General features: G+C 70.7%; 51 protein-coding genes (2 of these 51 cut by a window edge). 23 read left to right on the top strand and 28 right to left on the bottom strand.

The genetic code is table 11. The annotated features are described in order from the left end of the window. Window positions 1-1,348, bottom strand: partial view of a BACON domain-containing protein gene (locus ACZ7M2_RS47565; protein ID WP_471600570.1) — the 5' portion only. 443 nt of this gene lie to the left of the window's left edge; 1,348 of the gene's 1,791 nt are visible here — the first part of the coding sequence; it begins with the start codon at window positions 1,346-1,348; the stop codon falls past the left edge of the window. A gap of 204 nt (window positions 1,349-1,552) precedes the next feature. Between ACZ7M2_RS47565 and radA the strand changes: the two genes are divergently transcribed. Further along, window positions 1,553-2,962: a DNA repair protein RadA gene (radA, locus tag ACZ7M2_RS47560; protein WP_095853276.1), complete on the top strand. Its 1,410-nt coding sequence runs from the start codon at window positions 1,553-1,555 to the stop codon at window positions 2,960-2,962. 79 nt (window positions 2,963-3,041) lie between these two features. Then, complete coding sequence (disA, locus tag ACZ7M2_RS47555) at window positions 3,042-4,166, top strand: DNA integrity scanning diadenylate cyclase DisA (protein WP_067373625.1); 1,125 nt, start codon at window positions 3,042-3,044, stop codon at window positions 4,164-4,166. 199 nt (window positions 4,167-4,365) lie between these two features. Here the strand turns inward: disA and ACZ7M2_RS47550 are convergent, their stop codons facing one another. Continuing rightward, window positions 4,366-5,166: a hypothetical protein gene (locus ACZ7M2_RS47550; RefSeq protein ID WP_471600569.1), complete on the bottom strand. Its 801-nt coding sequence runs from the start codon at window positions 5,164-5,166 to the stop codon at window positions 4,366-4,368. Between the two features lie 271 nt (window positions 5,167-5,437). On the opposite strand from ACZ7M2_RS47550, the gene ACZ7M2_RS47545 reads away from it, so the two are divergent. The 5 genes from ACZ7M2_RS47545 (at window position 5,438) to cseC (ending at window position 10,188) form a co-directional block, all read left to right on the top strand. Further along, the gene (locus ACZ7M2_RS47545) at window positions 5,438-6,361 is read left to right on the top strand and encodes an HhH-GPD family protein (protein WP_471600568.1); all 924 of its coding nucleotides are present in this window, start codon (window positions 5,438-5,440) and stop codon (window positions 6,359-6,361) included. A 270-nt stretch (window positions 6,362-6,631) separates the two neighbouring features. Beyond that, window positions 6,632-7,171 (top strand): SigE family RNA polymerase sigma factor, encoded by a 540-nt coding sequence (locus ACZ7M2_RS47540; RefSeq protein ID WP_060898668.1) that lies wholly within the window; start codon window positions 6,632-6,634, stop codon window positions 7,169-7,171. Then, window positions 7,159-7,812: a hypothetical protein gene (locus ACZ7M2_RS47535; RefSeq protein WP_471600567.1), complete on the top strand. Its 654-nt coding sequence runs from the start codon at window positions 7,159-7,161 to the stop codon at window positions 7,810-7,812. Before ACZ7M2_RS47540 ends, ACZ7M2_RS47535 begins: the two co-directional genes overlap by 13 nt. A 19-nt stretch (window positions 7,813-7,831) precedes the next feature. Further along, window positions 7,832-8,536: a two-component system response regulator CseB gene (gene cseB, locus ACZ7M2_RS47530; RefSeq protein ID WP_471600566.1), complete on the top strand. Its 705-nt coding sequence runs from the start codon at window positions 7,832-7,834 to the stop codon at window positions 8,534-8,536. Between the two features lie 326 nt (window positions 8,537-8,862). Then, on the top strand, window positions 8,863-10,188 hold the full coding sequence (gene cseC / locus ACZ7M2_RS47525; protein ID WP_471600565.1) for a two-component system sensor histidine kinase CseC: 1,326 nt from the start codon (window positions 8,863-8,865) through the stop codon (window positions 10,186-10,188). A 407-nt stretch (window positions 10,189-10,595) separates the two neighbouring features. Here cseC and ACZ7M2_RS47520 read toward each other — a convergent pair whose 3' ends face one another. Beyond that, complete coding sequence (locus tag ACZ7M2_RS47520; RefSeq protein ID WP_471600564.1) at window positions 10,596-12,194, bottom strand: MDR family MFS transporter; 1,599 nt, start codon at window positions 12,192-12,194, stop codon at window positions 10,596-10,598. A gap of 150 nt (window positions 12,195-12,344) precedes the next feature. On the opposite strand from ACZ7M2_RS47520, the gene ACZ7M2_RS47515 reads away from it, so the two are divergent. Then, complete coding sequence (locus tag ACZ7M2_RS47515; protein WP_471600563.1) at window positions 12,345-12,956, top strand: TetR/AcrR family transcriptional regulator; 612 nt, start codon at window positions 12,345-12,347, stop codon at window positions 12,954-12,956. Here the strand turns inward: ACZ7M2_RS47515 and ACZ7M2_RS47510 are convergent. Further along, the gene (locus ACZ7M2_RS47510) at window positions 12,953-13,543 is read right to left on the bottom strand and encodes a M23 family metallopeptidase (RefSeq protein ID WP_471600562.1); all 591 of its coding nucleotides are present in this window, start codon (window positions 13,541-13,543) and stop codon (window positions 12,953-12,955) included. The genes ACZ7M2_RS47515 and ACZ7M2_RS47510 overlap by 4 nt on opposite strands. A 493-nt stretch (window positions 13,544-14,036) precedes the next feature. Between ACZ7M2_RS47510 and ACZ7M2_RS47505 the strand changes: the two genes are divergently transcribed. Further along, window positions 14,037-17,177 carry an NACHT domain-containing protein gene (locus ACZ7M2_RS47505; protein ID WP_471600561.1) on the top strand — a complete coding sequence of 1,047 codons (3,141 nt, stop codon included), beginning with the start codon at window positions 14,037-14,039 and terminating at the stop codon, window positions 17,175-17,177. A gap of 76 nt (window positions 17,178-17,253) precedes the next feature. Here ACZ7M2_RS47505 and ACZ7M2_RS47500 read toward each other — a convergent pair whose 3' ends face one another. Then, entirely contained in the window at window positions 17,254-19,779 is a 2,526-nt protein-coding gene (locus ACZ7M2_RS47500; RefSeq protein ID WP_054237510.1) for an ATP-dependent Clp protease ATP-binding subunit, read from the bottom strand. A 430-nt stretch (window positions 19,780-20,209) separates the two neighbouring features. On the opposite strand from ACZ7M2_RS47500, the gene ACZ7M2_RS47495 reads away from it, so the two are divergent. Next, on the top strand, window positions 20,210-20,878 hold the full coding sequence (locus ACZ7M2_RS47495; RefSeq protein WP_471600560.1) for an SCO3374 family protein: 669 nt from the start codon (window positions 20,210-20,212) through the stop codon (window positions 20,876-20,878). A 34-nt stretch (window positions 20,879-20,912) separates the two neighbouring features. Here the strand turns inward: ACZ7M2_RS47495 and ACZ7M2_RS47490 are convergent, their stop codons facing one another. The 10 genes from ACZ7M2_RS47490 to ACZ7M2_RS47445 form a co-directional block, all read right to left on the bottom strand. Further along, on the bottom strand, window positions 20,913-21,248 hold the full coding sequence (locus ACZ7M2_RS47490) for a histone-like nucleoid-structuring protein Lsr2 (RefSeq protein WP_095853285.1): 336 nt from the start codon (window positions 21,246-21,248) through the stop codon (window positions 20,913-20,915). Between the two features lie 227 nt (window positions 21,249-21,475). Further along, window positions 21,476-22,021, bottom strand: coding sequence for an amino-acid N-acetyltransferase (locus tag ACZ7M2_RS47485; RefSeq protein WP_352050023.1), 546 nt, complete (start codon window positions 22,019-22,021; stop codon window positions 21,476-21,478). Between the two features lie 9 nt (window positions 22,022-22,030). Beyond that, entirely contained in the window at window positions 22,031-22,504 is a 474-nt protein-coding gene (locus tag ACZ7M2_RS47480; RefSeq protein ID WP_471600588.1) for a BlaI/MecI/CopY family transcriptional regulator, read from the bottom strand. 180 nt (window positions 22,505-22,684) lie between these two features. Continuing rightward, window positions 22,685-22,864: a hypothetical protein gene (locus tag ACZ7M2_RS47475; RefSeq protein ID WP_471600559.1), complete on the bottom strand. Its 180-nt coding sequence runs from the start codon at window positions 22,862-22,864 to the stop codon at window positions 22,685-22,687. 13 nt (window positions 22,865-22,877) lie between these two features. Next, window positions 22,878-23,501 (bottom strand): hypothetical protein, encoded by a 624-nt coding sequence (locus ACZ7M2_RS47470; protein ID WP_471600587.1) that lies wholly within the window; start codon window positions 23,499-23,501, stop codon window positions 22,878-22,880. 352 nt (window positions 23,502-23,853) lie between these two features. Continuing rightward, window positions 23,854-24,651, bottom strand: a complete 798-nt coding sequence (locus ACZ7M2_RS47465) for a type III pantothenate kinase (protein ID WP_054237503.1) — start codon at window positions 24,649-24,651, stop codon at window positions 23,854-23,856. A gap of 5 nt (window positions 24,652-24,656) precedes the next feature. Next, entirely contained in the window at window positions 24,657-25,667 is a 1,011-nt protein-coding gene (gene nadC, locus ACZ7M2_RS47460; RefSeq protein ID WP_471600558.1) for a carboxylating nicotinate-nucleotide diphosphorylase, read from the bottom strand. A gap of 5 nt (window positions 25,668-25,672) precedes the next feature. Beyond that, entirely contained in the window at window positions 25,673-27,457 is a 1,785-nt protein-coding gene (locus ACZ7M2_RS47455; RefSeq protein ID WP_471600557.1) for an L-aspartate oxidase, read from the bottom strand. Further along, window positions 27,454-28,446, bottom strand: a complete 993-nt coding sequence (panC, locus tag ACZ7M2_RS47450) for a pantoate--beta-alanine ligase (RefSeq protein WP_471600556.1) — start codon at window positions 28,444-28,446, stop codon at window positions 27,454-27,456. The genes ACZ7M2_RS47455 and panC overlap by 4 nt, the downstream gene beginning before the upstream one ends. Continuing rightward, complete coding sequence (locus ACZ7M2_RS47445) at window positions 28,443-29,375, bottom strand: Rossmann-like and DUF2520 domain-containing protein (protein WP_403691869.1); 933 nt, start codon at window positions 29,373-29,375, stop codon at window positions 28,443-28,445. Before ACZ7M2_RS47445 ends, panC begins: the two co-directional genes overlap by 4 nt. Before the next feature lie 174 nt (window positions 29,376-29,549). Here ACZ7M2_RS47445 and ACZ7M2_RS47440 point away from each other — a divergent pair, with 174 nt between their 5' ends. Further along, a complete protein-coding gene (locus ACZ7M2_RS47440) occupies window positions 29,550-30,767 on the top strand; it encodes a threonine aldolase family protein (protein ID WP_471600555.1) in 1,218 nt (405 codons plus the stop codon). 62 nt (window positions 30,768-30,829) lie between these two features. On the opposite strand, the gene ACZ7M2_RS47435 is transcribed toward ACZ7M2_RS47440, so the two are convergent. Next, entirely contained in the window at window positions 30,830-31,048 is a 219-nt protein-coding gene (locus ACZ7M2_RS47435) for a hypothetical protein (protein WP_471600554.1), read from the bottom strand. A 167-nt stretch (window positions 31,049-31,215) separates the two neighbouring features. Between ACZ7M2_RS47435 and ACZ7M2_RS47430 the strand changes: the two genes are divergently transcribed. Next, window positions 31,216-32,322, top strand: a complete 1,107-nt coding sequence (locus ACZ7M2_RS47430; protein WP_471600553.1) for a DUF5937 family protein — start codon at window positions 31,216-31,218, stop codon at window positions 32,320-32,322. 94 nt (window positions 32,323-32,416) lie between these two features. Here the strand turns inward: ACZ7M2_RS47430 and ACZ7M2_RS47425 are convergent, their stop codons facing one another. The 3 genes from ACZ7M2_RS47425 to ACZ7M2_RS47415 form a co-directional block, all read right to left on the bottom strand. Next, the gene (locus tag ACZ7M2_RS47425; protein WP_471600552.1) at window positions 32,417-33,049 is read right to left on the bottom strand and encodes an AAA family ATPase; all 633 of its coding nucleotides are present in this window, start codon (window positions 33,047-33,049) and stop codon (window positions 32,417-32,419) included. Window positions 33,050-33,124: 75 nt separating this feature from the next. Further along, window positions 33,125-33,796, bottom strand: a complete 672-nt coding sequence (locus ACZ7M2_RS47420; RefSeq protein WP_352050013.1) for a response regulator transcription factor — start codon at window positions 33,794-33,796, stop codon at window positions 33,125-33,127. A gap of 70 nt (window positions 33,797-33,866) precedes the next feature. Continuing rightward, window positions 33,867-35,072 carry a sensor histidine kinase gene (locus ACZ7M2_RS47415; protein ID WP_471600551.1) on the bottom strand — a complete coding sequence of 402 codons (1,206 nt, stop codon included), beginning with the start codon at window positions 35,070-35,072 and terminating at the stop codon, window positions 33,867-33,869. A gap of 143 nt (window positions 35,073-35,215) precedes the next feature. Between ACZ7M2_RS47415 and ACZ7M2_RS47410 the strand changes: the two genes are divergently transcribed. After that, window positions 35,216-36,394, top strand: a complete 1,179-nt coding sequence (locus ACZ7M2_RS47410) for an SAM-dependent methyltransferase (protein ID WP_471600550.1) — start codon at window positions 35,216-35,218, stop codon at window positions 36,392-36,394. On the opposite strand, the gene ACZ7M2_RS47405 is transcribed toward ACZ7M2_RS47410, so the two are convergent. After that, on the bottom strand, window positions 36,359-37,510 hold the full coding sequence (locus ACZ7M2_RS47405) for an NADH-quinone oxidoreductase subunit D (RefSeq protein ID WP_471600549.1): 1,152 nt from the start codon (window positions 37,508-37,510) through the stop codon (window positions 36,359-36,361). The two genes, ACZ7M2_RS47410 and ACZ7M2_RS47405, sit on opposite strands and share 36 nt — an antisense overlap. A 31-nt stretch (window positions 37,511-37,541) precedes the next feature. On the opposite strand from ACZ7M2_RS47405, the gene ACZ7M2_RS47400 reads away from it, so the two are divergent. Continuing rightward, entirely contained in the window at window positions 37,542-38,057 is a 516-nt protein-coding gene (locus tag ACZ7M2_RS47400) for a PH domain-containing protein (RefSeq protein ID WP_054237490.1), read from the top strand. Continuing rightward, window positions 38,054-39,388 (top strand): PH domain-containing protein, encoded by a 1,335-nt coding sequence (locus ACZ7M2_RS47395; RefSeq protein ID WP_470049441.1) that lies wholly within the window; start codon window positions 38,054-38,056, stop codon window positions 39,386-39,388. The genes ACZ7M2_RS47400 and ACZ7M2_RS47395 overlap by 4 nt, the downstream gene beginning before the upstream one ends. A gap of 69 nt (window positions 39,389-39,457) precedes the next feature. On the opposite strand, the gene ACZ7M2_RS47390 is transcribed toward ACZ7M2_RS47395, so the two are convergent. Next, a complete protein-coding gene (locus ACZ7M2_RS47390) occupies window positions 39,458-40,951 on the bottom strand; it encodes a hypothetical protein (RefSeq protein ID WP_471600548.1) in 1,494 nt (497 codons plus the stop codon). A 259-nt stretch (window positions 40,952-41,210) separates the two neighbouring features. After that, window positions 41,211-42,341 (bottom strand): alpha/beta hydrolase, encoded by a 1,131-nt coding sequence (locus tag ACZ7M2_RS47385; RefSeq protein WP_471600547.1) that lies wholly within the window; start codon window positions 42,339-42,341, stop codon window positions 41,211-41,213. A 223-nt stretch (window positions 42,342-42,564) separates the two neighbouring features. Between ACZ7M2_RS47385 and ACZ7M2_RS47380 the strand changes: the two genes are divergently transcribed. The 6 genes from ACZ7M2_RS47380 (at window position 42,565) to ACZ7M2_RS47355 (ending at window position 47,675) form a co-directional block, all read left to right on the top strand. After that, window positions 42,565-44,370 (top strand): phosphatidylglycerol lysyltransferase domain-containing protein, encoded by a 1,806-nt coding sequence (locus ACZ7M2_RS47380; protein WP_471600546.1) that lies wholly within the window; start codon window positions 42,565-42,567, stop codon window positions 44,368-44,370. Between the two features lie 148 nt (window positions 44,371-44,518). Further along, window positions 44,519-45,379 carry a dihydropteroate synthase gene (gene folP, locus ACZ7M2_RS47375; protein WP_471600545.1) on the top strand — a complete coding sequence of 287 codons (861 nt, stop codon included), beginning with the start codon at window positions 44,519-44,521 and terminating at the stop codon, window positions 45,377-45,379. Further along, complete coding sequence (locus tag ACZ7M2_RS47370; protein WP_352050004.1) at window positions 45,376-45,870, top strand: nuclear transport factor 2 family protein; 495 nt, start codon at window positions 45,376-45,378, stop codon at window positions 45,868-45,870. Before folP ends, ACZ7M2_RS47370 begins: the two co-directional genes overlap by 4 nt. 292 nt (window positions 45,871-46,162) lie before the next feature. After that, a complete protein-coding gene (gene folB, locus ACZ7M2_RS47365; RefSeq protein WP_054237484.1) occupies window positions 46,163-46,522 on the top strand; it encodes a dihydroneopterin aldolase in 360 nt (119 codons plus the stop codon). Beyond that, window positions 46,519-47,130, top strand: a complete 612-nt coding sequence (gene folK / locus ACZ7M2_RS47360; RefSeq protein WP_471600544.1) for a 2-amino-4-hydroxy-6-hydroxymethyldihydropteridine diphosphokinase — start codon at window positions 46,519-46,521, stop codon at window positions 47,128-47,130. The genes folB and folK overlap by 4 nt, the downstream gene beginning before the upstream one ends. 56 nt (window positions 47,131-47,186) lie before the next feature. Then, window positions 47,187-47,675, top strand: coding sequence for a DUF3180 domain-containing protein (locus tag ACZ7M2_RS47355; protein WP_471600543.1), 489 nt, complete (start codon window positions 47,187-47,189; stop codon window positions 47,673-47,675). Window positions 47,676-47,712: 37 nt separating this feature from the next. On the opposite strand, the gene folE is transcribed toward ACZ7M2_RS47355, so the two are convergent. The 6 genes from folE to dacB all read right to left on the bottom strand — a co-directional run bounded on the left by folE (window position 47,713) and on the right by dacB (window position 55,464). After that, complete coding sequence (folE, locus tag ACZ7M2_RS47350; RefSeq protein ID WP_054237481.1) at window positions 47,713-48,318, bottom strand: GTP cyclohydrolase I FolE; 606 nt, start codon at window positions 48,316-48,318, stop codon at window positions 47,713-47,715. A gap of 142 nt (window positions 48,319-48,460) precedes the next feature. Beyond that, window positions 48,461-50,488 (bottom strand): ATP-dependent zinc metalloprotease FtsH, encoded by a 2,028-nt coding sequence (gene ftsH, locus ACZ7M2_RS47345; protein WP_471600586.1) that lies wholly within the window; start codon window positions 50,486-50,488, stop codon window positions 48,461-48,463. A 198-nt stretch (window positions 50,489-50,686) separates the two neighbouring features. Further along, entirely contained in the window at window positions 50,687-51,247 is a 561-nt protein-coding gene (hpt, locus tag ACZ7M2_RS47340) for a hypoxanthine phosphoribosyltransferase (protein WP_054237479.1), read from the bottom strand. 158 nt (window positions 51,248-51,405) lie between these two features. Continuing rightward, entirely contained in the window at window positions 51,406-52,413 is a 1,008-nt protein-coding gene (gene tilS, locus ACZ7M2_RS47335) for a tRNA lysidine(34) synthetase TilS (RefSeq protein WP_067373722.1), read from the bottom strand. A 192-nt stretch (window positions 52,414-52,605) separates the two neighbouring features. Next, on the bottom strand, window positions 52,606-53,730 hold the full coding sequence (locus ACZ7M2_RS47330) for a zinc-dependent metalloprotease (RefSeq protein ID WP_470049458.1): 1,125 nt from the start codon (window positions 53,728-53,730) through the stop codon (window positions 52,606-52,608). 120 nt (window positions 53,731-53,850) lie between these two features. Continuing rightward, window positions 53,851-55,464 (bottom strand): D-alanyl-D-alanine carboxypeptidase/D-alanyl-D-alanine endopeptidase, encoded by a 1,614-nt coding sequence (dacB, locus tag ACZ7M2_RS47325; protein WP_471600542.1) that lies wholly within the window; start codon window positions 55,462-55,464, stop codon window positions 53,851-53,853. Between the two features lie 79 nt (window positions 55,465-55,543). Between dacB and ACZ7M2_RS47320 the strand changes: the two genes are divergently transcribed. Both ACZ7M2_RS47320 and ACZ7M2_RS47315 read left to right on the top strand, forming a co-directional pair. After that, entirely contained in the window at window positions 55,544-56,035 is a 492-nt protein-coding gene (locus tag ACZ7M2_RS47320) for an inorganic diphosphatase (RefSeq protein ID WP_054237475.1), read from the top strand. A gap of 118 nt (window positions 56,036-56,153) precedes the next feature. Further along, window positions 56,154-56,768: the 5' portion of a threonine/serine exporter family protein gene (locus tag ACZ7M2_RS47315; protein ID WP_352049999.1), read on the top strand. Its footprint extends 1,026 nt past the window's final position; only the first 615 of its 1,641 coding nucleotides appear in the window; the start codon lies at window positions 56,154-56,156; its stop codon lies off the right edge, out of view.

The raw sequence follows: 56,768 nt of genomic DNA, 5'->3' as shown, positions 1-56,768 counted from the left end.
AGGCGGCGAGCGTGACAAGGGTCGTGTCGCCGCTGCCCGAGGCCCGGACCGAGAGGTGTCCGGCGCCGCTTCCCGCACTGGGGGCGCTGATGACCTCCACGGAGACGTCGGGCGAGCGGTTCCCCTTGGCGAAACGGGCGTCGGGTCTGGCGCTGGCGTTGCCGGCGTTCTCGTAGCCGCCCGCCTCGTCGCCGGTGATGCCGTCGGGGCCGTGCGCCTCGCTCGCGGTGATCGAGCGGCCGTCGGCGCCCTCGCCGGTGAGGGGCGCGCCACGATAGGCCGCCCAGAGGGCCAGGACGGGTGCGGCGACGACGGTGGCGACGACGGTCGTCGTGACGGCACGCGCGCGAAGACGGTCCCGGCGGGCGGCGTGGTCCTTGGGGTCCACGGGGAAACCGCGCCGGTCGAAGCGTGGAGCGGCACCCCGCGCGCGCGGGACGTGTGCCATCGCGATGTGCAGGGCCGCGCGCGGGGCCTCGAGGACGGGAAGCGCGGCGGGCGTGACGGTGGTGCCGGGCCAGGCGCCGGGCGCGGCGCGCTCGGCGGTGCGGCGGCAGCGCGGACAGTCGTCGACGTGCCGGACCAGTTCCCGGCGCAGGGTGGTACTCAGGACGAGCTGGTTGTCGCCGGTGAGGCGGCCGACGCTCGGACAGGTGCCGGTCTCCACGACGGCGAGGGCGGCGCGGGTGCGTTCGACCTCGCAGGCGGCGGTGGCGAGCAGTTCGCGCGCCTTGACGAGGTCCAGGCCGAGGACGGCGGCGACCTCGGCGGCGGCGAGCTGGTGGCGCACGGCGAGTTCGAGCGCCTCGCGCTGCTCGGGGCTGGTGCCCGCCGCCTCCGGCCACGCCAGCAGGGCGAGTTCGTGCCGGCGCCGCTCCTGCGCCTCCTCGGAGACCGGGGCGCTCAGCGCCTCGGCCGCATGCCGGCCGGCGGCTTCCTTGTGCCCCTTGAAGAGGGCCTTGTGGCCCTTGGCGGGCGTACGCCGACCGGAGGCGTGGGCCGCCTGGCGCCTGTGCCGGGCCTCGGTGAGCTTGCGCAGACAGGACCAGCGGGCGAGGGCGTACAGCCAGGCCCGGCGGTCGTCCGCGGACACCGGGCCACGCTGGCCACGGCGCTCGGCCAACGCGAGGGCGTCCCCGAGGGCGGCGGTGGCCTCGTCGTGGTCGCACAGCACGGACAGGCAGTAGGTGAAAAGGCCGTCCAAGTAGGGCTCGTAGCGCGCGGGAGGGCGCTGAGCCAGGGTGCGGGTGTGCGCGCCGCGGGGCGCGGTCACCCGCTTGCGCGCATCTCCGTGCGCCCGGTGTGTACCGGTGGTGTGCGTGGAGGTCTCCGGACTGCTGCTCATCACCCGTGCGACCGTAGGTGCCCCGGGGTGGCCCCTTCTTCCCCCTTGAGCACATTTAATCCGTACGGGTGAAACGATCCCTCAAAAGGGGACAGGACCCTCCGATTGCGTGGCCCACACCGTCACAGGCGGCAACGGCAGGGCATGGCGGATGCCTCACCGAGCGGGCCCGCCCGTGCTGTCAGTCCTCTCGGCTACGGTTCCGTCATGGCTGCCCGTACGAAAACCGCGAAGGACCGGCCGTCCTACCGCTGCACCGAGTGCGGATGGCAGACGGCCAAATGGCTGGGCCGCTGCCCCGAGTGCCAGGCGTGGGGCACGGTCGAGGAGTACGGCGCTCCCGCGGTCCGTACGACGACACCGGGCCGCGTCACCACCTCCGCGGTGCCGATCGGGCAGGTCGACGGCCGTCAGGCCACGGCCCGCTCCACCGGCGTACCCGAGCTGGACCGCGTCCTCGGCGGCGGTCTCGTCCCCGGCGCGGTCGTCCTGATCGCGGGCGAGCCCGGTGTGGGCAAGTCCACGCTCCTCCTGGACGTGGCGGCGAAGGCGGCGAGCGATGAGCACCGCACGCTGTACGTGACGGGTGAGGAGTCGGCCAGCCAGGTCCGTCTGCGCGCCGACCGCATCAAGGCGATCGACGACCACCTCTACCTGGCGGCGGAGACCGACCTGGCCGCCGTGCTCGGCCACTTGGACGCCGTGAAGCCCTCGCTCCTCATCCTGGACTCGGTCCAGACCGTCGCCTCTCCGGAGATCGACGGGGCGCCCGGCGGTATGGCCCAGGTCCGGGAGGTCGCCGGGGCGCTCATCCGTGCCTCCAAGGAGCGCGGCATGTCCACACTCCTTGTGGGCCATGTCACCAAGGACGGCGCGATCGCGGGCCCCCGTCTGCTCGAACACCTCGTGGACGTCGTCCTGAGCTTCGAGGGCGACCGCCACGCGCGCCTGCGTCTCGTCCGGGGGGTCAAGAACCGGTACGGGACGACCGACGAGGTCGGCTGCTTCGAGCTGCACGACGAGGGCATCACGGGCCTCGCGGACCCCTCCGGCCTCTTCCTCACCCGCCGTGCCGAGCCCGTCCCCGGCACCTGCCTGACCGTCACCCTGGAGGGCCGCCGCCCGCTGGTGGCCGAGGTACAGGCCCTCACCGTCGACTCCCAGATCCCCTCCCCCCGTCGTACGACGTCCGGCCTGGAGACCTCCCGGGTCTCGATGATGCTGGCGGTCCTGGAGCAGCGAGGCCGGATCAGCGCCCTCGGCAAGCGGGACATCTACTCGGCGACGGTGGGCGGCGTGAAGCTCTCCGAGCCCGCCGCGGACCTCGCGATCGCCCTCGCGCTCGCGTCGGCGGCGAGTGACACCCCGCTCCCCAAGAACCTCGTGGCGATCGGCGAAGTAGGGCTCGCGGGCGAGGTCAGACGGGTCACGGGAGTGCAGCGCAGGCTCGCCGAAGCCCACCGTCTGGGCTTCACGCACGCCCTCGTTCCCGGCGATCCGGGCAAGATCCCCGCCGGTATGAAGGTCCTGGAAGTCGCGGACATGGGCGAGGCACTGCGAGTCCTTCCACGCTCCCGTCACAGAGAGGCCCCACGGGACGAGGAGCAGCGCCGGTAGACTTTGCCCTGGTCTCGCCCGTCCGTACGAACCCTGGACGAATCTTGGGCGACCGGAAACCCGCGACCGGAGGAGTGCAGTGGCAGCCAACGACCGGGCAGCAGCTCCCGGAAAGTCCGGTGGGAGCTCCGGTGCCGATGGCCTGATGCGCGCCTCATTGAGCGCCGTGGCACCTGGCACGGCCCTGCGCGACGGGCTCGAGCGGATCCTCCGCGGGAACACCGGCGGACTCATCGTGCTCGGCTGGGACAAAACCGTCGAGTCCATGTGCACGGGCGGCTTCGTCCTGGACGTCGACTTCACGGCGACCCGGTTGCGCGAGCTGTGCAAGCTCGACGGCGGCATCGTCGTCGACAAGGACATCACCAAGATCCTGCGGGCGGGCGTCCAGCTCGTGCCCGACCCGACGATCCCGACGGAGGAGACCGGCACCCGGCACCGCACGGCGGACCGGGTGAGCAAGCAGGTCGGCTTCCCTGTCGTCTCGGTCTCCCAGTCGATGCGTCTGATCGCGCTGTACGTCGACGGTCAGCGCCGCGTCCTGGAGGACTCCGCCGCGATCCTCTCCCGCGCCAACCAGGCCCTCGCGACCCTGGAGCGCTACAAGCTCCGCCTCGACGAGGTCGCGGGCACGCTCTCCGCGCTGGAGATCGAGGACCTGGTCACCGTCCGGGACGTGTCGGCGGTGGCGCAGCGCCTGGAGATGGTGCGGCGCATCGCCACGGAGATCGCCGAGTACGTGGTGGAGTTGGGCACGGACGGGCGTCTGCTCGCCCTCCAGCTGGACGAGTTGATCGCGGGCGTGGAGCCCGAGCGGGAGCTGGTGGTCCGGGACTACGTGCCGGAGCCGACCGCGAAGCGTTCCCGCACGGTCGACGAGGCCCTCTCCGACCTGAACGCCCTGCCCCACTCCGAGCTGCTCGAACTGCCCACGGTGGCGAGAGCCTTGGGCTACACCGGCTCCCCCGAGGCGCTCGACTCCGCGGTCTCCCCGCGCGGCTTCCGCCTCCTCGCCAAGGTCCCGCGTCTGCCCGGCGCCATCATCGACCGCCTCGTGGAGCACTTCGGCGGTCTGCAGAAGCTGCTCGCCGCGAGCGTCGACGAGCTCCAGGCGGTCGACGGGGTGGGCGAGGCGCGGGCGCGCAGCGTCCGTGAGGGGCTGTCGCGACTGGCGGAGTCGTCGATCCTGGAGCGCTACGTCTGACGCGCCGTACCTAGCCCGTGACGCGCTGTGCCTGATGCACTCCGTCTGACGCGCTATGCCTTACGGGCTGTGTCCTACGCGCTCCGTCTCGCGAGGCCGGGCGCGTTTCAAAGGCGCGTGCGAGCCGTGCGGGCGCGATCGCCCGCCTCCGTGCTCACTCCTGGGACAGTCAGCCCTGGCACAGTCAGTCCTGGGGCAGTCAGTCCTGGGACAGCACGAACGACGTCGTCGCCTTGGCCAGGCCCGGCGCCTTCGCCTCCACCAGGTAGGTGCCCGGGGTCGCCGAACCCGCCGGAGGTGTGGCGCACTCGGCGGCACTGGCCGTGCGGTCCCAGTCGACCGTGTAGGTCACCTGGTCGCCGGCCGGAACGCGGAAGTAGAGGCTGGCCACGTCCTTGGGACAGTCGCTCGAGGACCAGAAGCTCTTGTCGCCACCGGCCTGAGTGATCGTCAGGACCGCGCTCTTCGGGCCGAGATCGACCTTGCAGTCAGTGGCGGAGGAGTTCTTCGCGATCAGCTCGATCGAGGGCTTGTCGCCGGGGGCGTACGTGTTGTGCACGCTGCGCAGGGTCAACTTGACGGCGCCCGCGGTGCAGTTGGGGAGGGTGGAGCCGGCCGGTACCTGATCCCCAGAGCTGGTGCCGGCGCTGGAACCGCCCTGCGAGCCACCACCGCCCGCGCTGCCGGTCCCACCGGAACCGTCCCCACCGCCGCTGCTGCCGCCGCTCGCCGTGCCGGCGGTCGTGCCGGGGCTGGACTCGTCGCGGCCGCCCGGGTGTTGGCTGATCGCGGGTCCGGAACCGGAGGGGCCCGGGGTGATCGTCTGCACGGGGTTCTTCCCGTTGGACCCGTCCGCGTTCTTCTTGCCGCCTCCGCCGCCGCTGCTGACGACCCAGGCGATCAGCAGCGCCAACAGCGCTACCAGGGACAGCAGAACGGCCCTCCGACGCCAGTAGATGGTGGAGGGAAGTGGCCCGACCGGATTGCGCATAGATCCCACGGCGCAAACTGTACGAGAGATCCACGCCGGCGCTCGCCCCACCCGCCGCCCTGAGCGTCATCTTTTCCGGATCATCATTCCGGCACACCGGCCGAGTTGCCCCCACACCGCCCCTTCCCGTCCTCCGGAGGTTGCCGGGCGCGGCCCTCCGGCCGACCGGAGCGCCCCCTCAGGCGAAGGAGCCCGTGCGGGGCCGGTGCGAAAAGCCACTCCTCCGCGCCTCGGAGGAAACCGCGTAGCCCCCTCCCCGCATGGCAGGATCGGAACCGCCATGACTGCACCCACCATGCCCACACCCAGCCCCCAGCCCGACGCCCTCGGCAAGACCCTGCACGAGCCGGTGATCACCTGGTTCGACGAGCACGCCCGCGACCTTCCCTGGCGCCGCCCCGACGCCGGCCCCTGGGGCGTGATGGTCAGTGAGTTCATGTTGCAGCAGACTCCGGTGAGCCGTGTCCTGCCCGTGTACGAGCAGTGGGTCGCCCGCTGGCCCCGCCCCGCCGACCTGGCCAAGGAGGCTCCGGGCGAAGCCGTCCGAGCCTGGGGCCGGCTCGGCTACCCCCGCCGTGCGCTCCGGCTGCACGGCGCCGCGGTCGCCATAACGGAACGGCACGGCGGCGACGTACCCACGGAGCACGCTCAGCTGCTCGCGCTGCCCGGTATCGGGGAGTACACGGCCGCCGCCGTCGCCTCGTTCGCGTACGGGCAGCGGCATGCCGTGCTGGACACGAATGTCCGAAGGGTGTTCGCACGGGCCGTCAGCGGCGTGCAGTACCCGCCGAACGCCACCACCGCCGCCGAGCGCAAGCTCGCCCGTGCCCTGCTGCCCGAGAACGAGGGCACCGCCTCGCACTGGGCCGCCGCCTCCATGGAGCTCGGCGCACTGATCTGCACGGCGAAGAACGAGGCCTGCCACCGCTGCCCGATCGCCGCGCAGTGCGCCTGGCGGCTGGCGGGCAAGCCGGCGCACGACGGCCCGCCGCGGCGCGGCCAGACGTACGCGGGCACGGACCGCCAGGTGCGCGGCAAACTCCTCGCCGTACTGAGGGAGTCCGTCGAGAGCCCGGTCCCGCAGTCCGTACTCGATCGCGTGTGGGACGAGCCCGTGCAGCGGGCCCGCGCCCTCGACGGACTCGTCGCCGACGGACTCGTGGAGCCGCTCCCGGGTGGTTTGTATCGGCTGCCCTTGACCTAGTCACCGCCCCCAGGACACCGGTCACACGCGCAAAACCACCCCAACCGGGACATGTAACCACGCCGCCCTACCCACCTCATCCATCCGTTACACAACCGACGTACAGCCGAGCGCTCACCGAAGGCTGCCTCGGACAACCCCGTGACAACGCCTCCGTAGCTTCATTCCCGTACCGCACGCACAGCAGAACGACAGCGGGACACAGGAAACGGACAACCGGCAGCAGGCGCGAGCCAGGCACGTCGGAAACGGGGATGGAGGCGGTTGATCATGGCGCACGGCGAGGTGCTCGAATTCGAGGAGTACGTCCGCACTCGGCAGGACGCGCTGCTGCGCAGTGCCCGTCGCCTGGTCCCCGACCCCGTCGACGCCCAGGACCTCCTGCAGACCGCGCTCGTACGGACGTACGGCCGCTGGGACGGCATCGCGGACAAGCGGCTCGCGGACGCCTATCTGCGCCGCGTGATGATCAATACGCGGACCGAGTGGTGGCGGGCGCGGAAACTCGAAGAGGTGCCCACCGAGCAGCTCCCGGACGCCTGCGTCGACGACTCGACCGAGCAGCACGCGGACCGGGCGCTCCTTATGGACATCATGAAGGTTCTCGCTCCCAAGCAACGCAGCGTCGTGGTGCTGCGACACTGGGAGCAGATGTCCACGGAGGAGACGGCCGCCGCCCTCGGCATGTCGGCCGGAACGGTCAAGAGCACGCTGCACCGGGCGCTCGCCCGGCTCCGCGAGGAGCTGGAGAGCCGCGACCTGGACGCACGCGCGCTCGAACGTGAGGAGCGGGAGCGTTGCGCGGCCTAGGAACTCGGGCCAGGCAGGTCCTGAAGGCGGGGAGCGCGGTAACGGCCGCGCTCGCCGCCCTCGGCCTTTTCCTGACCGCCTGCGCCACGGGTGGCACGGGCGCCCGCGACGAGGGCCCGGCGAGCAGTGAGGCGGTGGCGAAGGGGGCGGCCCCGAGCCCCGCGGCACCCGCCTCCCCGTCCAAGACGCCCCAGCGCGTGGACGCGGTCAAGCTCGTCAAGGACGACCCGGAGGTCAGCGACTCGGTCAAGAACGCGCTGACGAAACCGTGCGTCGCCGACGAGTACCCGGTCGACGTGTCGTACGGGGATCTGACCGGAGGAACCACCGACGACGTCGTGGTCAACGTCATGACCTGCGGGGATGCCGTGGGGATCGGCTCGTACGTCTACCGCGAGGAAAGCGGCAGGTACGAGAATGTCTTCAAGACCGAGGAGCCGCCGGTCTACGCGGAGATCGACCGGGGCGACCTGGTGATCACCCAGCAGTTGTACAAGAAGGGCGATCCGGTGGAATACCCCTCCAGCGAAGAAGTGATCACCTACGGGTGGACCGCGACCCGCTTCACCGAGAGGTCCCGGACGCACAACGACTACAGCAACGCGGTGGGCGGCGCCGACACGCCCGCTCCCGCGAACTGAGCGCAGACGGAGCAGCCGGATGGCAGAGCAGACCCACGTCCTGTTCGTCGAGGACGACGACGTCATCCGCGAGGCCACGCAGCTCGCTCTCGAGCGCGACGGCTTCGCGGTGACGGCCATGCCCGACGGGCTGTCGGGCCTGGAGGCGTTCCGCGCCGACCGTCCCGACATCGCCCTGCTGGACGTAATGGTCCCCGGACTCGACGGTGTCTCGCTGTGCCGCCGCATCCGTGACGAGTCCACCGTCCCCGTGATCATGCTGTCCGCGCGCGCCGACTCGATCGATGTCGTGCTGGGCCTGGAGGCGGGCGCCGACGACTACGTGACCAAGCCCTTCGACGGGGCCGTGCTGGTCGCCCGGATCCGCGCCGTGCTGCGCCGTTTCGGACACGCGAGCGGTCCGAACGGAACCCCCGAAGAGACCTCGTCCGTCGACGGCGGAGTGCTCGCCTTCGGTGACCTGGAGATCGACACCGAGGGCATGGAAGTCCACAGGGGCGGTACGCCGGTGGCTCTGACGCCGACCGAGATGCGGCTGCTGCTGGAGTTCTCCTCCGCGCCGGGAACGGTGCTGAGCCGCGACAAGCTGCTCGAACGCGTGTGGGACTACGGCTGGGGCGGGGACACCCGTGTCGTCGACGTCCACGTACAGCGGCTGCGGACGAAGATCGGCCAGGACCGGATCGAGACGGTCCGTGGCTTCGGCTACAAGTTGAAGGCCTGAGCAGGGGTATGCGGGGGATATTTCGGCGCCGGACTCCGGCGGACGGCGACGGCCCGACCGGCCGCAACAGACCGGCCGACGCGGGTGGCGGGCGCGGGCCGGTCAATGGGTACGGCCCGGCCGACGGGCCCGGACCTGTCAACGGGTACGGCCCGGTGACGGGGAGCAGTCCAGTGGCCGGGAGGGGTCCGGTGACCGGGAGCGGTCGGAGCGGCTGGAACACACCTGCCGACGGCCGGGGCACACCCGTCGACCGGGGCACATCCGTTCGTCGCGGCACGCCCGTCGGCCGGGGCCCGTCGGCCGGCCGCGGCGCGCCTGTGGGCATGCGCATGGCGGCCGCCGCAGGGAACTCCGGCATTCGCACGGGTATCCGGTGGAAGCTCAGCGCGGCGATCGCCATGGTCGGCGCGCTGGTCGCGATCGCGCTCAGCCTCGTCGTGCACAACGCGGCGCGCGTCTCGATGCTCGACAACTCGCGCGACCTGGCGGACGAACGCATCACGGTCGCCGAGCGCATGTACGAGTCCGGGCGGACCCAGGCCTTCGGGGTCAAGGTCGACGACCCGGCCATCCCCAAGGACCTGCTGGCGAAGGTCATGCAGGGCCGGCGGGCCACCTTTGTCGCCGACCGTCCGAACGGGGTCCCTGACATTTGGGCGGCCGTACCCCTCAAGGACGGCCGCGTCCTCTCGCTCCACACCGGTTTCACGGACCGCAACACCGACGTCATGAAGGACCTCGACCAGGCGCTGATCATCGGCTCGATCGCGGTCGTCTTCGGCGGCAGCGCGCTCGGCGTGCTGATCGGCGGCCAGCTCTCGCGCCGGCTGCGCAAGGCCGCCGCCGCGGCGAACCAGGTCGCCAAGGGTGAGACCGACGTACGGGTACGGGAAGCGATCGGCGGGGTCGTACGGGACGAGACCGACGACCTCGCGCGCGCGGTGGACGCCATGGCGGACGCGCTCCAGCAGCGCATCGAGGCCGAGCGCCGGGTGACCGCCGACATCGCCCACGAACTGCGCACGCCGGTGACCGGCCTGCTGACGGCGGCGGAACTCCTTCCCCCTGGCCGCCCCACGGAACTCGTCCGCGACCGGGCCCAGGCGATGCGGACCCTCGTCGAGGACGTCCTCGAGGTGGCGCGGCTGGACGGCGCCTCCGAGCGGGCCGAACTCCAGGACATCCTGCTCGGCGAGTTCGTGTCGCGGCGCGTGGCCGCCAAGGACGCCGACGTCGACGTACGCGTGATCCACGAGTCGGAGGTCACGACGGATCCGCGTCGCCTGGAGCGCGTGCTGTTCAACCTGCTGGCCAACGCGACACGGCACGGCAAGCCGCCGATCGAGGTCTCGGTCGAGGGCCGGGTCATCCGGGTCCGCGACCACGGTCCCGGCTTCCCCGAGGAGCTTCTCGCCGAGGGTCCCAGCCGTTTCCGCACCGGCAGCAGCGACCGCTCGGGCCACGGTCACGGCCTCGGCCTCACCATCGCGGCCGGTCAGGCCCGGGTGCTCGGTGCCCGGCTGACCTTCCGCAACGTCCGGCCCGCGGGAGCCCCGGAGCATGTGCCTGCGGAGGGTGCGGTCGCGGTGCTGTGGCTGCCGGAACACGCGCCGACGAACACCGGCAGCTATCCGATGCTGCCGACCTGAGGCCGGTGAGCGAGGTCCGGTTGCCGTAGACCGGGCCCGGCTCGGCCGGTTCCCCCGCCCCCCGCCCAGCCGATTCGTTCGGCTGCGGGCCGGTGGGGGCTGGGCGCGCAGTTCCCCGCGCCCCTGAAAACCCCGGCTCGACCGGCATTTCAAGAACAAGGCCGGAGGCCAACCCCCACCCACCCCGGCCGACGCCATTCAGCCCTTCGGGCGTTCGAGGACGAGGGCGTTCAGGCCGAAGTGGGGGTCCGGGGGTGGCAACCCCGGGGGATGGGACGGGTAGGGGCGGCGGGGGCGAGGAGACTCGGGGCGCACCAAGCGCGTACAGGAGAAGACCCCCGGGGCGGACACTCCGGGGGTCTTCGGATCAAGCGGGGTGGGATCGGGCGAGGTCGGGTCGGACGAGGTCAGACGGTCTCGACGACGGTCGACTTCGGCGCCGAGTCGCTCGCCGCGTCCTCGCTCGAACCCTCCGGCGCGGGCGCCCCCGCTCCCGCCCCCCGAAGCGGAACCTCCTTCACGAACACCGCGGCCACCAGCGCCGCCAGCGACACCACCGCACCCAGCAGGAACGCGGAGTGCGTTCCGGAGGACACCGCGTACTGGTACGCCTCCCGCGCCGCCGCCGGCAGCTTGGCCAGGCTCGCCGCGTCCAGCTGCGCCGACTGCTCGGTGACCTTGGACCCCAGCGCCCCGGCCCGCTCGGTCATCACGTCCTGGACCCGCTGGTTGAACAGCGCACCCATGATCGCGACGCCGAAGGACGAGCCGAGCGTACGGAAGAGAGTGGTGGACGAGGACGCGACGCCCATGTCCTTCATCTCGACGCTGTTCTGCGCGACCAGCATGGTGATCTGCATCAGGCAGCCCATGCCGAGGCCGAGTACGGCCATGTACAGCCCGGAGGTGAACCGGGTCGTACCGGTGTCCATCTGAGAAAGCAGGAACAGGCCGACCGCCATGAGAACGCCGCCGACGATCGGGAAGGCCTTGTAGCGCCCGGTGCCGGTGGTGACCCGACCGGCGACCATCGAGGTCACCAGCATCGCGCCCAGCATCGGCAGCAGGAGCAGCCCGGAGTTGGTCGCGGACGCGCCCTGCACGGACTGCTGGTACAGCGGCAGGAAGAGCGTGGCGCCGAACATCACGAAGCCGGTGATGAAGCCGATGATCGACATCAGCGTGAAGTTGCGGCTGCGGAAGATGTGCAGCGGCATGATCGGCGCGGCGGCCTTGGTCTGCACGAAGACGAAGCCGACCAGCGCGGCGACACCGATGCCGATGAGCTCCATGATCCTGGCCGAGCCCCAGGCGTACTCGCTGCCGCCCCAGGTGGTGACCAGCACGATGGACGAGATACCGAGGGCCAGCAGTCCGGCACCGAGGTAGTCGATCTTCGCCTGGACGCGCTTCTTCGGCAGGTGCAGGACGGCACTGATGGCGAGGAGCGCGACGATGCCGAGCGGCAGGTTGATGTAGAAGGACCAGCGCCAGCCCCAGTGGTCGGTGATGGTGCCGCCGATGAGCGGTCCGCCGATCATGGCGAGCGCCATGATGCCGGCCATCATGCCCTGGTACTTGCCGCGCTCACGCGGCGGAATCAGGTCACCGATGATCGCCATGACGCCGACCATCAGACCACCGGCGCCCAGGCCCTGAACGGCACGGAAGCCGATGAGCTGACCCATGTCCTGGGCCATACCGCTCAGCGCGGAGCCGACCAGGAAGATCACGATCGAGGTCATGAAGGCGCCCTTGCGCCCGTACATGTCGCCGAGCTTGCCCCAGATGGGGGTGGAGGCGGCGGTCGCGAGGGTGTACGCGGTGACGACCCATGACAGGTGCTGGAGGCCACCCAGCTCACCCACGATCGTCGGCATCGCCGTGCCCACGATCATGTTGTCCAGCATGGCCAGCATCATGGTGATCATGAGCGCGAGCAGCACGACGCGTACGCTGCGCGGTTGTTTCTCGGTCTCTATGACCGCTTCCTTGTTGTCCGCCATGGTTCCACTCCCCTGGGTACTTACTTGCCGCCCGGCAAGTTGACTACACTGAGGGAAGTTAGACCGGTAACTAGCCGGGCGTCAAGTAAGTTTTCCTGGATTTGCCAGTCGGACGACGCGTACGTTTCAAGGAGTGCGAGGAGCGCAGGGATGGGCGGCGACACCATGGACGGCACCAAGCGACAGCGCCGCGGGGACACCCGCCAGCGAATCCAGGACGTCGCCCTCGAACTCTTCTCCGAGCACGGCTACGAGAAGACCTCGCTGCGCGAGATCGCCGAGCACCTCGACGTCACGAAGGCGGCGCTCTACTACCACTTCAAGACCAAGGAAGACATCCTCATCAGCCTCTTCCAGGACCTGTCCAGGCCCATGGACGAGCTGATCGAGTGGGCACGGCAGCAGCCTCGCACCCTGGAGACGAAGCAGGAGATCCTGCGCCGCTACAGCAACGCGCTCGCGGACGCGGCCCCGCTCTTCCGCTTCATGCAGGAGAACCAGGCGGCCGTCCGCGAGCTGCGCACGGGCGAGGACTTCAAGGACCGCATGATCCGGATGGTCGGCCTGCTCAAGGAGCCGGACGCCGATCTGACGGACCAAGTGCGCTGCATCAGCGCGCTGTTCTCGATGCACGCCGGGATGTTCTTGCTCAAGGACGTCGAAGGCGACCCCGAGGAGAAGCGCAAGGCTGTCCTGGAGGTCGCGATCGACTTGGTGACGCAGGCGCACGGCGGCGCCGGCATCACCCCTGAAGCGTCTTAGACGGTCACGCCCTGGCCGCGCAGGAAGGCCACCGGGTTGACCGCGGAACCGTAGTTCGGGGTCGTACGGATCTCGAAGTGCAGGTGCGGCCCGGTGGAGTTGCCGGTGCTGCCGGAGAGCGCGATGTGCTGGCCGGTCGCGACGACCTGGCCGATCCGCACGTCTATCCGGGACAGGTGGGCGTACTGCGAGTAGGTCCCGTTGCCGTGCTTGATGACGATGGCGTTGCCGTACGCGGGACCGTCACCGGCGCCGTTGCCGCCGGCCTTGACGACGGTGCCGCCGTGCGCGGCGAGGACCTCGGTGCCGGTGGGCACGGCGAAGTCCTGCCCGGAGTGGTTGTGCTGCCACAGGTTGCCGGCCTGGTTGAAGCCCGCGGAGAGCGTGTACTTCTTCACCGGGTCGATCCAGGAGCCGGTCGCGTTGGTGGCGGCCGTCTTCACGGCGGCCTGCGGGGCCGCCTCGGTGGCGGCGGCCGCGACCCCGGCGCCCAGTACGGCCGTGGCACCCACGCCGACGGCCAGGACGGCCGCCCTGGAGCGGAGCAGGGACATACGGGAGTGGCGGGACGTGACGCGCTTCGACATGCGGAACCTCATGGGAACGGAGACGGGGGTCAGGTCCACCCGACGGACACGTTGTCGCCGAGTGGGCCATCCCTTGGTAACCCGAGTCCTGGCCGTCCCACAAAGTCCCCATCTACGACGCCAGGTCGTAGTTCACCCTAAAATTTCCAGCTTCTTGACAGACGCCCCACTCCGTATCGAATACGCCCGATTTTTCAGGGTAGAGACGTTTAACCCCACATACGGGCGTTGCGTTCCGGCACGTACGGCCCTCGCCGGACCACCGGCCATGGCGCCATGCACCCCGCAGGCGTTGTGCACCTTTACGTCCGATTTGCCCACTCGCAGTTGTCTACTACCCGCCCTAGTAAGGGAAAAATCGCCTGTGCGTCATGTCACCGCGAGGGGGTGTCACAAGGCCGTGCGGGACCCTCGGCCCCGACCGCACTCCCCAACCTGCGACAGGCCCTAATGTGGTCTGCGCAGCCGTCACCGTGCCGTCCGGGGGAGCGTCATGGAACCAGCAGCCATAGGTGCCAAACTGGCCTCGAGTGTGGTCGCGCCGCTCGTCAGGAAACTGTTCGTGACGGACGGGCCGGGCGCCGGGCTGGTCGAGAAGCCACTGCGGATCTCCGGGTTCGTCTCCTTCAGGGGAGAGAAGCGAACCCTCGGGGAGAAGGAGCTGACCACGCTGGCGGCGGAGCTGGTCGCACGAGCCCTGCGCACCGGGGAGCGTCCGACGGCCCCCGACGAGGAGCAGGCCGTCGTCCACGCCCTCGCCGACACCCTGCACGCCCTCGGCGACCTCACCATGACTGACATACAGGCCGTGGAACTCGGTCACGAGGGGCTCGCCCTGCAGCTGCGCGCCGCGAGCGGCAACCCCGAGCGGGACCTTTCCTTCGACGCGACCCTGTTCTACGAGCGGATCCTGAGCGCGGCCTGCCTGCACATCCTGCACTTCTTCACCCAGCGCTCGGCCTTCGTGGCCCGCACGCTGGTGGAGCAGAGCCGCAGGCAGAGCGAACTCATCGGCAAGGTGGACGAGCTGATCGCGCGGACTCCGCCGCCCGGCGGCACGGATCCCGCCTTCGAACAGCGGTACCTCGCGTACGTCGCGACCAAGCACAGCCGGCTCACCATCTACGGCATCGATCTCGTCAACTCCCCCGAGCGCTGGCCCCTCGACGCCGCCTACCTCAGCCTGCGGGCCGTACGGGCCACCGAGGACGCGGAGGCGACCGGCCCGAGCGGGACGCACATCGCAGCCGCCGGCAGCACCCTCCCCGCCGAACAGGCCCTCGCCGAACAGGACCTGGTGCTGCTGCGCGGAGTGGCCGGCTCCGGCAAGACCACCCTCGTGCAGTGGCTGGCCGTGACCACGGCCCGGGGCGAGCGCGGCGACCGGATCCCGTTCGTCCTGCCCCTGCGCACCCTCGTACGCCGCCCCGACGGACTCCCGGCACCCGACGGTTTCCTCGCCGCCGCCCGCGTGCCCTTCCACGCCACCCAGCCGGACGGCTGGAGCGACCGCGTTCTCGCCGCCGGGCGCGGGCTGCTCCTCGTCGACGGCATCGACGAGATCCCCGAACGCGACCGCGAGCGGACCCGCCGCTGGCTGCGCGAGCTGCTGGACGTCTATCCCGGCAACCAGTGGCTGGTCACCTCCCGCCCCTCGGCCGTCCGCGAGGACTGGCTCACCCCCGACGGCTTCACCGAGCTCGCCCTCACCCCCATGGGCCGCGACGACGTCACCGCCTTCATCCGCCGCTGGCACACGGCGGCCCGGCTCGACGCCCCGGACACCGACCGCCTCGACGGCTACGAACACTCCCTCCTCACCGCTGTCGGCACCAAGCCCGACCTCGGCAGGCTCGCCACCAACCCGCTGATGTGCGGGCTGATCTGCGCGCTGCACCGCGACCGGCGGGGCTATCTGCCGCACGGCCGGCAGGAGCTGTACGACGCCGCCCTGTCCATGCTGCTGTCGCGCCGTGACGAGGAGCGCGACATGTTCGCGCCCGAACGCACCGGCGGCATCCATCTCACGGAACTCCCGCAGGTCCAGCTCCTCCAGCGCCTGGCCTACTGGCTCATCCGCAACAACCAGTCCGAGATGGACCGCGACCGTGCCGAACGCATCGTCGCCGACGTCCTGCCGTCCCTCCCGTCCGCCGCCGCGCAGGGCGACGCCCCGGCGATCCTGCGCCACCTTCTCGTCCGCAGCGGCCTGCTCCGCGAACCCACCCTCGGCACCGTCGAGTTCGTCCACCGCACCTTCCAGGACTACCTGGGCGCGCGGGCGGCGGTGGAGGACGGGGACTTCGGGCTGCTGGTGCGAGGCGCCTTCGACTCCCAGTGGTCGGACGTCATCCGGATGGCGGTCGCCCACGCCCGTCCCCGCGAACGGGCCACCCTCCTGGCCGACTTGACCAAGTCCGCCGAGGAGACGTCCGGAACGGCGGGTACACGTATACGACTTCTCGCCCTGGCCGCGCTGGAACACGCCACGGAACTCGACCCCCACGTCCGCGCGGCCGTGGAACGGAACGCCGCCTCGCTCATCCCGCCCCGTACGACCGAGGAGGCCCGCACCCTCGCCGACGCGGGCCCGCTCGTCCTGGAGCTGCTGCCCGGCCCCGAAGGGCTCACCGACGATCAGGCCAGGGCCGTGGTCATCACCGCGTCACTCATCGGCACGGACGCGGCGCTCCCGGTCCTCGCCCGCTTCCGGTCGCATCCGGCGCTGCGCGTACGGGCCCAACTCACCTGGACCGCCCACCGGTTCGACACCCGGCGCTACACGTCCGACGTCATCGCCCATCTGCCACCGGACGACCTGTACTTCTGCGCGCACTCCACCGACCAGCTGCGGGCCCTGCGCGACCTCGGCGGCCGCTCCATGGTCCAGGTCGTCGGGGACATCGGCGCGGACGACATACGCGAGGGCCTGCTGCCGGATCAGCTGTCCAAACTCGTCGTACGCGACAACCGCGTCCTGCGTGATCTGAGCTTCCTGTCGGATCAGGCGCGGCTCGTACACCTGGACGTCAGCGGCGGCAGCCCGTACGTCGACGACCTCACCCCGCTCGCCGCGCTGCCCCTGAAATGGCTTTTGCTCGCCGGCCTGCCCGGACTCGAGAATCCGGAAGCGTTGGCACCGCTCTCGGCATCCCGCACTCTGCGCCTGCTCGACATCGGCATCCCGTTGCACGGGGACTCCCTCGATGAGGTGCTCCCCCGGAATCTGCCGCTGACGTATCTGCGGTTCACCAGGAACGCTCTGCAGCACACGGGATTGCGCGGCCTGAGTCATATGCACGCACTGAAGCAGCTGAGTCTGGCCACTCTCCCCGAAAACCTCACCCCCGAGGACTTCGAAGAGATCACCCGGCTTCCCGCTCTACAAGAACTTCGTGTGAACTGGAATGCCGTCGGGTGGAGCGCGGGTCCGGTACTGCCGAACGTGACGAGACTGCGGCTCAACAAGTTCACAGGAAACGAGGACCTCTCAAATGTCCCGGCCCTCTTTCCCGGCCTGCGCAGGGTCACGTTCCATCTCGCCCCGGACGTGACCGACGTACCGGAGCATCTCCTGGCGTTCCTCCCGGACACCGCGGCCGTCACGATCGAGAAAACGGACAGCGTGGTGTGAAAGGCGGTGTGAAAAAAGGGGCTTCCCCAGGACCGAGGTCCCGGGGCAGCCCCTTCGTTCAGGCGAGCGCCGAGCGCTACGCCTCCTTGCTCAGGTTGGGTCCTGCCCCACCCGCGGCCTGCTCGATCGGCGGGACGTCGGGCAGCGCCGACTTCTCCTCACCGCGGAAGGTGAAGGTCTTGGTGTCGCCCTCGCCCTCCGTGTCGACGACCACGATGTGACCGGGGCGCAGCTCGCCGAAGAGGATCTTCTCCGAGAGCGTGTCCTCGATCTCGCGCTGGATCGTGCGACGCAGCGGCCGCGCGCCCAGGACGGGGTCGTAACCCTTCTTGGACAGCAGTTCCTTGGCGGACTGGGAGAGCTCGATGCCCATGTCCCGGTCCTTGAGGCGCTCGTCCACCTTGCCGACCATCAGGTCGACGATCTTGAGGATGTCCTCCTGCGTCAGCTGCGGGAAGACGACCACGTCGTCGACGCGGTTGAGGAACTCGGGACGGAAGTGCTGCTTGAGCTCGTCCGACACCTTGTTCTTCATGCGCTCGTAGTTCGACTTCGTGTCACCCGTGGCCGCGAAGCCCAGGTTGAAGCCCTTCGAGATGTCCCGCGTGCCGAGGTTGGTCGTCATGATGATGACCGTGTTCTTGAAGTCCACGACCCGGCCCTGGGAGTCGGTCAGACGACCGTCCTCCAGGATCTGCAGCAGCGAGTTGAAGATGTCCGGGTGAGCCTTCTCGACCTCGTCGAAGAGGACCACCGAGAACGGCTTGCGCCGCACCTTCTCCGTCAGCTGACCGCCCTCTTCGTAGCCCACGTATCCGGGGGGCGAACCGAAGAGACGCGACACCGTGTGCTTCTCGCTGAACTCCGACATGTCGAGGGAGATCAGCGCGTCCTCGTCACCGAAGAGGAACTCGGCGAGGGCCTTGGACAGCTCGGTCTTACCGACACCGGACGGGCCCGCGAAGATGAACGAACCACCCGGACGCTTCGGGTCCTTCAGACCGGCCCGCGTACGACGGATCGCCTTCGAGAGCGCCTTGACGGCGTCCTTCTGGCCGATGACCCGCTTGTGGAGCTCGTCCTCCATGCGCAGCAGACGCGAGGACTCCTCCTCGGTCAGCTTGAAGACGGGGATGCCGGTCGCGGTCGCGAGGACCTCGGCGATCAGCTCGCCGTCGACCTCGGCGACGACGTCCATGTCGCCGGCCTTCCACTCCTTCTCGCGCTTGGCCTTCGCCGCCAGCAGCTGCTTCTCCTTGTCGCGGAGAGAGGCCGCCTTCTCGAAGTCCTGGGAGTCGATGGCCGACTCCTTGTCGCGGCGGACGCCCGCGATCTTCTCGTCGAACTCGCGGAGGTCCGGCGGCGCGGTCATCCGGCGGATGCGCATCCGGGAACCGGCCTCGTCGATGAGGTCGATCGCCTTGTCCGGCAGGAAGCGGTCCGAGATGTACCGGTCGGCCAGGGTGGCGGCCTGGACCAGCGCCTCGTCCGTGATGGAGACCCGGTGGTGCGCCTCGTAGCGGTCGCGCAGGCCCTTGAGGATCTCGATCGTGTGGGGGAGGGAAGGCTCCGCCACCTGGATCGGCTGGAAGCGGCGCTCGAGGGCCGCGTCCTTCTCGAGGTGCTTGCGGTACTCGTCGAGGGTCGTCGCACCGATGGTCTGGAGCTCACCGCGCGCCAGCATCGGCTTCAGGATCGACGCCGCGTCGATGGCGCCCTCGGCGGCACCCGCACCCACGAGCGTGTGCAGCTCGTCGATGAACAGGATGATGTCGCCGCGGGTGCGGATCTCCTTGAGGACCTTCTTCAGCCGCTCCTCGAAGTCACCGCGGTAGCGGGAACCGGCGACCAGCGCGCCGAGGTCCAGGGTGTAGAGGTGCTTGTCCTTGAGGGTCTCGGGCACCTCGCCCTTGACGATGGCCTGCGCCAGGCCCTCGACGACGGCGGTCTTGCCGACGCCGGGCTCGCCGATGAGGACCGGGTTGTTCTTGGTCCGGCGGGACAGCACCTGCATGACCCGCTCGATCTCCTTCTCGCGCCCGATGACCGGGTCGAGCTTGGACTCACGAGCGGCCTGGGTGAGGTTCCGGCCGAACTGATCGAGGACCAGGGACGTGGAGGGGGTGCCCTCGGCAGGACCGCCGGCGGTGGCGGTCTCCTTGCCCTGGTAGCCGGAGAGCAGCTGGATGACCTGCTGCCGCACCCGGTTGAGGTCTGCGCCCAGCTTGACCAGGACCTGGGCGGCGACGCCCTCGCCCTCTCGGATCAGGCCGAGCAGGATGTGCTCCGTGCCGATGTAGTTGTGGCCCAGCTGAAGGGCCTCGCGGAGCGAGAGCTCCAGGACCTTCTTGGCACGGGGGGTGAAGGGGATGTGCCCGGACGGGGCCTGCTGCCCCTGCCCGATGATCTCCTCCACCTGCTGGCGGACCGCCTCGAGCGAAATCCCGAGGCTCTCCAGGGCCTTAGCGGCGACACCCTCACCCTCGTGGATCAGGCCCAGGAGGATGTGCTCGGTGCCGATGTAGTTGTGGTTGAGCATCCGGGCTTCTTCCTGAGCCAGGACGACAACCCGCCGCGCGCGGTCGGTGAACCTCTCGAACATCGTTAATCGCTCCTCAGAGCGGTCAGGCAGTAAGGGGACGCTCCCCTCGCTGTCCTTCCGCAGCTTAGTCCCGCAAGCGGGGACCGCTCATTCCAACTGCCGACACCGTCCTTGGCCTCCTGACCCCGAACGCCGACATCTGCTCCAACCTGATGGTGCGAGACGATGTTCCCGCAGGCCAGGCAGATACCCTCACCAGCTGTACGCCGATGGCGAACGTGAGATGCCCGAGCCATGCGTGTCGCCCTTCCCACTAGGGATGTCTTACCCGTACGCACTGACACTCCATGCCGCGCGCACCGGTTCCCTCCGCTATGGGCGAACATCCTTGCGCCACCGGTCGCCCCCGCAAGCCTCTTCTTTCGATACTCAGCGCACATGATGAAACACCCAGCGTAACTCTGGAGCCCTTCTGACGGTTGCTCCTGACATGCTTCCCACTGTCCCCCTCCCCCGCCGCCCGCTCCACCCGAGCGACCCGGTGCGGCAGTGGTACGAGAACGAACTCGGCTGGGCGACAGTGCCCGGTTCGCCGCTACGACTGGCCGCCGGCCTGCGCTTCGACGTCCTGGACGTCCCTGCGGAAGCGGGTGTCAGGGCCCTGCGACACCTGGGACCGGCCTCTCCGGTGGCACTGCACGCAAGCCGATCGGCACCGTGCGAGGAGCCGGCGGCTCGGCGCGAGAAGGGGCCGGCTCGGCACGGCAAGCGGATGTGGCTACTGGTGGCCGCGGGAAGCGCGGAGGAACTGCCGGGGCTGCTCGACTGGCTGGAGTGGGGCGCTCTGGCGCTCGATCTCACGGCGATCGGCGCGGGCGGGAGCATCGAGGCTCCGCTGCCGCCGGGGGTGCCCGAGGGGCCACTCACCGCGGACGGGGCCGGGACCGACTGGCCCGGCGGGTCCGGTCCACAGGGGGCCGCCGTGTGGCTGCGGCCCCCCGAGCCGGGGTGCGAGGTGGAACCCTCGTTGCCGACTCTGTCGGCCGTGGGGGGCGGTGGGGGCGCCCCCGATCTCGTACGACTCGTGGACACGGTGGCGACACAGTGCCACCGGGTCCGGCTGCGACGCGCATGCGCCCAGCCGCCGGCCTACTCGTAGACCTTGGCTGGGCAACTGGGCCATGGGCCTCGACTCAGCCGTTGGCCTTCTCGTAGGCCTCGCGAATGGACGCCGGAACGCGGCCACGGTCGTTGACCTCGTAACCGTTCTCCTTCGCCCACGCGCGGATCTGTGCGGTGTCCTGGCTGCCACCGGAAGCGACACGCGCCTTTCCACGCCCTCCGGCAGCGCGGCCTCCGGTACGACGACCACCCTTCACGTAGGCCTCGAGAAGGCCACGGAGCTTGTCCGCATTGGCGGTCGTGAGATCGATTTCGTACGTCTTGCCGTCCAGCGCGAACGTCACGGTCTCGTCCGCCTCGCCACCGTCGAGGTCGTCGACAAGAAGGACCTGAACCTTCTGTGCCACCGGATTTCCTTTCATCGATAACTTGAGGGTCGAGGACCTGCGGCGTGTGCCGCTGTTTCACGTCCCCTGTTATATGCAGTACTGCAGTACGTCGGAAAGCAAACCGCTTTTGCTGGAAAAACACAAACCCCTGGGTGAGACTCGGGGGCCGCTGGAAGACCGGAAACATGCGCGTTTCGGACATAGGGAACGCGGGCAAGGCGGTCGGACGGAATAGTCGTCGGCGATCACAGATGCAGAAGCATGCGACTGTTGCCCAAGGTGTTCGGTTTCACTCGTTCGAGACCGAGGAACTCCGCGACGCCCTCGTCATAGGAACGCAGCAGCTCGGCGTAGACATCCCTGTCGACGGGCGTCTCGCCGATCTCCACGAAGCCGTGCTTCGCGAAGAAGTCGACTTCGAAGGTCAGACAGAAAACCCGGCGAACGCCGAGCCAGCGGGCGGTCTGGAGCAACTTCTCCAGCAACTGATGACCGACGCCGACGCCCTTGACCGTGGGGTTCACCGCGAGAGTGCGGACTTCCGCGAGGTCTTCCCACATGACGTGCAGCGCACCACAGCCGACCACCTCGGCGTTGTCGTCGCGTTCCGCGACCCAGAACTCCTGGATGTCCTCGTAAAGCGTCACCGTCGCTTTGTCGAGCAGGATGCTACGGCGGACGTTCGCGTCGAGGAGGCGGCGCACGGCCGGGACATCACTGGTCCTGGCCCGCCGGACGGTGACGGCTTTTGCGGTGTCTTCGGGACGCGGTGCTGGATGCTCTGCTGGCATGGGCGGACGCTATCGCCCGGTGCCGCCCGGGCCGGAGTCGGGGTTCTCGCCCGGCTTCTCACCCTGCTTCTCACCGGACGCCTCGACGGGCTTCTCCTCGGCCGCGTCAGGGGTTACACGTGTTTCGCCGCCGCCCTGGCCTTGTTCGGGGCCTTCTTCAGGCCCTTGCACGATGTGTACGGCATCCCGCAGCGCGCGCCGCTGTTCCTCACTCATCATCCCGAAGAAGGCGACGAGAGCGGCGGCGGGGTTGTCGCTCTGGGACCACGCGTCGTTCATCAGTGCGGCCGAGTAGGCGGCACGCGTGGAGACCGCCTCATATCGATAGGCCCGGCCTTCCGCCTCCCTGCGCACCCAGCCCTTCTGATGGAGATTGTCCAAAACGGTCATCACCGTGGTGTACGCGATGGACCGTTCCTGCTGAAGGTCTTCCAGGACTTCTCGAACGGTCACCGGGCGGTTCCACTTCCACACCCGCGTCATGACCGCGTCTTCGAGTTCTCCCAATGGGCGAGGCACAGCTCAGAACAATAGTGGGAGATCACCAACAAAAAGGGCGTACGACTCGAAAAACGTATGAGAACGTATGAGTCGTACGCCGATGAGTGCCCCGGCGGGGACGCGCGGGCCGCGTCGGCCGGGGCATGTGACCTTGGTGTCGCCTCAGGCCTTGATGTCGGGGGAGGCCTGGCGGGCGCTCTCCGCGCGCGCGAGGACGGCGTCGACGACCGCGTCCTCCTTGGACTTGTTGGCCCCGCCCTGGGTCTTCACGATCGTCACGATCAACCCGATGAAGAACACGGCCATCACTACGGGGGGCACCAGCGCGGAGACATAGTCCATGCCCCCAGAGTAGCTATCCCGCGGCGAGCTGCTGCGGCGGGTTCGCCGGTGGCGGCGCGGGCTTGCGCTTCGGCGGGAAGACCTCGCCCGGGGTCGGGATCGGACGGTCCGGGCGCGGGCTCCTGGCCGGGGACTGCGGCCGCGGCTCGGCGGCGGGGCTGCCCGCGGGCTTCTTCACGGGTTCCTCCGAGGCCGAGACCGCGGCCAGGCCGCCGGGCAGGGCCGTCAGGCGGGTACGGGAGGCGGGGACCGTGGGTGTGGTGCCGCGATCCGCGAGGCGGGTACGGACGTCCTGCTCGGCGAGGGTGTCGCAGCGGTCCAGGAGGGCGGCGGCGGTGGGGCTGCCGCGCAGCGCCCGGAGCGCGGCGAGGTCGTCCGGGCCGGGACGGTAGCCCGAGCCGAGTGCTTCCTCCAGGAGGACGAGATAGCCCGCGGCGGTGCCGGGCAGGGCGGCCCGGTAGCGGGCGAGGTCGGCCAGCAGGAAGGCCCTGAGCCTGGCTCCCTCGCGGGCCGCCTCGTCGACGGACTCGGCGAGACGGAGGCAGTCCTGGACGTCTTCGGCCGAGGCGGGGGTGGGGTGGAGGGCGAGGGCGAGAGCGCGACGGAGCACACGCAGCTCCTGTGCTCCGAACGCCATGCCGCCGCGGGATCCGTAGGGCGTGGGCATGCGGTGACGATACGCGCTAATCAGACAAAATCCGCATAGCGCCTGCGCGTGTCCCTCCCGGGGTCGGCGGGGGGTTCGACCGCGGGTGAGTGTCCCCTGCGCCCCCTGCCGGGGCTCCGCCCCGAACCCCCGTCCACCCGATCCCCTCGCCTGCGGGGCGGCGGGGGTTGCCCGCGCCCCTAGGGCGGGGGCTTCGCCCCGCATTCACCGCCTGCCCGAGTTCGTTCGGCTGACGGCCGGTGGGGGCTGGGCGCGCAGTTCCTCGCGCCCCTGGTGGGGGCTGGGGCGGAGCCCCTGGTAGGGGCGGCGGGGGCGAGGGTGGTCAGGTGCGGGACACGTTGCGTTCGTAGACCAGGCGCAGGCCGATCAGCGTGAGCCACGGCTCGTGCTCGTCGATGACGGAGGACTCGCCGAGAACCATCGGCGCCAGCCCACCCGTAGCGATGACGGTGACGTCGTCGGGATCCTCCGCCAGCTCGCGCACCATCCGGTTGACGACCCCGTCGACCTGCCCCGCGAACCCGTAGATGATCCCGGACTGCATCGCCTCGACGGTGTTCTTGCCGATGACCGCCCGCGGCCGAGCCACCTCGATCTTGCGCAGCTGGGCCCCCTTGACCCCGAGCGCGTCCACGGAGATCTCGATCCCGGGCGCGATGACACCGCCGACGTACTCACCCCGCGCACTCACCGCGTCGAAAGTGGTCGCCGTACCGAAGTCGACGACGATCGCCGGCCCCCCGTAGAGCTCCACGGCGGCGACCGAGTTGATGATGCGGTCCGCGCCGACCTCCTTGGGGTTGTCCGTGAGGATCGGCACGCCGGTCTTCACGCCGGGCTCGACCAGCACGGCGGGCACGTCGCCGTAGTAGCGGCGGGTCACCTCGCGCAGTTCGTGCAGCACGGACGGGACGGTGGCGCAGATCGCGATGCCGTCGATGCCGTCGCCCAGTTCCTCGCCGAGCAGCGGATGCATGCCCATCAGGCCCTGGAGGAGCACGGCGAGCTCGTCGGCGGTGCGGCGGGCGTCCGTGGAGATGCGCCAGTGCTCGACGATCTCCTCGCCGTCGAAGAGACCGAGGACGGTGTGCGTGTTGCCGACATCGATGGTGAGCAGCATGGGTCCTACTCCGCCTCGTCCGTCGAGGCCTGGCCCGTCGACGCCTCGCGCAGGTCGAGGCCGATGTCCAGGATCGGCGAGGAGTGGGTCAGCGCGCCCACGGCCAGGAAGTCGACGCCGGTCTTCGCGTACACCCCGGCGTTGGCGAGCGTGAGCCGCCCCGAGGCTTCGAGGAGCGCCCGGCCCTCCACGATGGCCACCGCCTCCTCGCACTCGACGGGCGTGAAGTTGTCGAGAAGGATCAGGTCGGCGCCCGCGTCCACGACCTCGCGCAGCTGGTGCAGCGTGTCGACCTCGACCTCGATCGGCACCTCCGGGAAGGCTTCGCGAACGGCCTCGAAGGCCTGGGCGACGCCGCCGGCGGCGACCACGTGGTTGTCCTTGACCAGCGCCGCGTCCGACAACGACATGCGGTGGTTGACGCCACCGCCCATGCGCACCGCGAACTTCTCCAGGGCGCGCAGGCCCGGCGTCGTCTTGCGGGTGTCGCGCACGCGGGTGCTGGTGCCCTCCAGGGCGTCCGCCCACGCGCGTGTGGTGGTCGCGATGCCGGACAGCCGGCACAGCAGGTTCAGCGCGCTGCGCTCGGCGGTGAGGAGGTCGCGGGTGCGGGTGGTGACGCTGAGGAGCTTCTGGCCCTCCTCGACCCGGTCGCCGTCCTCGACGTGCCGCTCCACCTCGAACTCGTCGGTGCAGACCACGGAGATGACCGCCTCGGCCACCCGCAGGCCGGCGACGACGCCCGCGTCACGGGCGACGAAGTCGGCGGTGGAGACGGCGTCCTCGGGGATGGTCGCGACGGTCGTCACGTCCACGCCGTGGTCGAGGTCCTCCTGGATGGCGACGTTCGCGATGTCCTCGACCTCCAGCGGGTCGAGTCCGGCGTCGGCGAGGAGCTGGGCGAGCGCGGGGTCGAGACCGCACTCCATGTACGCGTCGTCGTCCGCTTCGGCGCCGCAGCCGCAGCCGTCGCCGCAGCCGCCGCTCTGGGCGAGGGGAAGGTCGGGGGTGCTCACTGCTGTCACTGCTCCTGAAGGCGCTGGGGCACGGAGGTCCCCCCTGGTCGGGGGGAGCCGGGGGTCTGCTGGAGGGTCGGGGGGAAGTCTGCGGTGTCCGTGGTGTGTACGGCCAGCGTGCGGTCGGGATTCAGCCGTACGACGATGTGGCGGCGCCAGTCGGCGTCGTCGCGGTCGGCGTGGTCCTCGCGCCAGTGGCAGCCACGAGTCTCCTCGCGCAGGCGCGCGGCCGCGACCAGGACCCGGGCCACGCACAGGAGGTTGGTGGCCTCCCAGGTGTCGACGCCTGGCTCGGAGGTCTTGCCGTTCTCGTCGAGGGCGTCGCGGGCGTCGGTGTGGAGCTGCTGGAGCCGGCCGGTGGCGGTCGCGAGGGATTCGGCGGAGCGCAGGACACCGGCGCCGTCCGTCATGATCCGCTGGATCGTGAACCGGGCCTCGGGGGCGAGCAGGGGGTGGGCGGGCTTCTCGGGGTGCGGGACCGGTACGGGCACGCGCGCGTGGAGGCCGTTCTCCGAGCGGCTCCGCGCGATGTCCGCGGCGATGCGCTCGGCGTAGACGAGGCCCTCCAGGAGGGAGTTGGAGGCGAGCCGGTTGGCGCCGTGGACGCCGGTGCAGGCGACCTCGCCGCACGCGTAGAGGCCGGGCACCGTGGTGCGGCCGCGGGCGTCCGTACGAACGCCTCCGGAGGCGTAATGGGCGGCCGGGGCGACCGGGACGGGCTCGGTGACCGGGTCGATGCCGTGGGCACGGCAGGCGGCGAGGATGGTCGGGAAGCGGTGCTCCCACATGTCGGCGCCGAAGTGCCGGGCGTCGAGGTACATGTGCTCGGCGTCCTGCTCCAGCATGCGCCGCATGATGCCCTTGGCGACGATGTCCCGGGGCGCCAGTTCGGCCAGCTCGTGCTGGCCGACCATGAAGCGCACGCCGTCCGCGTCGACCAGGTGGGCGCCCTCGCCGCGTACCGCCTCCGACACCAGCGGCTGCTGGCCCTCGGCGTCCGGGCCGAGGAAGAGCACGGTCGGGTGGAACTGGACGAATTCGAGGTCGGAGACCTCGGCGCCCGCGCGCAGGGCGAGTGCCACGCCGTCGCCCGTGGAGACCGACGGGTTGGTGGTCGCGGAGAAGACCTGGCCCATGCCGCCGGTGGCGAGGACCACGTTGGGGGCGTGGACGGCTCCCACGCCGTCGTGCTGGCCCTCTCCCATGACGTGGAGGGTCACACCCGCGGTGCGCCCGTCGGAGTCCGTGAGGAGGTCCAGGACGAGCGCGTTCTCGACCGTGCGCAGGCCACGCGCGCGTACCGCCTCGACGAGGGCCCGGGAGATCTCGGCGCCCGTCGCGTCGCCGCCCGCGTGCGCGATGCGGCGGCGGTGGTGGCCGCCCTCACGGGTGAGTTCCAGGCCGCCTTCGGAGGACTCGTCGAAGTGGGCGCCGGTCTCGATCAGGCGGCGTACGGCGTCGGGCCCCTCGGTGACGAGGATGCGCACCGCGTCCTCGTCGCACAGGCCCGCCCCCGCGACGAGGGTGTCCTCGAGGTGCTGCTCCGGGGTGTCGCCCTCACCGAGGGCCGCGGCGATGCCGCCCTGCGCCCAGCGTGTGGAGCCGTCGTCGAGGCGGGCTTTGGTGACGACGACGGTCTTCAGGCCCGCGGCCTCGCAGCGCAGCGCCGCGGTGAGGCCCGCGACGCCGGAGCCGACGACCACCACGTCCGCGGTGAGGGCCCAGCCGGGGGCGGGTGCGTGCAGTCGTATGCCAGTACCCGTAGGTGTACCTGTGCCTGTGGCGGTCACGAGGCGGCTCCGAAGGTGAGGGGGAGGTTGTCGATCAGGCGGGTCGTGCCGACCCGGGCGGCGACGGCGAGGACCGCCTCGCCGGTGAACTCGTCCTCGATCTCGGTGAAGTCGGACGGATCGACCAGCGCCAGGTAGTCCAGGACCAGCGGCGGCTGGAGGCGGGCGGCCTCGTCCAGGACGAGGCGGGCGGCGGCGCGGACGGCGGCGGGGGCGCCGGGTACGGCCTTGGCGACGGCGTGCGCGTCGGCGGCGGCGCGGGATTCGCCGATCGCGCTCAGCGCCTCGGCACGCGCGCGTGTGGCGGGCACTTCGCGGGCCCGGGCGCGCAGGGCCTCCTGGGCGGCGTGCCGGTCGCGGCCCGCGAACAGGGCCTGCGAGAGGGCGAGCGCGGTGCGCCGCTCCACGGGTGAGAGGTAGCGGTTGCGGCTGGAGAGGGCGAGCCCGTCCTCCTCGCGCGCGGTGGGCACGCCGACGATCTCCACGCCGAAGTTCAGGTCGCGCACCATGCGGCGGATCAGGGCGAGCTGCTGGGCGTCCTTCTGCCCGAACAGCGCCGCGTCGGGCCGGGTGAGGTGCAGCAGCTTGGCGACGACGGTGAGCATGCCGTCGAAGTGACCGGGGCGCACGGCGCCCTCCAGGCGCTCACCCATGGGGCCCGCGGAGAGACGGACCTGGGGGGCGCCGCCGGGGTAGACCTCGTCCACGGAGGGGGCGAACACGGCGTCCGCGCCCGCCTCCTCGGCGATCTTGAGGTCGGCGTCGAGGGTGCGCGGGTAGCGGTCGAGGTCCTCGCCCGCGCCGAACTGGAGCGGGTTCACGAAGACCGTCACGACGACCTCGCCCTCGGGCCCGGCGATCTCGCGGGCTGCGCGGATCAGTGTGGCGTGGCCCTCGTGCAGGGCGCCCATGGTCATCACGACGGCCCGGCCGCCGCGCCGTACGCGCGCGTGCAGCTCGTCGGCGGTGCGCAGCAGGGTGGTGGTCATCGGTCGCTCCCGTCGTCGGGCAGGGCCGCGCCGTCGGCGAGTACCCCGAGGAGGTCCTCGGCGAGTTCCGGCTTCAGCAGGCCGTGGGCCAGCGCCCGGTCGGCGGTCGCGCGGGCCATCGCGAGATAGCCGGCGACGGTCCCCGGGGCGTGCTTGCGCAGTTCGGCGACGTGCGCGGCGACCGTGCCGGCGTCTCCGCGCGCGACGGGCCCGGTGAGGGCGGCGTCGCCCGACCTGAGGGCGTTGTCGAGGGCGGCGCCGAGCAGCGGGCCGAGCATCCGGTCCGGGGCCTCCACGCCGGCGGTGCGCAGCAGCTCCATGGACTCGGCGACCAGGGTCACCAGGTGGTTGGCGCCGAGCGCGAGGGCCGCGTGGTAGAGCGGGCGGGACTCCTCGGCGATCCACTCGGGCTCGCCGCCCATCTCGATCACCAGGGCCTCGGCGGCCAGGCGCAGCTGTTCGGGCGCGGTGACCCCGAAGGAGCATCCGGCGAGCCGCTGCACGTCCACGGGGGTGCCGGTGAACGTCATGGCGGGGTGCAGCGCGAGCGGCAGGGCGCCCGCTCTGAGCGCCGGGTCGAGCACCCGCGCGCCGTACCGCCCGGAGGTGTGCACGAGCAGCTGTCCGGGCCGGATGGCGCCCGTCTCGGCGAGCCCCTCGACGAGGCCGGGCAAGGCGTCGTCCGGGACGGTCAGCAGGACCAGGTCGGAGCGCTCCAGGACCTGCGCCGGGGAGAGCAGCGGCACGTCGGGCAGGAGCAGGGCGGCCCGCCGCCTGGAGGCGTCGGAGACCCCGGAGACGGCCACCGGGCGGTGCCCGGCGAGCTGGAGCGCCGCGGCGAGGGCGGGGCCGACCCGGCCCGCGCCGACAACGCCGACGGTGAGCCGCGCGGGGCGGTCCTTGGGGTCTGGCTGGGGGAATGTACTCACTCGACGGCGGCCTTCCGTTCCAGTCCGCTCGGGGTACCGGACGATTTCTCGTCATGTTAACGCGATTGGTTCGAGCGTCGTTTTCGTTGTCCACAGCCTGTGGGTTTCCGCAGGTCGCGGAGGGTGCGGAAAACGAGGATGCCGGGGCGGGGCCGCGCGCGACATCATCCGGGGATGAGCGATACGGCGGAAGCGACGGCGGGACAGGACCCGATGACGGTGGGACAGGACCCGGAGAGCGCGGGCCAGGATCCGGAAGAGGCGGCCGAGCGGCTGCTGGAGCGGCGGCGTGCCGCGCTGCGGGCGGCCCGGCGCGTGCTGTGGCGGCCCATCCACCAGCCCACGGTCCGGGAGCGGCTGGCCTGGCTGAACGACGGCGCCGAGGGCGTGTACGACCTCGACCGGCCCGTCGACATGTACGGCGGCCAGATCGTCGAGACCCTGGAGGAGCGGGTCGCGGGCCTGCTCGGCAAGGAGGCGGCCGCCTTCTTCCCCACCGGCACCATGGCCCAGCAGGTCGCCCTGCGCTGCTGGGCCGGCCGTACCGGGAACCCGACCGTCGCGCTCCATGCGCTCGGCCACCCCGAGGTCCATGAACGGCAGGCGTTCAGCCAGGTCAGCGGCTTGCGACCGGTGCGGGTGACCGACGAACCCCGGCTGCCCACGGCCCAGGAGGTACGGGACTTCGAGGAGCCCTTCGGGGCGCTGCTGCTCGAACTGCCGCTCAGGGACGCCGGTTTCGTGCTGCCCTCCTGGGAGGAACTCTCCGAGGTCGTGGAAGCCGCCCGGGACCGTGACGCGGTGGTCCACTTCGACGGGGCCCGCCTGTGGGAGTGCACCTCGCACTTCGGCCGCCCGCTGGACGAGATCGCGGGCCTCGCGGACAGCGTCTACGTGTCGTTCTACAAGTCGCTCGGAGGCTTCGGCGGGGCGGTGATCGCGGGCCCGAGGACACTGATCGACGAGGCGAAGACCTGGCGGCACCGATACGGCGGCATGATCCTCCAGCAGTTCCCCACGGTGCTCGCCGCGCTCATCGGCCTGGACCAGGAGCTGCCCCGGCTGCCGGAGTACGTGGCCCACGCGCGCGTGGTCGCCGCCGCCCTGCGCGAGGGCTTCACGGAGGCCAAGGTCCCCTGGGTGCGCGTCCACCCGGAAGAGCCGCACACCCACCAGTTCCAGGTCTGGCTGCCGTACGACCCGGACGTCCTCACGGACGCGGCGCTGCGGCAGACCGAGGCGACGAAGATCTCGCTCTTCTCCCAGAGCTGGATGCGGGGCGGTCCGGGGCTCGCGCTCACCGAGGTCACGGTGGCGGCGCCCGCTCTGGAGTGGACGGCGCAGGACGTACGGGCGGCCGTCCGGGAGTTCGTCGAGCGGTTGCCCGGCTGACCGCACACGGCGACCGGCGGCCGGCCGGCCCCGCACGGAAACCTGCGCGCCCCGCACAGAGGTCAGCGGCCCGGGTGCGGCCGCCGTCCGCACAGCCACCGGCCCAGGGCCTGGCGTATCCGCCCGCGGGCCGGGCGGCCCGCCACGACCGCCCGGAACCGGCGGAGGTCGCGCAGCTCGCGAGCGACCTGCCAGTCGTGCGCGCCGGGCGCCGGAGGGGCCGGCTCGCCGTGCCGACGGGCCCGGTGGGTGTCGAGAAAGTACTGCTGGGTGATGCTCATGGCTGATTGCCTCTCGGGACGGAAAACGCGCGACGGGAGGGAAATCCGAAGGCCCGCGGTTGCCCCGGTCGTCCCAGATTGCGCCCGCCCGCTGCGGCTGTCGCCCCGATTGACGGTCGCCGTCAATCGGGGACGGCGTTGTCAGTGGCGGGGTGCACCATGAGGTCATGAGCGTGCACATCGACGTCACCGGGCTGCGGCAGGAGCGGATCTCCGTCGTGCCGTCGCCCCTGGCCGAGCTCTGCATGGCGCTGCACGCGCTGTCCGAGCCGGGTCACCACCCCGGGCTGCAGGGCTGGGCGACCGGTGTGACCGCCCGGCTCGACTCGCATCTCGCGGACCGGATGTGCGAGGCCGACTTCCTGTGGCGGACGACGTTCTCGGACCTGTTCCTGCCGTACGCGGGGATTCCCGGCAGGACCACGCTCCCGGGCGCGACACTCGCCGAGGAGCTGGACCTGCTGGACAAGCTGACCGACGAGCAGTTCGTGGACGCCGCTCTGGAGTTCACCTGCGCGCTTCCGTACGCGGCGCCGGGCCGGGACACGCTCTCCGACCCCGAGCTGCAGCAGCGCGCGCTGGAGCTGGCCGCCGCGCGCGGACCCCAGCAGGTGCGGTTCAGCAAGCGGCTGCTGGACGATCCGCCGCAGATCCGGGCATGGCTGCGGCAGTTCCTGGAGGACTGCGACGAGGCCTTCTTCGCCGAGACCTGGTCCCGGCTGCGCCACCAGCTCGCGGCGGACGCCCGCCACAAGACGGACCTCCTGCGGCACAAGGGCCTGGCCGAGGCCATGGCCTCGGTGTCCCCGGCGGTGACGCTCGACGAGACCGGCCGGACGATCACGGTCGACAAGCTGGGCGAGGGCCAGACGGCCACCGGGGAGGGCGGGCTCCTCCTGGTGCCGACCAGTCTCGGCTGGCCGCACCTGATGGTGCTGCATCGCTACGGCTGGCAGCCGGTGCTGCACTACCCGGTCGGTTCCCCGGAGCTCGCGGCACCGTTCTCGCTGGAGCAGCTGACCCTGCGGATGACCGCGCTGTCCCATCCGGTCCGGATGCGGATCTGCCGCAGTCTGGCCCGCAGCGCGTTCACCACGGGCGAGCTGGCGCAGGTGAACGGGATGACGGCCCCGGAGATATCCCGGCACCTGGGCGTGCTCAAGAAGGCGGGCCTGATCACCACGAGACGCCGCGGGCGGTACGTGCTGCACCAGCTGGACGTCAGCGTCGTGGCCCGGCTGGGCAGCGACTTCCTGGAGGGCATCCTGCGCTGAGCCCAGCGGCCCCATGCCGAACCCGCCGGACCGACGTCGAACCCGGCGGGACCCACGTCGAGCTCGGCGGACCCATGTCCGGTGCTCCGGAGGCTCAGTCGAACCGGATGTGCTTGGCGCCGGTCCACGCCCGCCGCAGCCGTCCCCGCACCGCCCCGTCCTTGTTCGGCGTCAGCGTGAGTCCCGCGAGCACGGCGATCCGGTCGGCCGTCTTGGCGACCGTCGCGTGATCGGTCCACAGGTGCTCCGCGAACTCCGGCTCGCGCAGCCGCTCCAGGCAGTCGTCGAGCTGCCGCACGGCCCAACTCTCGTGCCGCAGCGGGGCGTCCTTCCCGGCGACGTACTGAAGGAGGTGTCCGAAGCCGCGTTCGCGCAGCCGCTTCAGTACGGTCTCGCGCTCGGCGAGGAGCGCGAAGTGCCGTACGTCGTGACCCAGTTCGGTCAGTCGCCCGACCGTCTCCTCGAAATAGCGGGCGTTGGTGACCGTCATGGGGACGATGACCACGCCGTCGTGCTTGCCGAGGGCCAGGTCGAGCACCTCGACCACACCCTGCCGCCAGGACGCCAAGTCCTGGAAGTCCCCGCGCAGTTCGGGCGGCAGCATGCGGCGCAGACCGAAGCCGGCGTGTTCCGGGTCGCAGACGACACTGCCGGGCAGCCGTCGCTGGATCTCGTGTGCGGTCTGTGTCTTGCCGCCCCCGAAGGGGCCGTTGATCCACAGGAGCATGCGCAGACCCTAGTGGTCCCCGGTCACGCCCCGGTCACGCACCCACGACCGCCCCGTCGGCCCCGTCGGCCCGGATCAACGCTGCCCGCCCGCCCGTACGAGCCCCGTCTCATACGCGAGGACCACCACCTGCACCCGGTCCCGCAGCCCCAGCTTGGTCAGGATGCGTCCCACATGCGTCTTCACGGTGGCCTCGGACAGCACGAGACGGGCCGCGATCTCGCCGTTCGACAGACCCTGCGCGACCAGCACCATCACCTCGCGCTCACGGTCGGTGAGCCGCTCCAGCTCCTTGTGCTGGGGCTCCTTGCCGGCGTGGGGCAGCATCGGCGCGAACCGGTCGAGCAGGCGCCGGGTGGTGGAGGGCGCGACCACCGCGTCACCGCTGTGCACGGAGCGGATGGCGGTGAGCAGCTCGCCGGGCGGCACGTCCTTGAGCATGAACCCGGAGGCGCCCGCCTTCAGCCCGGAGAAGGCGTACTCGTCGAGGTCGAAGGTGGTGAGGATCAGCACCTTCGGAGGGTTGGGGTCCAAGCAGATGCGACGGGTGGTCTCCACACCGTCCAGCTTCGGCATGCGTACGTCCATCAGCACCACGTCGACCGCGGTCGACCGCAGGACCTGGAGGGCCTCGACGCCGTCGCCCGCCTCGGCCACGACCTCCATGTCCGGCTGGGCGGCGAGCACCATCCGGAAGCCGGTGCGCAGCAGCACCTGGTCGTCGACGAGCATCACGCGGATCGCCATCGGGGTCTCTTCCCTCTCCATCAACGGTCAGAAAGCTTTTGGAACTGTTCAAAAGGTGTCGTTACAGGTGTCAGTGAGCCGACTTGAGCGGCAACAGGGCGCTGATGCGGAAGCCTCCACCGGGGCGCGGCCCCGCGTCCAGAGTGCCTCCGACCATACCGACGCGCTCGCGCATCCCGATCAGGCCGTGCCCCTGGCCGTCGGCGCCGCCCTCCTCGTACAGCTCGTGGGGCGCACCCTTGCCGTCGTCCTCGACGAGCAGCCCGAGCCCGTCGTCGAAGTAGACCAGCCGCACGCTCGCGCCCGCGTTCGGGCCACCGTGCTTGCGCGTGTTGGTGAGCGCCTCCTGGACGATGCGGTACGCCGTGAGCTCCACCCCGCTGGGCAGCGGACGCGGGGTGCCCTCGACCTTGAAGTCCACGGGCAGGCCCGAGGTGCGGCACTGCTCGATGAGGTCGTCGAGCTGCTCGACGTCGGGCTGCGGCACGTACTCACCGCTCTCCTGGTGCTCGCCGGTGCGCAGCACGCCGAGCAGGCGGCGCATCTCGGCGAGGGCCTGGCGGCCGGTCCCGGAGATGGTCTCGAGGGCCTTCCTGGCCTGCTCGGGGGCGGTGTCCATGACGTAGGCGGCGCCGTCTGCCTGGACCACCATCACCGAGACGTTGTGCGCGACCACGTCGTGCAGTTCGCGGGCGATCCGGGCGCGCTCGGCCGCGACGGCCACCTTGGCCTGCGCCTCGCGCTCCTTCTCCAGACGGGCGGCGCGCTCCTCCAACTGGGCGAGGTAGGCGCGGCGGGTGCGGATGGAGTCGCCGAGCACCCAGGCGAGCACGAACGGAACCGTCTGGAAGACCGCTATCAGCACGTTGCTCACCGAGCCCGAGTCCACCTGGGGCCAGCGGATCTGCGCGAGGGGGGCCGCGCACAGACCGCCGATCAGCGCGAAGCGGGAGGCCCAGCGGGCGCCGTCCGCGGCGACGGTGTAGATGATCACCAGCATCGCGAAGTCCGCGGGCACCACTTCGACGTCCAGGGCGAGCTGGGCGAAGCCCATGGCCGCGGCCACGACCAGCATCTTCTCGGGCATACGACGGCGCAGCGCGACGACCAGACTCAGTACGACGGCGATCGGGAGCGCCGAGGCGAGCGGCCCGTGCCGGTCGGCGGCGCCGTTGACATTGGTCAGGCTCACGCCGGAGATCCCGAGCAGGACGACGGCCCAGAAGCTGTCGACCCACGTCGGGTGCCTGCGGAGAAAGTCATAGAGGCGCTGCACGTAACCCAGCGTAGGGAAGCATGCAGCGTGCAGGGGTCAACCGGAGGGTCGATCCGCGAGGGGCGCTCGTACTCCCCAAGGTGGATGCTCCCCCGCCCGAGACGGCTAGGGCCCCGTCTTTCAGGGGGGCCTAGGCTGGTTCGGTGAGGCGTGTGGGGACGGGTGAGTGGCGAGGTTGGCGCGAGGCGACGGAGGAGGCCCTGTACGGGCCCTCCGGCTTCTATCGCGGGCCCGAGGGGCCGGCCGGCCACTTCCGTACGTCGGTGCACGCGTCCCCGCTGTTCGCCGCGGCCGTGGCCCGGCTGCTGTGCCGGGTCGACGAGGCCCTCGGCCGCCCTGCCGAGCTCGCCTTCGTCGACATGGCGGCGGGCCGCGGTGAGCTGGTGACCGGTGTCCTCGCCGCGCTCCCCGCCGAAGTGGCCTCCCGCGCGCGCGGGTACGCCGTCGAACGCGCCGACCGCCCCGCTGTTCTCGATCACCGGATCGAGTGGCTCGCCCAGCCACCGAAGGGGATCACCGGGCTGCTGTTCGCCAACGAGTGGCTGGACAACGTGCCGGTGGAGGTGGCGGAGGTGGACGCGACGGGCGTGCCCCGGCTGGTACTCGTACGGGACGACGACGGGGCCGAGCGCCTGGGTGAGCCCGTGGCCGGGGCGGAGGCGCAGTGGCTGCGGAGGTGGTGGCCACTGGCCTCCGAAGTGATGCCTTTCCCAGGGGCGCCCTCCGCAGAGGTGCCTTCCGATGAGGTGCCTTCCGATGAGGTGCCTTCCGATGAGGTGCCCTTCGAGGGGACCCGCGCCGAGATCGGTCTCCCTAGGGACACCGCTTGGACCGGTGCGGTCGCCTCCCTGGACCGGGGCCTCGCCGTCGCCGTCGACTACGCGCACTTCGCCGCCGCGCGACCGCCTTTCGGGACACTCACCGGCTTCCGCGAGGGCAGGGAGACGGCGCCCGTGCCGGACGGTTCGTGCGACATCACGGCGCATGTGGCACTGGACGCGTGCGCGCTGCCCGGAGGGCGCGTGATGACCCAGCGGGCGGCCCTGCGCGCGCTCGGCGTGAGCGGCGCCCGGCCGGCGCTCTCACTCGCCGCCACGGACCCCACCGCCTACGTACGCGCTCTGGCGGGCGCGGGGGAAGCCGCCGAACTCACCGCGACCGGCGGCCTGGGCGACTTCGGCTGGCTGCTCCAGCCGGTTGGAATTCCAAACCCAATGATCGACGGCCTCCTTGCCGACGATCCACCGACCGAAGATCCACCGGCCGAAGATCCACCGGCCGACGGGCTACTTGTCGATGTCGCCGACCACGAAGAACAGTGACCCCAGGATCGCCACCATGTCCGCGACCAGCGTCCCGGGCAGCAGCTCCACCAGCGCCTGGATGTTGTTGAACGAGGCCGAGCGCAGCTTCAGCCGGTACGGGGTCTTCTCGCCCTTGCTGACCAGGTAGTAGCCGTTGATCCCGAGGGGGTTCTCGGTCCAGGCGTAGGTGTGTCCCTCGGGCGCCTTCAGGACCTTCGGGAGGCGCTGGTTGATCGGCCCGGGCGGAAGGTCCGCGAGCCGGTCGAGACAGGCGTCCGCGAGGTCGAGCGCGTTGTGCGTCTGCCCCAGGAGGCACTCGAAGCGGGCCAGGCAGTCGCCCTCCTGGCGGGTGACGACCTTCAGGGTGTCCTGGAGCTCCCCGTAGGCGAGGTACGGCTCGTCCCGGCGCAGGTCGAAGTCGACGCCCGAGGCACGCGCGATCGGCCCGCTCACTCCGTAGGCGTGCACGGTCTCCGGCGCGAGGGCGCCCACGCCCCGCGTACGCCCCCGGAAGATCTCGTTGCCGAGCACCAGGTCGTCGTACACGCCCATCCGCGAGCGCAGGGCCGTGACGGCACCGCGCGCGCGGGTGGTCCAGCCGGCCGGGAGGTCCTCCTTGAGACCGCCGACGCGGTTGAACATGTAGTGCATGCGCCCGCCGGAGATCTCCTCCATGACGTGCTGGAGTTCCTCGCGCTCCGTGAAGGAGTAGAAGATCGGGGTGATCCCGCCCAGCTCCAGGGGGTACGAGCCCAGGAACATCAAGTGGTTCAGGACCCGGTTGAGCTCCGCGAGGAGGGTCCGCATCCACACCGCGCGCTCGGGGACCTCCATGCCGAGCATCCGCTCCACGGCGAGGACCACGCCCAGCTCGTTCGAGAAGGCGGAGAGCCAGTCGTGACGGTTGGCGAGCATGACGATCTGGCGGTAGTCGCGCGCCTCGAAGAGTTTCTCCGCGCCGCGGTGCATATAGCCGATCACCGGCTCCGCGTGCTGGATCCGCTCACCGTCCAGGACCAGCTTCAGCCGCAGCACCCCGTGCGTGGACGGGTGCTGGGGCCCGATGTTGAGCACCATGTCGGTGCTCTCCGCGGCGCCGCCGATACCGACCATGGTCTCCGTCGTAGGAGTCATGGGGACAGTCTGTCGTACGTACCCTTGCGGCATGGATACGGGGAGCGCGGAGACCGCGGGAAACACCGTGGGAAGCACGGCGGCCGAGCCGGTCTGGACCGGACTGCCGCCGGGACTGCTGCGGATGCGCCGGCTGCTGCTGGTGGTGTGGCTGGGCCTGCTGACGATCGTCCTGGGGGTGCTTCTCGCGGTGTTCGCGGGCGCCGTCTGGGCGGCCTTCGCGCTGCTGCCGTTCGCCCTGCTGGTGTGGGGCTGGGGGATGCTGGGGCGCAACTGGCGCTCCTGGCGGTACGCCGAGCGCGCGGACGACCTGCTGATCAGCCGCGGTGTGCTGTTCCGCGAGGAGACCGTGGTGCCGTACGGGCGGATGCAGCTGGTCGAGGTGACCTCCGGGCCCGTGGAGCGGCACTTCGGGCTGGCGAGCGTGCAGCTGCACACGGCGGCCGCCGCGACGGACGCGTGCATCCCGGGCCTGGACCCGACCGAGGCCGAGCGACTGCGCGACCGGCTGACCGAGCTGGGCGAGGCCCGATCGGCGGGGCTGTGAACACGCCGGCGCCCGACGCCAAGGACGCGATACGGGAGCAGAAGCCGCTGGTCGAGCGGCGGCTGCACCCGGTGACACCGTTCCGGCGCGCCTGGGCGCCGGTCGCCGTGGTCGCCGGTTGGGCCGTGCACGACCCCAACCAGGCGCAGGAGCAGCTGACCAGGCTGACGACGACCGCGCTGCTCATCGGGCTCGCCGTCATCGTCCCGGCGGCCGCCCTCTACGGCTTTCTGAGCTGGTGGTTCACGCACTTCGCGGTGACCGAGACCGAACTGCGCATCCGTACCGGCCTGTTGTTCCGGCGCACCGCGCACATCCGGCTCGACCGGCTGCAGGCCGTCGACGTCACCCAGCCGCTGCTGGCCCGCGTCGCGGGCGTCACCAAGCTCAAACTCGACGTCATAGGAACGGACAAGAAGGACGAACTCGCCTACCTCGGCGAGGACGAGGCCCGCGCCCTGCGCGCCGAACTCCTCGCCCGCGCCGCCGGTTTCGCCCCCGAGACGGCTCACGAGGTCGGCGAGGCGCCGGTACGGCAGCTGCTGCACGTGCCGGCGGGCTTCCTCGCCGTCTCCCTCGTCCTCACCGGCGCCACCTGGGGTTCCCTGGCCGCCGCGCTCGTCGTGCCCCCGTTCCTGTGGTTCGCCACCCACAGTGTGTGGACGGTCCTCGCCACCGGGGTGCCGCTGCTCGGCGCCGCGGGCGCGAGCAGCGTGGGGCGGTTCGTCGGCGAGTACGACTGGACGGTGGGCGAGTCGCCGGACGGGCTCCGCATCGACCACGGCCTCCTCGACCGTACGCACGAGACGGTGCCGCCCGGACGCGTGCAGACCGTACGGATCGTCGAACCGCTGCTGTGGCGGCGACGCGGCTGGGTACGGGTGGAACTCGACGTGGCGGGGTCCTCGAACTCCGTCCTGGTGCCCGTCGCTCCGCGCGAGGTCGCCGAGTCGGTGATCGCGAGGGTGCTGCCCGGGGTGACGGTGCCGTCCGCCCTGTCCCGGCCGCCGCGCCGGGCCTGGTGGTGCGTGCCGCTGTGGTGGCGGGGGTACGGGCTCGCCGTCACCGACACCGTCTTCGCGGCGCGTCACGGACTGCTGCGCCGCCGCCTGTCGCTCGTGCCGCACGCGAAGGTGCAGAGCGTACGGCTGACCCAGGGGCCCTGGGAGCGCTTCAGAGGCGTCGCCGACGTCCATGTGGACACGGGGGCCAACCAGACGGTGACGGCGCGGCTGCGGGACGCCGCGGAGGCCGCGGAGCTCCTTCAGGCACAGGCGGACCGGTCACGGACGGGGCGGCGCGAGGCCCGGCCGGACCGCTGGATGGCGTGAGACGACGAGAGGGCAGTGGCCGAGCCACTGCCCTCATCCGCGTGAGCCCCGTGCCCACGTACAGGCGCCTCAGGAAGCCGCGGTCCGCAGCTCCGTCAGGTCGATGTGCTCGGTCTCGTCGTGCGCGGTCAGGTCGATGACCTGGCCGACACCGCGGGACCCCTCGTCGACGGGCTTGAAACCGGACTCGGCCTCGGCCTTGTGCAGGGCGAGCGCCTCCTGTCCGACCACGTCCGCGAGGTCCTCGTTCTGCATGGCGTCCATGGCGGTCGAGGATGCCCCCTTCTGCGTACCGAAGAAGTCGAACCCGCCCTCGACCGAGGGGCGCCGCACGGGCGCGGCCGGGGCGACGGCCACCGCGGTCGGCACGGTGAAGTGCCCGGAGGCACGGGCGGGCTTCGCCGGCTGCACGGGAGGGGCCGCCGGGCCGGCCGGCTCCGCCTCGACGGACACCGCGCGTGCGGCGGGGACGGGCAGCGCCGCCGTCTTGGCGTCGGTCAGGGGGCGGTTGCCCTTCGGAGGACCGTCCGTCGGGGGTTCCCCTTTGTCGGACTCTCCTTTGGCGGACTCCCCTTCGGCTTCGGCGGGCTCGCGCTCGTCGGAACCGGAGGCGGCGGCATCGGCATCGGAATTCGAGGCGGGCGCGGTTTCGACCTCGCCCTCGACCTCGGCTTCGGAATCGGCTTCGGTGTCGACTTCGGCTTCGGCGCCGGGCTTCACATCGTCGTCCGGATCGGTGTCCGGGTCGGTGCCCGGTTCAGTGTCCGCGTCGGAGACGTCGGTCGCCGCGTCGCCGTGCGTGATCCGGCTCAGCGCGGCGTCGGCGCGCAGGAAGAGCGACGACCCGGCCGGGGAGAAGACCTGGGGAGACGCGGTCGTGTCCGTCGGCTCCTCGGCGGCGTTCTCCGCCTCTACGGTGGTCACGTCGTCGGCGGTGACACCGTCGTCGGCGCCCTCGTCCGCGTCCTCGTCCGTGCCTTCGCCCGCGCCCTCGTTCCTGTCCTCGTCCGTGGCAGCCACGCCCTCGGGAGCCTCCGGCTCCGCCGAGTCCACGGCGTCGGCGGCCTCCACGGTCTCCGTCGCGGCGGTCAGCGCGCGAGCGGGGGCCACCGTCTCTATCTCGAGCAGCCGGCGACCCTCCAGGGCGCTCGCCCGCTCGGTCTCCGCCGTGGCGTACCGCCGAAGCAGTGCGGCGTGTTCGTTGCGCAGGCCCGCCAGCTCCGCCCGCTTCGCGCGCAGCTTGTGCTCGAGCTTGGTGCGCAGCTCGCGCGACTCGTCGAGGTCGGTCTCGAGCTCGGCGACGCGCTCCTCGTGACGCCACTCGTCACTCGCCCGCGCGCGCGTGAGGTCCGCGACGCGCTTGCCCGCCGCCGTGTCCCAGCGGCGCATGACGATGCCGCCCACGACGGCCGTCCCTGCGGCGGCCGCGGCCAAGGCGCGGAGCACCGTTGGTTCCGTGAACAGCCAGGGCCCCACGGCGCAGACGAGCGAGACGCCTGCGATCGCCGAAGGAGGCAGCAGCCGGTGCAGAGGTGGGGAATGGCGGTGACGTCCACGTGGCATGGCCAGAAACTTACCGCGCGTAGGCGAATCTTGGAGCCCCGCCCGGTAAAAACACGGCTACCCCAGGGGCTGCACACCGCCTCAGCCGCCTATAGGGGCTACTCCTTGTCCCACAAGGGCTCCCGCTTGCCCCGCAAAGCGGCTACTTGTTGATCAATTCCCTTGAGTTCGCGTGATTCCAGAGATTCGAGGGACTCCATGAATTCCAGGAGGCCCGGCGCCGATCACAGGGGCGCCGCCACGTATTCGGGGACGACGGTCAGCGGTCGCTCAGCCGCCCGCTGAGCCACTGAAGCGTCGGCGGGATCTCCCGCCGCCACGTGTTGAAGTTGTGGCCGCCGCTGTCGAGGATGATCGACGCGATCCGGGTGCGGTTCTTGGACTGCACGAGGCTGATGAACTTGAGGGTCTCCTTGTAGTTGTGCTCGCCCACCTTGCTGCTGGTGACCAGCAGCGATGTGTCGGGTGCGGGCTTGTGCTGCATGAACCAGCGCAGGTCCGCGCTGTTGCGCAGCTCCTTGTTCCCGTGGAAGAGGTCGCCCGTCGTGGGGTCGATCGGCGCCTTGTAGTACGGCGACAGTCCCGCCCCGGCGGCGTACGCCTCGGGGTGGTGAAGGGCCAGCTTCAGCGCGCAGTAGCCGCCCGTGGAGTCACCGACGATGCCCCAGCTTCCGGGCTTTTTGCCCACCCTGTAGTGAGCCGACACTGCATCGGGGAGGTCCTTGGCGAAGAACTTCTCGGTCTGCGGACCGCCCGGGATGTCCACACACTCCGTGTCCCGCGGCGGTGCGACCGTCGGCCTCATCATGACGAGGATCATCGGCTGCATCTGCCCGTTCTTGGACAACTCGTGGGCCGTCTGCGGATAGTGCAGGCCCTTGATGAGCGCCGCGGCGGTGCCGGGGTAGCCGGTGAGGATCGTGACCGCCGGGAAAGTGCGCGTGCGGTAGCGCGACTGGAAGTACTCGGGGGGAAGGTAGACGTACGCGGGCGTGGCGATGTGCGTCGTACGGCCGACGATGTCGACCTTCTGGATCTGGCCGCCGATCTGCGGCCGGGTCCCGCCCGACACGCTCACCGGCTGGGTGCCGACCACTTGGAGAGGCCCGCCGCCGGAGCCGCCCCGGCCGCCGTGGTCGACGACCACACCCTGGCCGTTCTCCTGACCGAAGAGGTCCGCCCAGCTCGCGTAGAACCCGAACGCCTGGTTGGCGAACAGGCCGATCGAAGCGAAGATCGCCACCTGCGTGACCAGAAGCAGCCCGATCCGTCCGCTGACGGCCCGCCAGTTCTGCCGCGCCAGCCGTGGCCACCACCACACCGTGCCGACGAACAGCAGCACGGCGGACAGAACCGCCAACACCAGCACCTTGTTGCTCGTGAGACCCATGAGCTGCCCTGCCTGCGCTTTCCGCCCCTGGCCGCCCTGCTGCTTCGCGAGGCCTTGCCCTGGACTTTCCTTGCCTTTTGAACCGGCTTTCCGCTGGGGAGTGAACCTGAGCCCCCAAGACACCGTCCTAGAGGGCGCAATGTCGCCGGATGCCGGAATGGCGCCGGATTCAAGGTCTCTCGCAGAACTACGGGATGCGATGTCTGTCAGGATAGATGGGGAAATGTCGGGCGAGGTTCCAGACCGAACGGGCAGGACGCGACGCATACTCCGTGGTCCACGCCCAGATGCCGTTCCCGCCCTCGTCGCCAGGGCCTGCACACTCGTAGGGGTCCTGGACATCGCCGCGGGGGTCTTCCCCCGTTTCCGGCGCAGCCGTATGCACGCCATGGCCGAGGTGCTGCCCGGCTCGTTCGGCCCCTTCGCCGCCGCGCTGTCGCTCAGCGCGGGCGTACTCCTGCTCCTGCTCGCTCATGGGCTGCGCCGCCGCAAGCGCCGAGCGTGGCGGGCCGCCGTGGCCCTGCTGCCGGCGGGTGCCGTCGCCCAGTTCGCGTACCGCCATTCGATCATCGGCGTCGTCATCTCCCTCGCGCTGCTCGCACCACTGCTGCGCCACCGGAGCGAGTTCGCCGCCCTGCCCGATCCGCGCAGCCGCTGGCGCGCGCTCGCCAACTTCGTCCTCATGGGCGCAGGTTCCCTCGCCCTCGGACTGGTCATCGTCAGCGCCCACCAGGGCCGGATGGTCGGCGACCCGAGCCTGGCCGACCGCATCACGCACGTCCTGTACGGCCTGGTCGGCTTCGAAGGCCCCGTCGACTACGCCGGATCCACGTCCTGGACGGTTGCCTTCTCGCTCGGCGCGCTCGGCTGGCTGACCGCCGTCACCACGATCTATCTGGCCTTCCGGCCCGAACACCCCGCCGCCCGCCTCACGGAGGACGACGAGACCCGGCTGCGGGCCCTGCTGGACAAGCACGGCGGCCGTGACTCGCTCGGCCACTTCGCGCTCCGCCGCGACAAGGCCGTCGTCTTCTCCCCCAGCGGCAAGGCGGCCGTCACCTACCGCGTCGTCTCCGGCGTGATGCTCGCCAGCGGCGACCCCATCGGCGACGTCGAGGCCTGGCCCGGCGCCATCGAACGCTTCATGGACGAGGCGAAGGCCCACTCCTGGACCCCCGCCGTCATGGGCTGCTCGGAGACGGGCGGCGAGGTGTGGACCCGCGAGACCGGCCTCGACGCCCTCGAACTGGGCGACGAGGCGGTGGTGGACGTCGCGGATTTCTCCCTGTCCGGACGCGCGATGCGCAACGTGCGTCAAATGGTGAAGCGCATCGAACGGGCTGGCTACGAGACCCGGGTGCGGCGCATCCGTGACCTCAGCGAGGGCGAGCTGGAGCGGATACGACGGGCGGCGGAGGCCTGGCGCGGCACGGACACCGAACGCGGCTTCTCCATGGCGCTCGGCCGCATCGGCGACCCGTCCGACGGCGACTGTCTGATCGCCACCGCCCACAAGGCGGACGACGCGCTCGGCCCGTACGGCGATCTGAAGGCCGTCCTGCACTTCGTCCCCTGGGGCACGGACGGTGTCTCCCTCGACCTCATGCGCCGCGACCGCGCGGCCGACCCCGGCATGAACGAGCTCCTCATCGTGGCGGCGCTCGAGGCGTCCCCGCGTCTGGACATCAAGCGGATCTCGCTCAACTTCGCGATGTTCCGCTCGGCGCTGGCGCGTGGCGAGAAGATCGGCGCGGGGCCGGTGCTGCGGGCCTGGCGTGGCCTGCTCGTCTTCCTCTCGCGCTGGTTCCAGATCGAGTCCCTGTACAAGTTCAACGCGAAGTTCCGCCCCCGCTGGGAGCCCCGCTTCGTCGTCTACCGCTCCTCCCGCGACCTCCCGCGCATCGGCATCGCCGCCATGCAGGCCGAGGGCTTCGTGAACCTGGCCCTCCCGAGCCTGCTGCGCCGCCGCACACCGGCTCCGCGCCCGTGCGCCCACGGCGTGGCGGAACGCGGGGTCAGGGCGGCGTAGTCCCCCTGAACAGGCCCGAGCGAGGGCCCCTACCCCAGCCCTGGGGACCCTCGCTCGGGCCGCGGCCCGCCGCGAAGCGGCCAAAAGACCCCCGTCGGAGCCAACCCGCGGACGATTCGGCCCCCCGCCGGAGGCCTAGGCTGGACGTATGAACTCCGAGCGCCGCCGCGGCCACGTCGCGGGACTGCCGACCTGGGACCGCTGCGCGGTCATGGGGGTCGTCAACGTGACCCCCGATTCCTTCTCCGACGGCGGCCGCTGGTTCGACACGACGGCCGCCGTCAAACACGGCCTCCACCTGGTCACCGAGGGCGCCGACCTGGTGGACGTCGGCGGCGAGTCCACCCGCCCCGGCGCGACCCGCGTCGACGAGGCGGAAGAGCTCAAGCGCGTCATCCCGGTCGTCCGCGGCCTCGCCTCCGAGGGCGTCACCGTCTCCGTCGACACCATGCGCGCATCCGTCGCCGAGCAGTCGCTCGCCGCGGGCGCCGCCCTCGTCAACGACGTGAGCGGCGGGCTCGCCGACCCCGCGATGATCCCCGCCGTCGCCGCGGCCGGCGCACCCTTCGTGGTCATGCACTGGCGCGGCTTCCTCGAGGGCGGCAACGTGAGGGGGACGTACGCGGACGTCGTCTCCGAAGTCGTCGACGAGCTGCACGCACGTGTGGAGGCCGTTCTGGCGGGCGGCATCGCCTCCGACCGCATCGTCATCGACCCGGGACTCGGCTTCTCCAAGGACTCCGAGCACGACCTGTCGCTGCTCGCCCACCTCGCCCGGCTGAGCGAACTCGGCCACCCCCTGCTCGTCGCCGCCTCCCGCAAGCGGTTCCTGGGCCACGTGCTGGCGGGCCCTGAGGGCGCCCCGCCGCCGGCCCGCGAGCGGGACGCCGCCACCGCCGCCGTCTCCGCGCTCGCCGCCCACCATGGTGCCTGGGCGGTCCGGGTCCACGAGGTACGGGCCACCGCCGACGCCGTACGAGTCGCCCGGGCCGTAGAGGGAGCCCAGTGAGCGCACCCCGTACCGACATCGAGCAGGTCGAACGTGCCAACACCGCCTTCTACGAGGCACTCGAGCGGGGTGACTTCGAAGAACTGTCATCACTGTGGCTGGCCCCCCTGGACACCGCCGACGACGACATCGAGGGCGACGGCGCGGTGATCTCCTGCGTCCACCCCGGCTGGCCGGTCCTCAACGGCCGTGGTGAGGTCCTGCGCTCGTACGCGCTGATCATGGCGAACACGGAGTACATCCAGTTCTTCCTCACGGACGTGCACGTCTCCGTCACGGGCGACACCGCGCTGGTGACCTGCACCGAGAACATCCTCAGCGGCGGCCCCGCCCCCGAGGACAGCGACGAGCTCGGCCCGCTCGTCGGCCAGCTGGTCGTCGCCACGAACGTGTTCCGCCGCACGGCCGACGGCTGGAAGCTCTGGTCGCACCACGCCTCACCCGTACTCGCCGAATCGGGCGAGGAGGAGGACGAGGACACGCCCGGCTGAGGACGGGAACACCCCCGCTGAGCCCCTGGACACCCCCCGGTCGGATGGGCAGGCGGTCCAGCGGCACCAAGGAGTGGTTGGAATCACGAACCGCTGGGTAGGGGCGGCTACCAACCCGTGAGCCGCCGTGTTCCCCAGGGGAAACGCCCGATGAAGCCTCGTGCCCATGATGTGGGCGCGTGTCCCCGTGGGCGAGCTCTGTCAGTGCCCGCAGGTAGATTCGTTTGAAGCCGGTGCGCCGACCGCACTCGGTGGACATCGGCCGCTACCGACGATTGCAGGAGTGATTCGCGTGGATCGTGTCGCGCTGCGCGGCCTCAAGGCCCGCGGGCACCACGGTGTCTTCCAGAAGGAACGCGAGGAAGGCCAGACCTTCATCGTGGACCTGACACTGGGCCTGGACACCCGGCCGGCCGCGGCCGAGGACGACCTGTCGAAGACCGTGCACTACGGCATCGTGGCGGAGGAGGTCGTGGCCGTCGTCGAGGGCGAGCCCGTCAACCTCATCGAGACCCTCGCCGAGCGCATCGCCCAGACCTGCCTGAAGCACGACGGGGTCCAGGAAGTCGAGGTCTGCGTGCACAAACCGGACGCGCCGATCACGGTGCCCTTCGACGACGTGACCGTCACGATCACCCGGAGCCGAGTATGACCGCCTACTTCACCGAGGGTCAGAGCGACCCGACCGTACAGCCGGTGCCCGCCTCCGTGGTCGAGCGGGTGGACGCCGCCGACACGACCCTGCAGAACCCGAAACGGGCGGTGCTCTCCCTCGGCTCGAACCTGGGCAACCGCCTGGAGACCCTCCAGGGCGCCATCGACGCCCTGGAGGACACCCCTGGCGTCCGCGTCAAGGCGGTCTCCCCCGTCTATGAGACCGATCCCTGGGGCGTCGAACCGGGCAGCCAGCCGACGTATTTCAACGCGGTCGTGGTCCTCAAGACCACCCTCCCGCCGTCCTCGCTCCTGGAGCGGGCACACGCGATCGAGGAGGCCTTCCACCGCGTACGGGACGGGCGCTGGGGCCCGCGCACGATCGACGTGGACATCGTGGCGTACGCCGATGTCGTCTCCGGCGACCCGGTCCTGACCCTCCCTCACCCGCACGCCCACGAAAGGGCCTTCGTGCTGGCCCCCTGGCACGACGTGGAACCCGAGGCCCAGCTGCCCGGCCGCGGCCCCGTGAACCACCTGCTCACCGCCGTCACCCGGGAGGGTGTCCTGCCCCGGCCCGACCTGGAACTCCGGCTGCCCGAGTAGTCGTTAAGGTCAGGACGACCAAGACGGGCTTACAAGAGGGGCAAAGGGACAACAACGTGAAACAGCTGCGCATCAGGACGCTGGCAGCCGTGTTCGTGGTGGCCGGTGTGCTGTCCTGGGCGGGCGCGCGCCTGTGGAGCGCGGTGGGGACCCTCCCGCGGGTCCCGCTGGCCGCCCCCATCGTCCTGGCCCTGATCGCCGTCGTCCTGCTGTCCACGGCGCTCTCGCTGCGCGCCCGCCTCAAGGCCCAGCGTGAACGCCGCCCCGGCGCCAAGGGCGTCGACCCCCTGATGGCGGCCCGCGCGGTCGTCTTCGGCCAGGCGAGCGCCCTGGTCGCCGCCCTGGTGTCGGGCATGTACGGCGGTACGGGCGCGTTCCTGCTCGAGTCCCTGGACATCCCCGCCCGTCGCGACCAGGCCATCTATGCCGGTTTCTCGGTCCTCGCCGGCATCGCCGTGATAGCGGCCGCCTTCTTCCTGGAGCGCGTCTGCAAGCTCCCGGAGGACGACGACAACGAACGCGGCGGCGCGGCCCCCGTCGCCTGACGGACGGGGCGCGCGGCGGGGCGTACGGGCCGGGGCGCTAACGCGCCATGATCAGGCTCATCGCCTCGTTGCGGGTGGCGGGATCGCGCAGCTGGCCGCGCACGGCCGAGGTGATGGTCTTCGCGCCGGGCTTGCGCACCCCGCGCATCGACATGCACATGTGCTCGCACTCCACGACGACGATCACCCCGCGCGGCTCCAGGATCTCCATCAGGGAGTCGGCGATCTGCGTGGTGAGACGTTCCTGCACCTGTGGCCGCCGGGCGTAGACGTCCACGAGCCGGGCCAGCTTCGACAGGCCCGTGATCTTGCCGTCCGTGGACGGGATGTAGCCGACATGGGCCACGCCGACGAACGGCACCAGGTGGTGCTCACAGCTGCTGAGGACCTCGATGTCCTTCACGAGCACCATCTCGTCGTGTCCGAGGTCGAAGGTGGTCGTCAGCACGTCCTCGGGCTTCTGCCACAGCCCCGCGAATATCTCCCTGTACGCCCTGGCGACCCGCCCGGGCGTCTCGCGCAGTCCCTCGCGGTCCGGGTCCTCGCCGACCGCGATCAGAAGCTCCCGTACGGCGTTCTCGGCGCGCTTCTCGTCGAACTCGCCGATCACACCTTCGCCGTCCAGCGTCACGGGGTCGGTCATGTGGTCCTCGTTCCTGTGGATCTTCCGCGTGCTGGTCGACGCGTCCAAAACGTGCGGTCGTGCGAAAATGCCGCGCCCCCCAGGCTAGAACCTGGGGGGCGCGGCATCCATTCCGGGCCTGGTGGGGCCGCCGGGAGCCGGGTCAGCTCTCGGGTCGGTCCTCCGGAGCCACTTCCTTCGCCGGGACGGACTCCGTCACATTGGCGATGGACGGCGTCGATCCGTTCGCCCCGTTCGTCAGTGACAGCTCCTTGGGGGAGAGCACCGGCGGGCGGGTGGACGGGGTGCGCCGGGAGGAGCCGGTCCACGCGGGGCGGGCCGGGCGCTTGTGGATCGGAGCGAAGATCTCGGCGATCTGCTCCTTGCTCAGCGTCTCCTTCTCCAGCAGCTGGAGCACCAGCTGGTCGAGGACGTCGCGGTTCTCGACCAGGATCTCCCAGGCCTCGTTGTGCGCGTTCTCGATGAGCTTCTTGACTTCTTCGTCGACGAGCGCGGCGACCTCTTCCGAGTAGTCACGCGGGTGCGACATCTCCCGGCCCAGGAAGGGCTCGGTGTTGTCGCCGCCGAACTTGATCGCGCCAAGACGCTCGGTCATGCCGTACTGCGTGACCATCGCGCGGGCCGTTGCGGTGGCCTTCTCGATGTCGTTCGCAGCGCCCGTGGTGGGGTCGTGGAAGACGAGCTCCTCGGCCGCGCGGCCGCCCAGCATGTAGGCCAGCTGGTCCAGCATCTCGTTGCGCGTCGTGGAGTACTTGTCCTCGTCCGGCAGGACCATCGTGTAGCCGAGAGCACGGCCACGCGACAGGATCGTGATCTTGTGGACCGGGTCGGAGTTCGGAGACGCCGCCGCGACCAGGGCGTGGCCGCCCTCGTGGTACGCGGTGATCTTCTTCTCCTTGTCCGACATGATCCGGGTCCGCTTCTGCGGGCCCGCGACCACGCGGTCGATCGCCTCGTCCAGCATGGAGTTGTCGATCAGCTTCATGTCACTGCGGGCCGTCAGAAGCGCGGCCTCGTTCAGCACGTTGGCGAGATCGGCACCCGTGAAGCCGGGGGTGCGACGGGCGACGGCCGAGAGGTCGACGTCCTGCGCGACCGGCTTGCCCTTCTGGTGAACCTTGAGGATCTCCAGACGGCCCTGCATGTCCGGGCGGTCGACCGCGATCTGGCGGTCGAAGCGGCCGGGACGCAGCAGCGCCGGGTCGAGGATGTCGGGCCGGTTCGTGGCGGCGATGAGGATCACACCGCCCTTCACGTCGAAGCCGTCCATCTCGACGAGCAGCTGGTTCAGCGTCTGCTCGCGCTCGTCGTGACCACCGCCGAGGCCGGCGCCGCGGTGGCGGCCGACCGCGTCGATCTCGTCGACGAAGACGATCGCCGGAGCGTTCGCCTTGGCCTGCTCGAACAGGTCACGGACTCGGGAGGCACCGACACCGACGAACATCTCGACGAAGTCGGAACCCGAGATCGAGTAGAAGGGGACGCCCGCCTCGCCCGCGACAGCGCGTGCGAGCAGCGTCTTACCGGTTCCAGGAGGCCCGTACAGGAGCACACCCTTGGGGATCTTCGCCCCGACGGCCTGGAACTTCGCCGGCTCCTGGAGGAACTCCTTGATCTCCTGGAGCTCCTCGACCGCCTCGTCCGAGCCCGCGACGTCCGAGAACGTCGTCTTCGGGGTGTCCTTGGTGATGAGCTTCGCCTTGGACTTCCCGAAGTTCATGACCCGGGAGCCGCCGCCCTGCATCTGGTTCATCAGGAACAAGAAGACGACGACGATGAGGACGAAGGGAAGCAGAGACAGCAGGATGCCGAGGAACGGGTTCTGCTTGGACGGCGAGACCGTGTAGCCGTCCGGAATCTGCTTGTTCTGGAACTTGTCCTGGAGTGTGTTGGCGAGGTTGACGCCCTGGTCACCGATGTAGCTCGCCTGGATCTTGGAGCTGCCGGAGACCTTCTGGCCATCCTTGAGCTGCACCTTGATGACCTGCTCGTCACCGGTGGTCAGCTTGGCCTGTTGGACCTTGTTGTCATTGATCGCCTGGACGACCTGGCCGGTGTCCACTGTCTTGTAGCCGCCGGACGAGCCGACGACCTGCATCAACACGACCACGGCAAGGACGGCCAGCACGATCCACATGACCGGCCCACGGAAGTATCGCTTCACGTCCATCCATACGGAGCGGTGCCGCCCCGTCCCTCCTGCCATAGTGAGTTTGATAAAGACTTATAAAGACTGTTCTTCGGACGGTACCCCAGCATTGTCACCCGAAGCTGCAGGGGACGACTGGGAATCCCTCCCACGCATGCTCCAACGGCGCGAAACCCGCTGGGGTTCCCGATCGTCTTACGAGGACTGGGACCCGGAGGTTCAGCCGCCGTAGACGTGAGGCGCGAGCGTACCGACGAACGGGAGGTTGCGGTACTTCTCCGCGTAGTCGAGGCCGTAGCCGATCACGAACTCGTTCGGGATGTCGAAGCCGACCCACTCCACATCGATCGCGACCTTGGCCGCCTCCGGCTTGCGCAGCAGCGTGCACACCTTGAGGGAGGCCGGCTCGCGGGAGCCGAGGTTGGAGATCAGCCAGGACAGGGTCAGCCCGGAGTCGATGATGTCCTCGACGATCAGGACGTGCTTGCCCTTGATGTCGGTGTCGAGGTCCTTGAGGATCCGCACCACACCCGAGGACTGGGTGCCCGCGCCGTACGACGACACCGCCATCCAGTCCATCGTGACGGGGGTGGACAGCGCACGCGCGAGGTCCGCCATGACCATGACGGCGCCCTTGAGGACACCGACGATCAGCAGGTCCTTGCCCACGTACTCCGCGTCGATCTTCGCAGCCAGCTCAGCCAGCTTGGCGTCGATCTCTTCCTTGGTGATGAGCACCGACTTGAGGTCGGTGCCCATGTCTTTCGCGTCCACCCGCATCACTTTCGGTCGTCCGTCCCACTTTTCTCGGGCTCGTTCACCTACGGGGCGCCGATGTCGCTCCCCTTCGGCTCACTCGCTAGGCCGCCCGGACCGCCCGCGACCCGAGTCAGGGGTCCCGGAGAGCCGCGTGAGCGGTCCCGATGGAGGGTCCGGTTTCAGCCTTGCCGAATCACCAGTCTGCCACCCTGTCGCTGAGCGACGACTTTGCCCGGGAGATTGATGGCTCCCTGACCGCGCCAGCCGGTGATCAACCGGTCGACTTCTTCGATGTGGCGGGCGAACAGCGAACCGGCCGGGGCGCCCGCCTCGATGGCGGCGCGACGCAGGATACGGCGGCGTACGGCGGGCGGCAGGGCGTAGAGCTTCGCGCACTCCAGGAGGCCCGCCGTGTCGCGTACGGAGGCCTCGGCCTGGCGGGCCCAGGCGTCGAGGGCGTCGGCGTCGTCACGGGACAGCTGTGCCGTCCTGGCGAGGGCCTCGACGACTCCCTTGCCGAGCGCCTTCTCCAGGGCGGGCAGGCCCTCGTGGCGCAGCCGGGAGCGGGTGTAGGCCGGGTCGGCGTTGTGCGGGTCGTCCCAGACGGGCAACGACTGGACCATGCAGGCCTTGCGGGCGGTCTGCCGGTCCAGGTGCAGGAACGGCCGGCGGTAACGGCCGCCGGCCCCCGAGACCGCGGCCATGCCGGACAGGGAGCGGATGCCGGAGCCGCGGGCGAGGCCCAGCAGAACCGTCTCGGCCTGGTCGTCACGGGTGTGGCCGAGCAGGACGGCGGAGGCGCCGTGGCGCTCGGCGGCGGCGTCCAGGGCGGCGTACCGGGCGTCGCGGGCGGCGGCCTCGGGGCCGCCGTCGCGGCCCACGGTGACGGCGAGGGACTCGACGGGGGTCATGCCGAGCTCGACGAGGCGGGAGACGACGTCGTCGGCGCGCAGATCGGAGCCGGGCTGCAGACCGTGGTCCACGGTGATGCCACCGGCGCGGATGCCGAGTTTGGGGGCTTCGAAGGCGAGAGCCGAGGCGAGCGCCATGGAGTCGGCGCCGCCGGAGCAGGCGACGAGGACGAGCGGGGAGGACTCGCCTGGAGGACGGGTGTGGTCGGTGAGGACGTCGTGGAGTACGCGGCGGACCGCCAGGCGTATCGCCGCGACCGCAGGATGGGGACCCATGTCCGGTTCCCTTCATGAAGTTTTCGGGGGGTGAGCCCGAGTCTGGTCACACAGAGTGTGTAGATGGTGACAGAAACGGGCCGTTCCCCGAGCATTGCACGCCTACCGTTGGCTCACGGTCCCTCGGACGGGTGATTGGAGGGGCGTTCACCTGCCGTCGGCCGAATTCGTTTCACGACCTTGCCGTAGGGTTCACGACTCCGTCTTGCGGTGCACCCGCGCGACCCAGTCCGCCGGTTTGGCGATCTCCGTCTTGGTCGGGAGGGTGTTCGGGGAAGTCCACACCCGGTTGAAGCCGTCCATGCCCACCTGGTCGACGACCGCGCGCACGAACCGCTCACCGTCCCTGTACTGCTTCAGTTTGGCATCCAAACCGAGCAGCTTGCGCAGGGCGAGGTCGAGCCGCGAGGCCCCCTTGGCCCGGCGCTGCTGGAACTTCTCGCGAATCTCGCCCACGGACGGGACCACGTCCGGACCCACGCCGTCCATCACGAAGTCCGCGTGGCCTTCCAGGAGGGACATCACGGCGGTGAGGCGGCCGAGGATCTCCCGCTGGGCCGGCGTCTGCACGATCTCGACCAGGGACCGGCCCCCGTCGTCCTCCTCGCCCTCGGGACGGCCGCCCGCGAGCGACTGGGCCGCCTCCCTGATGCGCTCCAGGACCGTCATGGGGTCGACCTCGGTCTCGCCCAAGAAAGACTGGATTTCGCCCTCCAGGTGGTCACGCAGCCAGGGCACGGCCGTGAACTGCGTACGGTGCGTCTCCTCGTGCAGACACACCCACAGGCGGAAGTCGTGGGGCTCCACGTCGAGTTCGCGCTCCACGTGGACGATGTTCGGCGCGACGAGAAGGAGCCTGCCGCCGCCGTTCTCACCCGCCGGGAGTTCCCTCGTCGCCGGGGCGAAGGTCTCGTACTGTCCGAGGACGCGCGACGACAGGAACGACAGCAGCATGCCCAGCTCCACGCCGGTGACCTTGCCGCCGACGGCGCCGAGGACGGCCCCGCCCGGGGTGGTCCCCCGCCGTTCCTGCATCTTGTCCAGCAGGGGCTTCAGGAGCTCCCGGAACCCCGCGACGTTCGCCCGGACCCAGCCCGGGCGGTCCACCACCAGGATGGGGGTGTCGTGGAGGTCGTCCGTGCCCATACGAGTGAAGCCCCGGACGTGTTCCTCCGAGGCCTTCGCATGCCGGCGCAGCTCCGCGACGACCTCTCGGGCCTCGTCACGGCTCACCTCGGGGCCAGGCCGCACAAGCCGTGTCGCGGTCGCCACCGCGAGATTCCAGTCGACCATCTCGGCACCACCGATGCTCGTCATGCGTCAACCGTACGTGAGCGGGTCCAAGTGCGGTGAGGGGTAAGGCGCTGGATGCGCCCGTGCTCCGGGGCGTACGGGGCTCGTGGTACGAGTGGTGCCCAGGACCTGGCCGGGCAGGACCTAACGGCAGCCGCAGCCCGCCAGTGCCGAGGCCGTGCGGTCCAGGGCCGACTGGGCCGCCGACGGGTCGGTCGTGGCGGAGGCCAGGAAGGCGAAGGCCAGCAGGCGGCCGTCGGCGTCGACGACCGTGCCCGCCAGGGTGTTCACCCCGGTCAGCGTGCCGGTCTTGGCGCGTACGAGGCCGGTGCCGGACGCGTCGTCGGCGTAACGGTCGCTGAGGGTGCCCGTGAAGCCCGCGACCGGCAGACCGGTCAGGATGGGCCGGAGTTCGGGGTGGGCGGGGTCACCGGCCTTGACCAGGAGGGCCGTGAGCAGGTCCGCCGTCAGTCTGTCGTCCCGGTTCAGACCGCTGCCGTCCGTGAAGTGCGCTCCGGACAGCGGGAGTCCGAGCTTCTTCAGCTCGGCGTCGATCGCCGCCGCGCCGCCCTCGAAGTCGGCCGGCCGCCCGGTGGCGAGGGCGACTTGGCGGGCCATGGCCTCCGCGATGTCGTTGTCGCTGTTCGTCAGCATCCGCTCGATGAGGGCGGACAGTGGCGGCGAGGAGACCGAGGCGAGGGACTGGGAGGGGTTCGTCGCCCTGGAGGGGCCTGGGGTCGTCGTCTTGATGCCCTTGGCCTCCAGCAGCCCCGCGAACTTCCCGGCCGCGTCCGCCGCCGGGTCCGCGGCGCGGGTGACCGGGCCGCTGACCGAGTCGTCGGTGCGGGCCTCGTCGACCATCAGGGCGCTGACCGGCGCGAGGTTGGGGTTGGTGCCGATGGGGTGCAGGGCGGAACCGGTGTAGAGCGAGGTGTCGTACGAGAGCGTCACCTGGCTCAGATGACGGGCCTTCAGGGCGGTCGCCGTCTCGTCGGCCAGGGTGCGCAGGCTCGCCCAGCCCGCCGCCTCCTTGCGGACGGTCAGTGTGGGGTCGCCGCCGCCGACGAGCACGACCTCCTTGGTGCCGGGCTCCAGGACCGCGCGGGTCTCGATGCGGTGGTCGGCGCCCGCCGCGGAGAGCGCGGCGACCGCGGTGGCGATCTTCGTGGTGGAGGCCGGGGTCTGCGCGTCGTCGGCGCCCTTGCCGTACAGCCGCTCACCGGTCGCCACGTCGACGACCACGGCCGTACGCCGCCCGCCGAGCGCGGGGTCGCCCAGGAGCCGGTCCAGGGTGCTCGTGAGGGCCTTCCGGGTGGGTGCGGGCACCGAGACGGCGGAGCCGCCGAGACCGGTCAGCACGGAGGCGGCGCTGGGCGCGGGCTTCGGCGCCGTGGGGGACGTATCGGAACTACGTCCGTGATCTGCGCCACCCTCCCCTTCTCGCGATGCGGCCCAGTCACGCTCGGCCGTACGCTGACCGGAGGAGTCCCAGGGGCCGGCGAAGGCCACAGCCCCGGCCGCGAGTGCCAGGCCCGCGGTGGCGGCGACGGCTGTGAGCCGCGGGGTCGTGAACTTCACGGAACGCGGCCGCACGGCTTGAGCAGCCCGCACCACATGCGGTCGCACGGACTGCGCAGCCCTCGTCACACGCGGCTGCACGGCCTGCGCGACCCGCGTCACGTGCGGCTGCACGGTCCGCTTGATCCGCACCACATGCGGTCTCGCGGCCCGCCAAGCCCTCAGCTCTGGCACGACCACCAGCCCCTTTCGCGATCACACACCTGCGTGAGGGACACTTAACCACCAGAACTATGTGTTGATCATGGAGGAGCCACCGGTGGAGTTCGACGTCACGATCGAGATTCCGAAGGGTTCGCGGAACAAGTACGAGGTGGACCACGAGACCGGTCGGATCCGCTTGGACCGTCGACTCTTCACCTCGACCAGCTACCCGGCCGACTACGGCTTCGTCGAGAACACCCTCGGCGAGGACGGCGACCCGCTGGACGCGCTGGTCATCCTGGACGAGCCGACCTTCCCGGGCTGCCTCATCCAGTGCCGCGCGATCGGCATGTTCCGTATGACGGACGAGGCCGGCGGCGACGACAAGCTGCTGTGCGTCCCGGCGCACGACCCGCGTGTGGAGCACCTGCGGGACATCCACCACGTGTCGGAGTTCGACCGCCTGGAGATCCAGCACTTCTTCGAGGTCTACAAGGACCTCGAGCCCGGCAAGTCCGTCGAGGGCGCCAACTGGGTCGGCCGCGCGGAGGCCGAGGCCGAGATCGAGCGTTCCTACAAGCGCTTGAAGGAGCAGGGCGGTCACTGATCCCTCCTGAGCCCCGCGGGCCGCGTGACCCCTCCTGGGGTGGCGCGGCCCGTTCGCGTATCCGTGCGCATACTGGGGCGTACGGGAGGTGCACGGTCGGCAACAGCGGGAGTGGTGGGTGACGGAGGCGGAGGACCGGAAACCGCAGTCGGACGAGGCGAGGAGTGCCTTCGCACAGCCGGACGGCGTGGCATCGGCGGTCGAGGACGAATCGGGGACCACATCGGAGTTCGCGGTCCCCAAGGGGCTCGTGCCGCCCGAGACGGCCGGCACCGAGTCCGAGGGGTCGGCGTTCAGCACCCCGCGCACCTACAGCGCGAAGCACGCCCCGCCCGCCTTCACACCGGCGACCGGCATCCCCGTGGTCAGCCTGACCAAGGACGTGCCCTGGCAGGACCGGATGCGCACGATGCTGCGCATGCCGGTGGCCGAGCGTCCGGCACCCGAACTCCAGCACAAGGAGGACGAGGCCGGCCCGGCCGTCCCCCGCGTGCTCGACCTGACGTTGCGCATCGGCGAGTTGCTGCTCGCGGGCGGTGAGGGCGCCGAGGACGTGGAGACGGCGATGTTCGCCGTCTGCCGTTCGTTCGGCCTGGACCGCTGCGAGCCGAACGTCACCTTCACTCTGCTGTCCATCTCCCACCAGCCGTCCCTGGTGGACGATCCCGTGACGGCCTCCCGGACCGTACGCCGCCGGGGCACCGACTACACGCGGCTCGCGGCCGTCTACCGG

This window comes from Streptomyces sp. NPDC111507 (assembly GCF_055638955.1).
Note: the sequence above shows the minus strand (reverse complement) of the source record. Positions and strands in the feature narration are given on the sequence as shown.

What these genes read in the sequence shown, in the direction of transcription:
- radA (WP_095853276.1), top strand. Translation starts at nt 1,553, where the DNA reads ATGGCTGCCCGTACGAAAACCGCGAAGGACCGGCCGTCCTACCGCTGC.
- ACZ7M2_RS47545 (WP_471600568.1), top strand. Translation starts at nt 5,438, where the DNA reads ATGACTGCACCCACCATGCCCACACCCAGCCCCCAGCCCGACGCCCTC.
- ACZ7M2_RS47540 (WP_060898668.1), top strand. Translation starts at nt 6,632, where the DNA reads ATGGCGCACGGCGAGGTGCTCGAATTCGAGGAGTACGTCCGCACTCGG.
- cseB (WP_471600566.1), top strand. Translation starts at nt 7,832, where the DNA reads ATGGCAGAGCAGACCCACGTCCTGTTCGTCGAGGACGACGACGTCATC.
- cseC (WP_471600565.1), top strand. Translation starts at nt 8,863, where the DNA reads ATGCGCATGGCGGCCGCCGCAGGGAACTCCGGCATTCGCACGGGTATC.
- ACZ7M2_RS47520 (WP_471600564.1), bottom strand. Translation starts at nt 12,194, where the DNA reads ATGGCGGACAACAAGGAAGCGGTCATAGAGACCGAGAAACAACCGCGC.
- ACZ7M2_RS47515 (WP_471600563.1), top strand. Translation starts at nt 12,345, where the DNA reads ATGGGCGGCGACACCATGGACGGCACCAAGCGACAGCGCCGCGGGGAC.
- ACZ7M2_RS47510 (WP_471600562.1), bottom strand. Translation starts at nt 13,543, where the DNA reads ATGTCGAAGCGCGTCACGTCCCGCCACTCCCGTATGTCCCTGCTCCGC.
- ACZ7M2_RS47505 (WP_471600561.1), top strand. Translation starts at nt 14,037, where the DNA reads ATGGAACCAGCAGCCATAGGTGCCAAACTGGCCTCGAGTGTGGTCGCG.
- ACZ7M2_RS47500 (WP_054237510.1), bottom strand. Translation starts at nt 19,779, where the DNA reads ATGTTCGAGAGGTTCACCGACCGCGCGCGGCGGGTTGTCGTCCTGGCT.
- ACZ7M2_RS47495 (WP_471600560.1), top strand. Translation starts at nt 20,210, where the DNA reads ATGCTTCCCACTGTCCCCCTCCCCCGCCGCCCGCTCCACCCGAGCGAC.
- ACZ7M2_RS47485 (WP_352050023.1), bottom strand. Translation starts at nt 22,021, where the DNA reads ATGCCAGCAGAGCATCCAGCACCGCGTCCCGAAGACACCGCAAAAGCC.
- ACZ7M2_RS47480 (WP_471600588.1), bottom strand. Translation starts at nt 22,504, where the DNA reads ATGACGCGGGTGTGGAAGTGGAACCGCCCGGTGACCGTTCGAGAAGTC.
- ACZ7M2_RS47475 (WP_471600559.1), bottom strand. Translation starts at nt 22,864, where the DNA reads ATGGACTATGTCTCCGCGCTGGTGCCCCCCGTAGTGATGGCCGTGTTC.
- ACZ7M2_RS47470 (WP_471600587.1), bottom strand. Translation starts at nt 23,501, where the DNA reads ATGGCGTTCGGAGCACAGGAGCTGCGTGTGCTCCGTCGCGCTCTCGCC.
- ACZ7M2_RS47465 (WP_054237503.1), bottom strand. Translation starts at nt 24,651, where the DNA reads ATGCTGCTCACCATCGATGTCGGCAACACGCACACCGTCCTCGGTCTC.
- panC (WP_471600556.1), bottom strand. Translation starts at nt 28,446, where the DNA reads ATGACCACCACCCTGCTGCGCACCGCCGACGAGCTGCACGCGCGCGTA.
- ACZ7M2_RS47440 (WP_471600555.1), top strand. Translation starts at nt 29,550, where the DNA reads ATGAGCGATACGGCGGAAGCGACGGCGGGACAGGACCCGATGACGGTG.
- ACZ7M2_RS47435 (WP_471600554.1), bottom strand. Translation starts at nt 31,048, where the DNA reads ATGAGCATCACCCAGCAGTACTTTCTCGACACCCACCGGGCCCGTCGG.
- ACZ7M2_RS47430 (WP_471600553.1), top strand. Translation starts at nt 31,216, where the DNA reads ATGAGCGTGCACATCGACGTCACCGGGCTGCGGCAGGAGCGGATCTCC.
- ACZ7M2_RS47425 (WP_471600552.1), bottom strand. Translation starts at nt 33,049, where the DNA reads ATGCTCCTGTGGATCAACGGCCCCTTCGGGGGCGGCAAGACACAGACC.
- ACZ7M2_RS47420 (WP_352050013.1), bottom strand. Translation starts at nt 33,796, where the DNA reads ATGGCGATCCGCGTGATGCTCGTCGACGACCAGGTGCTGCTGCGCACC.
- ACZ7M2_RS47405 (WP_471600549.1), bottom strand. Translation starts at nt 37,510, where the DNA reads ATGACTCCTACGACGGAGACCATGGTCGGTATCGGCGGCGCCGCGGAG.
- ACZ7M2_RS47400 (WP_054237490.1), top strand. Translation starts at nt 37,542, where the DNA reads ATGGATACGGGGAGCGCGGAGACCGCGGGAAACACCGTGGGAAGCACG.
- ACZ7M2_RS47390 (WP_471600548.1), bottom strand. Translation starts at nt 40,951, where the DNA reads ATGCCACGTGGACGTCACCGCCATTCCCCACCTCTGCACCGGCTGCTG.
- ACZ7M2_RS47385 (WP_471600547.1), bottom strand. Translation starts at nt 42,341, where the DNA reads ATGGGTCTCACGAGCAACAAGGTGCTGGTGTTGGCGGTTCTGTCCGCC.
- ACZ7M2_RS47380 (WP_471600546.1), top strand. Translation starts at nt 42,565, where the DNA reads ATGTCGGGCGAGGTTCCAGACCGAACGGGCAGGACGCGACGCATACTC.
- folP (WP_471600545.1), top strand. Translation starts at nt 44,519, where the DNA reads ATGAACTCCGAGCGCCGCCGCGGCCACGTCGCGGGACTGCCGACCTGG.
- folK (WP_471600544.1), top strand. Translation starts at nt 46,519, where the DNA reads ATGACCGCCTACTTCACCGAGGGTCAGAGCGACCCGACCGTACAGCCG.
- folE (WP_054237481.1), bottom strand. Translation starts at nt 48,318, where the DNA reads ATGACCGACCCCGTGACGCTGGACGGCGAAGGTGTGATCGGCGAGTTC.
- ftsH (WP_471600586.1), bottom strand. Translation starts at nt 50,488, where the DNA reads ATGGACGTGAAGCGATACTTCCGTGGGCCGGTCATGTGGATCGTGCTG.
- hpt (WP_054237479.1), bottom strand. Translation starts at nt 51,247, where the DNA reads ATGCGGGTGGACGCGAAAGACATGGGCACCGACCTCAAGTCGGTGCTC.
- tilS (WP_067373722.1), bottom strand. Translation starts at nt 52,413, where the DNA reads ATGGGTCCCCATCCTGCGGTCGCGGCGATACGCCTGGCGGTCCGCCGC.
- ACZ7M2_RS47330 (WP_470049458.1), bottom strand. Translation starts at nt 53,730, where the DNA reads ATGACGAGCATCGGTGGTGCCGAGATGGTCGACTGGAATCTCGCGGTG.